The sequence below is a fragment of the Succinivibrio dextrinosolvens genome, assembly GCF_900116345.1.
Lineage (GTDB): Bacteria > Pseudomonadota > Gammaproteobacteria > Enterobacterales > Succinivibrionaceae > Succinivibrio > Succinivibrio dextrinosolvens_B.
On sequence record NZ_FPAH01000010.1, the window covers coordinates 1 to 56,311 of the forward strand.

At 41.2% G+C, this 56,311-nt stretch carries 65 protein-coding genes and 1 pseudogene; 19 read left to right on the forward strand and 47 right to left on the reverse strand.

Annotated features, from left to right (window positions below):
• Positions 1-147: 147 nt before the first annotated feature.
• Positions 148-2,361 carry an autotransporter outer membrane beta-barrel domain-containing protein gene (locus tag BM308_RS04625; RefSeq protein ID WP_074943255.1) on the forward strand — a complete coding sequence of 738 codons (2,214 nt, stop codon included), beginning with the start codon at positions 148-150 and terminating at the stop codon, positions 2,359-2,361.
• Positions 2,362-2,412: 51 nt separating this feature from the next.
• On the opposite strand, the gene BM308_RS04630 is transcribed toward BM308_RS04625, so the two are convergent.
• Positions 2,413-2,598, reverse strand: coding sequence for an ATP-binding protein (locus tag BM308_RS04630; protein ID WP_074943257.1), 186 nt, complete (start codon positions 2,596-2,598; stop codon positions 2,413-2,415).
• Between the two features lie 79 nt (positions 2,599-2,677).
• Between BM308_RS04630 and BM308_RS13320 the strand changes: the two genes are divergently transcribed.
• Together BM308_RS13320 and BM308_RS04640 are read left to right on the forward strand one after the other, a co-directional pair.
• The gene (locus BM308_RS13320) at positions 2,678-4,198 is read left to right on the forward strand and encodes a YggS family pyridoxal phosphate-dependent enzyme (protein WP_074943259.1); all 1,521 of its coding nucleotides are present in this window, start codon (positions 2,678-2,680) and stop codon (positions 4,196-4,198) included.
• Between the two features lie 12 nt (positions 4,199-4,210).
• Complete coding sequence (locus BM308_RS04640) at positions 4,211-4,753, forward strand: YggT family protein (RefSeq protein WP_074943261.1); 543 nt, start codon at positions 4,211-4,213, stop codon at positions 4,751-4,753.
• Positions 4,754-4,808: 55 nt separating this feature from the next.
• Here the strand turns inward: BM308_RS04640 and parC are convergent, their stop codons facing one another.
• Entirely contained in the window at positions 4,809-7,124 is a 2,316-nt protein-coding gene (parC, locus tag BM308_RS04645; RefSeq protein ID WP_074943263.1) for a DNA topoisomerase IV subunit A, read from the reverse strand.
• A 123-nt stretch (positions 7,125-7,247) separates the two neighbouring features.
• On the opposite strand from parC, the gene BM308_RS13180 reads away from it, so the two are divergent.
• Positions 7,248-7,970: a L,D-transpeptidase family protein gene (locus tag BM308_RS13180; RefSeq protein WP_083425446.1), complete on the forward strand. Its 723-nt coding sequence runs from the start codon at positions 7,248-7,250 to the stop codon at positions 7,968-7,970.
• A 60-nt stretch (positions 7,971-8,030) separates the two neighbouring features.
• Here the strand turns inward: BM308_RS13180 and BM308_RS04655 are convergent, their stop codons facing one another.
• The 3 genes from BM308_RS04655 to BM308_RS04665 form a co-directional block, all read right to left on the reverse strand.
• Positions 8,031-8,609 (reverse strand): sugar O-acetyltransferase, encoded by a 579-nt coding sequence (locus BM308_RS04655; RefSeq protein ID WP_074943366.1) that lies wholly within the window; start codon positions 8,607-8,609, stop codon positions 8,031-8,033.
• 92 nt (positions 8,610-8,701) lie between these two features.
• On the reverse strand, positions 8,702-9,844 hold the full coding sequence (locus tag BM308_RS04660) for an alpha/beta hydrolase (protein ID WP_306705292.1): 1,143 nt from the start codon (positions 9,842-9,844) through the stop codon (positions 8,702-8,704).
• Between the two features lie 23 nt (positions 9,845-9,867).
• A complete protein-coding gene (locus BM308_RS04665; RefSeq protein ID WP_074943265.1) occupies positions 9,868-10,098 on the reverse strand; it encodes a hypothetical protein in 231 nt (76 codons plus the stop codon).
• A 119-nt stretch (positions 10,099-10,217) separates the two neighbouring features.
• Here BM308_RS04665 and BM308_RS04670 point away from each other — a divergent pair, with 119 nt between their 5' ends.
• Positions 10,218-11,114, forward strand: a complete 897-nt coding sequence (locus tag BM308_RS04670) for a LysR family transcriptional regulator (protein WP_074943267.1) — start codon at positions 10,218-10,220, stop codon at positions 11,112-11,114.
• Between the two features lie 78 nt (positions 11,115-11,192).
• On the opposite strand, the gene BM308_RS04675 is transcribed toward BM308_RS04670, so the two are convergent.
• The 33 genes and pseudogenes from BM308_RS04675 to BM308_RS04835 form a co-directional block, all read right to left on the reverse strand.
• The gene (locus tag BM308_RS04675) at positions 11,193-11,975 is read right to left on the reverse strand and encodes a hypothetical protein (protein ID WP_074943268.1); all 783 of its coding nucleotides are present in this window, start codon (positions 11,973-11,975) and stop codon (positions 11,193-11,195) included.
• 45 nt (positions 11,976-12,020) lie between these two features.
• Entirely contained in the window at positions 12,021-12,380 is a 360-nt protein-coding gene (locus tag BM308_RS04680; protein WP_074943270.1) for a hypothetical protein, read from the reverse strand.
• Positions 12,373-12,927, reverse strand: coding sequence for a flavin reductase family protein (locus BM308_RS04685; protein WP_074943272.1), 555 nt, complete (start codon positions 12,925-12,927; stop codon positions 12,373-12,375). The genes BM308_RS04680 and BM308_RS04685 overlap by 8 nt, the downstream gene beginning before the upstream one ends.
• Positions 12,928-13,098: 171 nt before the next feature.
• Complete coding sequence (locus BM308_RS04690; protein WP_074840882.1) at positions 13,099-14,088, reverse strand: DNA-directed RNA polymerase subunit alpha; 990 nt, start codon at positions 14,086-14,088, stop codon at positions 13,099-13,101.
• Between the two features lie 80 nt (positions 14,089-14,168).
• Positions 14,169-14,567, reverse strand: coding sequence for a 50S ribosomal protein L17 (gene rplQ, locus BM308_RS04695; protein WP_031490551.1), 399 nt, complete (start codon positions 14,565-14,567; stop codon positions 14,169-14,171).
• 21 nt (positions 14,568-14,588) lie between these two features.
• Positions 14,589-15,581, reverse strand: coding sequence for a DNA-directed RNA polymerase subunit alpha (locus BM308_RS04700; RefSeq protein WP_074943274.1), 993 nt, complete (start codon positions 15,579-15,581; stop codon positions 14,589-14,591).
• Between the two features lie 47 nt (positions 15,582-15,628).
• Complete coding sequence (rpsD, locus tag BM308_RS04705) at positions 15,629-16,252, reverse strand: 30S ribosomal protein S4 (protein WP_031490553.1); 624 nt, start codon at positions 16,250-16,252, stop codon at positions 15,629-15,631.
• Between the two features lie 31 nt (positions 16,253-16,283).
• Positions 16,284-16,679, reverse strand: a complete 396-nt coding sequence (gene rpsK, locus BM308_RS04710) for a 30S ribosomal protein S11 (protein ID WP_031490555.1) — start codon at positions 16,677-16,679, stop codon at positions 16,284-16,286.
• A gap of 11 nt (positions 16,680-16,690) precedes the next feature.
• The gene (gene rpsM, locus BM308_RS04715; RefSeq protein WP_031490557.1) at positions 16,691-17,047 is read right to left on the reverse strand and encodes a 30S ribosomal protein S13; all 357 of its coding nucleotides are present in this window, start codon (positions 17,045-17,047) and stop codon (positions 16,691-16,693) included.
• Between the two features lie 189 nt (positions 17,048-17,236).
• The gene (gene rpmJ / locus BM308_RS04720) at positions 17,237-17,350 is read right to left on the reverse strand and encodes a 50S ribosomal protein L36 (RefSeq protein ID WP_031490558.1); all 114 of its coding nucleotides are present in this window, start codon (positions 17,348-17,350) and stop codon (positions 17,237-17,239) included.
• A 23-nt stretch (positions 17,351-17,373) separates the two neighbouring features.
• The gene (secY, locus tag BM308_RS04725; protein ID WP_143098565.1) at positions 17,374-18,720 is read right to left on the reverse strand and encodes a preprotein translocase subunit SecY; all 1,347 of its coding nucleotides are present in this window, start codon (positions 18,718-18,720) and stop codon (positions 17,374-17,376) included.
• Between the two features lie 205 nt (positions 18,721-18,925).
• Positions 18,926-19,360, reverse strand: a pseudogene (rplO, locus tag BM308_RS04730) (50S ribosomal protein L15); the annotation flags it as partial.
• Positions 19,361-19,363: 3 nt separating this feature from the next.
• Positions 19,364-19,549 carry a 50S ribosomal protein L30 gene (gene rpmD / locus BM308_RS04735; protein WP_031490563.1) on the reverse strand — a complete coding sequence of 62 codons (186 nt, stop codon included), beginning with the start codon at positions 19,547-19,549 and terminating at the stop codon, positions 19,364-19,366.
• A 3-nt stretch (positions 19,550-19,552) separates the two neighbouring features.
• Entirely contained in the window at positions 19,553-20,059 is a 507-nt protein-coding gene (rpsE, locus tag BM308_RS04740; RefSeq protein ID WP_074840878.1) for a 30S ribosomal protein S5, read from the reverse strand.
• Between the two features lie 9 nt (positions 20,060-20,068).
• The gene (gene rplR, locus BM308_RS04745; protein ID WP_031490565.1) at positions 20,069-20,422 is read right to left on the reverse strand and encodes a 50S ribosomal protein L18; all 354 of its coding nucleotides are present in this window, start codon (positions 20,420-20,422) and stop codon (positions 20,069-20,071) included.
• A gap of 14 nt (positions 20,423-20,436) precedes the next feature.
• A complete protein-coding gene (gene rplF, locus BM308_RS04750; RefSeq protein WP_031490567.1) occupies positions 20,437-20,970 on the reverse strand; it encodes a 50S ribosomal protein L6 in 534 nt (177 codons plus the stop codon).
• A 14-nt stretch (positions 20,971-20,984) separates the two neighbouring features.
• Positions 20,985-21,371 carry a 30S ribosomal protein S8 gene (gene rpsH, locus BM308_RS04755; protein ID WP_074840888.1) on the reverse strand — a complete coding sequence of 129 codons (387 nt, stop codon included), beginning with the start codon at positions 21,369-21,371 and terminating at the stop codon, positions 20,985-20,987.
• A gap of 17 nt (positions 21,372-21,388) precedes the next feature.
• The gene (gene rpsN, locus BM308_RS04760; RefSeq protein ID WP_031490569.1) at positions 21,389-21,694 is read right to left on the reverse strand and encodes a 30S ribosomal protein S14; all 306 of its coding nucleotides are present in this window, start codon (positions 21,692-21,694) and stop codon (positions 21,389-21,391) included.
• 15 nt (positions 21,695-21,709) lie between these two features.
• The gene (gene rplE / locus BM308_RS04765) at positions 21,710-22,261 is read right to left on the reverse strand and encodes a 50S ribosomal protein L5 (RefSeq protein ID WP_031490570.1); all 552 of its coding nucleotides are present in this window, start codon (positions 22,259-22,261) and stop codon (positions 21,710-21,712) included.
• 22 nt (positions 22,262-22,283) lie between these two features.
• Positions 22,284-22,610, reverse strand: a complete 327-nt coding sequence (gene rplX, locus BM308_RS04770; RefSeq protein WP_031490573.1) for a 50S ribosomal protein L24 — start codon at positions 22,608-22,610, stop codon at positions 22,284-22,286.
• Between the two features lie 24 nt (positions 22,611-22,634).
• Entirely contained in the window at positions 22,635-23,003 is a 369-nt protein-coding gene (gene rplN / locus BM308_RS04775; protein WP_074840875.1) for a 50S ribosomal protein L14, read from the reverse strand.
• Positions 23,004-23,132: 129 nt separating this feature from the next.
• Positions 23,133-23,393: a 30S ribosomal protein S17 gene (rpsQ, locus tag BM308_RS04780; RefSeq protein ID WP_074943280.1), complete on the reverse strand. Its 261-nt coding sequence runs from the start codon at positions 23,391-23,393 to the stop codon at positions 23,133-23,135.
• Positions 23,394-23,405: 12 nt separating this feature from the next.
• Entirely contained in the window at positions 23,406-23,609 is a 204-nt protein-coding gene (gene rpmC / locus BM308_RS04785) for a 50S ribosomal protein L29 (protein ID WP_031490577.1), read from the reverse strand.
• A complete protein-coding gene (gene rplP / locus BM308_RS04790; protein ID WP_074943282.1) occupies positions 23,609-24,022 on the reverse strand; it encodes a 50S ribosomal protein L16 in 414 nt (137 codons plus the stop codon). The genes rpmC and rplP overlap by 1 nt, the downstream gene beginning before the upstream one ends.
• Before the next feature lie 13 nt (positions 24,023-24,035).
• Positions 24,036-24,812 (reverse strand): 30S ribosomal protein S3, encoded by a 777-nt coding sequence (rpsC, locus tag BM308_RS04795; protein WP_074840873.1) that lies wholly within the window; start codon positions 24,810-24,812, stop codon positions 24,036-24,038.
• A gap of 8 nt (positions 24,813-24,820) precedes the next feature.
• Complete coding sequence (rplV, locus tag BM308_RS04800) at positions 24,821-25,153, reverse strand: 50S ribosomal protein L22 (protein WP_031490581.1); 333 nt, start codon at positions 25,151-25,153, stop codon at positions 24,821-24,823.
• Between the two features lie 15 nt (positions 25,154-25,168).
• Positions 25,169-25,441, reverse strand: coding sequence for a 30S ribosomal protein S19 (gene rpsS / locus BM308_RS04805; protein WP_031490583.1), 273 nt, complete (start codon positions 25,439-25,441; stop codon positions 25,169-25,171).
• A gap of 19 nt (positions 25,442-25,460) precedes the next feature.
• Positions 25,461-26,276, reverse strand: a complete 816-nt coding sequence (gene rplB / locus BM308_RS04810; RefSeq protein WP_074840872.1) for a 50S ribosomal protein L2 — start codon at positions 26,274-26,276, stop codon at positions 25,461-25,463.
• Entirely contained in the window at positions 26,276-26,596 is a 321-nt protein-coding gene (gene rplW, locus BM308_RS04815) for a 50S ribosomal protein L23 (protein WP_051639034.1), read from the reverse strand. Before rplW ends, rplB begins: the two co-directional genes overlap by 1 nt.
• A complete protein-coding gene (gene rplD, locus BM308_RS04820) occupies positions 26,593-27,204 on the reverse strand; it encodes a 50S ribosomal protein L4 (RefSeq protein WP_031490588.1) in 612 nt (203 codons plus the stop codon). The genes rplW and rplD overlap by 4 nt, the downstream gene beginning before the upstream one ends.
• A gap of 17 nt (positions 27,205-27,221) precedes the next feature.
• The gene (gene rplC, locus BM308_RS04825; RefSeq protein ID WP_074840871.1) at positions 27,222-27,860 is read right to left on the reverse strand and encodes a 50S ribosomal protein L3; all 639 of its coding nucleotides are present in this window, start codon (positions 27,858-27,860) and stop codon (positions 27,222-27,224) included.
• Between the two features lie 15 nt (positions 27,861-27,875).
• Positions 27,876-28,187, reverse strand: a complete 312-nt coding sequence (rpsJ, locus tag BM308_RS04830; RefSeq protein WP_021890106.1) for a 30S ribosomal protein S10 — start codon at positions 28,185-28,187, stop codon at positions 27,876-27,878.
• A gap of 312 nt (positions 28,188-28,499) precedes the next feature.
• Positions 28,500-30,293 carry a phosphoethanolamine transferase gene (locus BM308_RS04835; protein ID WP_074943284.1) on the reverse strand — a complete coding sequence of 598 codons (1,794 nt, stop codon included), beginning with the start codon at positions 30,291-30,293 and terminating at the stop codon, positions 28,500-28,502.
• A gap of 234 nt (positions 30,294-30,527) precedes the next feature.
• Here BM308_RS04835 and BM308_RS04840 point away from each other — a divergent pair, with 234 nt between their 5' ends.
• Positions 30,528-31,184: an epoxyqueuosine reductase QueH gene (locus tag BM308_RS04840; RefSeq protein WP_074943286.1), complete on the forward strand. Its 657-nt coding sequence runs from the start codon at positions 30,528-30,530 to the stop codon at positions 31,182-31,184.
• Between the two features lie 44 nt (positions 31,185-31,228).
• On the opposite strand, the gene pyrE is transcribed toward BM308_RS04840, so the two are convergent.
• A complete protein-coding gene (pyrE, locus tag BM308_RS04845) occupies positions 31,229-31,870 on the reverse strand; it encodes an orotate phosphoribosyltransferase (protein WP_074943288.1) in 642 nt (213 codons plus the stop codon).
• 139 nt (positions 31,871-32,009) lie between these two features.
• On the opposite strand from pyrE, the gene BM308_RS04850 reads away from it, so the two are divergent.
• Positions 32,010-32,873, forward strand: a complete 864-nt coding sequence (locus BM308_RS04850; RefSeq protein ID WP_083425448.1) for a YicC/YloC family endoribonuclease — start codon at positions 32,010-32,012, stop codon at positions 32,871-32,873.
• 136 nt (positions 32,874-33,009) lie between these two features.
• Here the strand turns inward: BM308_RS04850 and BM308_RS04855 are convergent, their stop codons facing one another.
• On the reverse strand, positions 33,010-34,902 hold the full coding sequence (locus BM308_RS04855) for a DUF2813 domain-containing protein (RefSeq protein WP_074943290.1): 1,893 nt from the start codon (positions 34,900-34,902) through the stop codon (positions 33,010-33,012).
• A 113-nt stretch (positions 34,903-35,015) separates the two neighbouring features.
• The gene (cysS, locus tag BM308_RS04860; protein ID WP_074943292.1) at positions 35,016-36,386 is read right to left on the reverse strand and encodes a cysteine--tRNA ligase; all 1,371 of its coding nucleotides are present in this window, start codon (positions 36,384-36,386) and stop codon (positions 35,016-35,018) included.
• A gap of 360 nt (positions 36,387-36,746) precedes the next feature.
• On the opposite strand from cysS, the gene BM308_RS04865 reads away from it, so the two are divergent.
• Both BM308_RS04865 and BM308_RS04870 read left to right on the forward strand, forming a co-directional pair.
• Complete coding sequence (locus BM308_RS04865; protein WP_074943293.1) at positions 36,747-37,241, forward strand: peptidylprolyl isomerase; 495 nt, start codon at positions 36,747-36,749, stop codon at positions 37,239-37,241.
• A 22-nt stretch (positions 37,242-37,263) separates the two neighbouring features.
• Complete coding sequence (locus BM308_RS04870) at positions 37,264-38,010, forward strand: UDP-2,3-diacylglucosamine diphosphatase (RefSeq protein ID WP_074943295.1); 747 nt, start codon at positions 37,264-37,266, stop codon at positions 38,008-38,010.
• A 197-nt stretch (positions 38,011-38,207) separates the two neighbouring features.
• Here BM308_RS04870 and polA read toward each other — a convergent pair whose 3' ends face one another.
• Positions 38,208-41,006 (reverse strand): DNA polymerase I, encoded by a 2,799-nt coding sequence (gene polA, locus BM308_RS04875; RefSeq protein WP_074943297.1) that lies wholly within the window; start codon positions 41,004-41,006, stop codon positions 38,208-38,210.
• Between the two features lie 359 nt (positions 41,007-41,365).
• Between polA and BM308_RS04880 the strand changes: the two genes are divergently transcribed.
• Positions 41,366-41,845 carry a type III secretion system chaperone gene (locus BM308_RS04880; protein ID WP_074943299.1) on the forward strand — a complete coding sequence of 160 codons (480 nt, stop codon included), beginning with the start codon at positions 41,366-41,368 and terminating at the stop codon, positions 41,843-41,845.
• A gap of 27 nt (positions 41,846-41,872) precedes the next feature.
• Positions 41,873-44,320, forward strand: a complete 2,448-nt coding sequence (locus BM308_RS04885; protein ID WP_074943301.1) for a hypothetical protein — start codon at positions 41,873-41,875, stop codon at positions 44,318-44,320.
• A gap of 178 nt (positions 44,321-44,498) precedes the next feature.
• On the opposite strand, the gene BM308_RS04890 is transcribed toward BM308_RS04885, so the two are convergent.
• Positions 44,499-44,894 carry a hypothetical protein gene (locus BM308_RS04890; RefSeq protein ID WP_074943303.1) on the reverse strand — a complete coding sequence of 132 codons (396 nt, stop codon included), beginning with the start codon at positions 44,892-44,894 and terminating at the stop codon, positions 44,499-44,501.
• 189 nt (positions 44,895-45,083) lie between these two features.
• Positions 45,084-45,578 carry a hypothetical protein gene (locus BM308_RS04895; RefSeq protein ID WP_143098566.1) on the reverse strand — a complete coding sequence of 165 codons (495 nt, stop codon included), beginning with the start codon at positions 45,576-45,578 and terminating at the stop codon, positions 45,084-45,086.
• 356 nt (positions 45,579-45,934) lie between these two features.
• Here BM308_RS04895 and BM308_RS04900 point away from each other — a divergent pair, with 356 nt between their 5' ends.
• Positions 45,935-46,558: a 7-cyano-7-deazaguanine/7-aminomethyl-7-deazaguanine transporter gene (locus BM308_RS04900; protein WP_074943307.1), complete on the forward strand. Its 624-nt coding sequence runs from the start codon at positions 45,935-45,937 to the stop codon at positions 46,556-46,558.
• A gap of 82 nt (positions 46,559-46,640) precedes the next feature.
• Entirely contained in the window at positions 46,641-46,964 is a 324-nt protein-coding gene (gene trxA, locus BM308_RS04905; protein ID WP_074943309.1) for a thioredoxin, read from the forward strand.
• Positions 46,965-47,062: 98 nt separating this feature from the next.
• Here trxA and BM308_RS04910 read toward each other — a convergent pair whose 3' ends face one another.
• On the reverse strand, positions 47,063-47,539 hold the full coding sequence (locus tag BM308_RS04910) for a tetratricopeptide repeat protein (RefSeq protein WP_083425449.1): 477 nt from the start codon (positions 47,537-47,539) through the stop codon (positions 47,063-47,065).
• A gap of 150 nt (positions 47,540-47,689) precedes the next feature.
• Between BM308_RS04910 and BM308_RS04915 the strand changes: the two genes are divergently transcribed.
• The 3 genes from BM308_RS04915 to BM308_RS04925 are packed head-to-tail and all read left to right on the forward strand — an operon-like array spanning position 47,690 to position 51,079.
• Positions 47,690-48,943, forward strand: a complete 1,254-nt coding sequence (locus BM308_RS04915; protein ID WP_143098567.1) for a paraquat-inducible protein A — start codon at positions 47,690-47,692, stop codon at positions 48,941-48,943.
• Positions 48,930-50,528, forward strand: coding sequence for a PqiB family protein (locus BM308_RS04920; protein WP_074943313.1), 1,599 nt, complete (start codon positions 48,930-48,932; stop codon positions 50,526-50,528). Before BM308_RS04915 ends, BM308_RS04920 begins: the two co-directional genes overlap by 14 nt.
• Positions 50,529-50,542: 14 nt before the next feature.
• The gene (locus tag BM308_RS04925) at positions 50,543-51,079 is read left to right on the forward strand and encodes a PqiC family protein (protein ID WP_074943315.1); all 537 of its coding nucleotides are present in this window, start codon (positions 50,543-50,545) and stop codon (positions 51,077-51,079) included.
• Between the two features lie 16 nt (positions 51,080-51,095).
• Here BM308_RS04925 and BM308_RS04930 read toward each other — a convergent pair whose 3' ends face one another.
• Complete coding sequence (locus BM308_RS04930) at positions 51,096-51,989, reverse strand: enhanced serine sensitivity protein SseB (RefSeq protein WP_074943317.1); 894 nt, start codon at positions 51,987-51,989, stop codon at positions 51,096-51,098.
• A gap of 174 nt (positions 51,990-52,163) precedes the next feature.
• Here BM308_RS04930 and BM308_RS04935 point away from each other — a divergent pair, with 174 nt between their 5' ends.
• Positions 52,164-53,162 (forward strand): D-alanine--D-alanine ligase, encoded by a 999-nt coding sequence (locus BM308_RS04935; protein ID WP_074943319.1) that lies wholly within the window; start codon positions 52,164-52,166, stop codon positions 53,160-53,162.
• An 85-nt stretch (positions 53,163-53,247) separates the two neighbouring features.
• Here BM308_RS04935 and rho read toward each other — a convergent pair whose 3' ends face one another.
• Positions 53,248-54,507 (reverse strand): transcription termination factor Rho, encoded by a 1,260-nt coding sequence (gene rho / locus BM308_RS04940; protein WP_074943321.1) that lies wholly within the window; start codon positions 54,505-54,507, stop codon positions 53,248-53,250.
• A 292-nt stretch (positions 54,508-54,799) separates the two neighbouring features.
• Between rho and dctP the strand changes: the two genes are divergently transcribed.
• Both dctP and gloA2 read left to right on the forward strand, forming a co-directional pair.
• The gene (gene dctP / locus BM308_RS04945) at positions 54,800-55,804 is read left to right on the forward strand and encodes a TRAP transporter substrate-binding protein DctP (RefSeq protein WP_177214415.1); all 1,005 of its coding nucleotides are present in this window, start codon (positions 54,800-54,802) and stop codon (positions 55,802-55,804) included.
• 118 nt (positions 55,805-55,922) lie between these two features.
• A complete protein-coding gene (gloA2, locus tag BM308_RS04950) occupies positions 55,923-56,303 on the forward strand; it encodes an SMU1112c/YaeR family gloxylase I-like metalloprotein (protein ID WP_074943325.1) in 381 nt (126 codons plus the stop codon).
• Positions 56,304-56,311: the final 8 nt, after the last annotated feature.

Here is a 56,311-nt window from a genome sequence, read left to right on the forward strand (position 1 = left end):
CGCAAAACTGTGATCCTTCACAGAGATAAACTAAAAAATAATAAATCCAAACTGACAAATTCCGAAAATTAAACAATAGTTAAAGTAGTTAAGATTTTTTGTTTATTTGAAATCTCAGTGTTTTTGAGGTAATTGTGGGGACTTACGATGAAAATGACCACATTGGATAAAGGTGAAGATTTTACTTTTGAAGATTATCAAAAGCAGGGAACTTCAAATGATTCTTTTTACCTGAGAGAAAAGAAGAATTCTTTTCGTCTTAAGCCTCTTACAGTTGCGGTAAGTGTAGTTCTCACAGGATTAGCCTTATCCAATCAGGTTAAGGCTGATAAAGACTTTGATTCTCCATGGATAATCGAAGGAACAGAAGATCTTAGTAGTCATAATAAATTTAAAGTACCTGGCGATAATCCTAATACTTTAGTAACAGCCACAATTAACGGAACTGTAAATTTTTCAAATTTGAATCATTCTTGGCTTTACACTAGCTATAAAGACGAACTGCCATACAATAGTTACAACAGCATCACCGTATATGGTCAGATAAATGGAAGTAATAACCATTCTAAGCCAAGTAATCTTATAGGAGCGTATACAACTAGCCAATATGGTTCAAGTATACAAAACAACAACAATACCGTAATCTTTAAAGCAGGAAGCAGTGTAAATAATCTATACGTATATGGAGCAAAAATAGATAATATAGTAAATTCTGGAAATAAATCTGCGTCAACTGATTACAATACAGTGATCATTGAAAAAGGAAGTAATTATCAGGGAAATGCTTATGTAGTTGGCGGATATGCTCTTGCAAACAACACTGCTACTGCATCTAATAATAAAATAATTATTGGCTCAGGAAATTTCAGTAGCGCAATTGTAGCAGGTTGGACCTCAACTTCCGATGATAATCAACAAGCTACCATGGTCGGTAATGAAGTCTATCTGTATGGTGATGCAGATGTAAGCGGTGCAGATATTTATGGTGGAGTTAGAACAAAAGCAGATCAACTCAACGAAATCAAAAATCCACAAAATACTACTGTAATTGCAGGAAATACCCTAATCTTTGGCTATAACAACACACCTTGGTCCCCAGCTAACTATACGGTGGGAAGTGTAAATAATTTTTCTACAATACGCCTTGATAATGTTATCTGGGGTAAAACTATTACCATTTCAAAACTGACTAATGCATCCACGGATTCCACAGTAACTAAAATCAATGCAGAAAATGTAAGCTTTTCCGGTGTTGAGATGCTTTATCCAGGAGACAGCTACGACATGCTGACCGTTACAACTGTAGAATCAGGAAGTCTTGGCTTATCTTCTGAAACATCGACCTATACTTTAGGCTCCTCACTTGGAGGTATCGGTTACACAAAACTTAATGGAAATACTGTTACCTATACTGTTACCAGTCTTGAGACTCAGCCTCAGACTCATACTTCAGCAATGACCATGTCAGCAGGTACAGTTGCATTATCCCAAGGCGCAGATACACTGTCTGCTTCAGGATTTAATCTTGCCAATTCGGGCCTCACAGGAGTACAGGATTTCTTTGCTGTTGGAGGAGGCATGGCTCGAGTTAAAACAGGCTCTCATGTTAATGTGAATACCTTGAACTTTTCAGTTGGTATCGGTAACAACGTTCAGAACGACTACGGAATGCTGTCAGTGGGAGGAGCATTTGAAGCCGGCTTTGGTAAATTCAAGAATCACTTTAATGCAGGCCAGGCTGACCCGTACATCAAGAAAAACGGAGATTTCACCTATTACGGTATTGCAGCTTTAGCAAATATGACATTTGAGAATCTATGGCACGTAAACGGAGCTTTAAGATACGGACGCTTAAAAACCTCTCAGAATAGAGCCCTATACAATTTTGCAACAAAACTGGCCTACGATATCGATCTAAGTTCTTATTACATGGGTGCTGAATTAGGAGTAGGAAAGGTTATCAAATTTGACGATCTTAACTCCCTGGATCTGTACGGAAAGTATTTCTTCCTGCATCAGGAAGGAAACACCTTTCACGCGGGCGGTAAATACGAGCTCTCAGATGTAAACAGTCACCGTTTAAGACTAGGGGGAAGATACTCTCATAACTATACACCAACAGCTGCTCTATACACGGGACTGGGTGCTGAATACGAATTTGACGGTAAGGCTGAGCTTAAAGTGGATGGATTGATGGCTGAACCTTCCAAGACAGACGGTTTTAGAGGATTCGGTGAACTTGGTGTTACTATTACACCGGCATCAAATAAGGGACTTATTTTTGATTTTAGTGTCAAAGGTCTGTTAGGAGAGGGGTTTAGAGGTGCCTGGGTAAATGCAGAAATGAAATATATGTTCTAACTTTCACCAGATATGCAAAAGCCAGACTACTAAAATCTGGCTTTTTTGTGTTTATTCGTCGTTTTCGACTTCTTCAATAGCCTCAAAAGGACAAACTGACTGGCAGGCTGCACAATCAGCGCACACTGAGGCTTCAATCTGAAAAGAGCCGTCATCCTGCTGTTCAATAGCTCCGCAAGGGCATATATCTTGGCATTCGCCACATTCTGAACAAACTTCTTTGTTAATTACAAACATCGGTTCCACCATATTGGTATGAATAATTCTTGTGGAGGCATATAATACTCTATATTTTTGATTTTAAAAAGGCTTATATATGGACGAGATTAGAGAGAATTTATCAAAAGTCCACCAGGAGATTATCTCCTCATGCAATAAATACGGCAGATCTGAAAATGATGTCAGCCTGCTGTGCGTATCAAAAACAAAACCTGAAGAAAAAATAATAGCAGCCTACAACTGCGGAGAAAGACATTTCGGCGAATCCTATGCAGTGGAAGCCAGTGAGAAAATAACACATCTCAAAGAACTAGGCTACAGGGATATCATCTGGCATTTCATCGGCCCAATCCAGAAAAACAAAACCCGCCTTATCGCTGAACATTTTGACATGGTCGAAAGTCTGGACAGAGCAATAGTGGCCACAAGATTAAACGATCAGAGACCAGAGGGCTTACCTCCCCTTGAGGTTCTCATTCAGGTGAATATCTCCGCTGAAGATCAGAAATCAGGCTGTGATATCAGCGAAATCGACTCACTGATAGATACCATTCAGAAGTGCCCAAAACTGAAACTCAGAGGTTTTATGGGCGTGGGTATGGATACCCCTGATTTTGAGATAATCGATAAGGAATTTTCAAAGTTAAAGTCTTTATTTGATGAATATTCAAAGAAATTAGAGGACTTTAATATACTTTCAATCGGCATGACCCATGATCTGGATATTGCAGTAAAGAACCAGACCACAGAGGTTAGAATCGGTACAGCTATTTTTGGCGCAAGAGAATACAAGACTATGACAACAGACAATCAGAACATCGCCTTCATTGGCGGCGGCAATATGTCAACCTGCATCTATGAAAGCATTATTGCCTCAGGCTTTAATCCACAGAATATTACCGTATCAGGTCCTCATCTTGAGAAGCTAGAGAAATTCAAGACCAAAGGTTCAGTAATCACTACTGACAATATTGATGCCTTAAAGAATGCAGATATCGTCTTCCTGGGTGTAAAACCACAGATTCTGACCTCAGTTTTAGATGAGATTGCAGCATCTGGTGTTGCTCTAAACCATAAGCTGTTCGTCTCCATGGCTGCGGGCTACAAACTAAGCTCAATTGAAGAGAAGCTGAATACAAAGAAAATCATCCGTATCATGCCTAATACCCCTGCAAAACTTGGCTTAGGCGTAATTGCTGTAGTTTATGACACTGAAGTAAGTGAAAATGAAAAGCAGCTAAGCGAAAAGATGCTGGCAAAAATGGGAACCTGCATTGTCGGTGATGAGGATAATCTTAATGTTATCGGTGCTGTCGCCGGCTGTGGCCCAGCCTTTGTATACAGATTCATGGAAGCTTTAATTGCTGAGGCAGTAGCTCACGGACTTTCTGCAGACAATGCAAGAAAAATTGTCGAGCAAACTGTTCTCGGATCAGCTAATATGTCTATTAAAAATCAGGACTGCACCCTGGCCTCACTTCGTGAAGCAGTTACCTCAAAGGGAGGTACCACCTATGCTGGTCTTTGCAAGATGACTGAAGGCAACTTTGAGCAGGTTATGAAGAATACTGTTCAGGCAAGTCTTGATAGAACATACGAATTTGAAAAAATGTTTTAAACGGAAACCAACATGCAATTAAATTTTTACATTATGCTTGCAGAAGCAGTAATCATCCTGTTCGAACTGCGTTCTTTAATGCAGAGCTCAGGTATTGATTACTACCATCCTGCAACTCAGCTTGTAGTCAAACTGACTGAGCCTGTAATGAAGCTGCTGCCATTCAGAAACAGAAGCATTAAAGGCTTTTACTACGCAGGATTTATTGTTGCCTTCGTACTGTCCGTGATGTTCTGGTTCGGCTTAATTACTATCTATGGCGGTTCAGTGAATATCACCGCTGTTATTATGTATGGCGCGCTAATGACAATTAAGAGTTTTGGTTATCTGCTGCTGTTCCTGCTTTTAGCTCAGGCTTTATGTTCATGGCTGCCTGCAACCAGAGGATACAGCTTCATGTTCGGACAGCTGACCTACCCTATTGTGGCACCAGTGCAGAAGATTATTCCTCCAATCGGAATGATTGACATCTCTCTGATGATTGTGATGATCGCAATCTTTGCCCTGAACAGACTGGCCTATTCAATCTTTGGCCTGACCTGGGCAATTCTATAAAAAAAATCTCCAGTCATTTTGATGGCTGGAGATCTTCTTGAAACTAATCTACCGCTTACTCAAGTGTAAACTCTGGAATCTCTTCCTCAACTTCTCCATCTGAGTCAGCCTTAGGGACTTCAACTTCCAGTGAAGTTATCTTCTGATATCCGCGTGGAAGCTTGTCGCCCACATTGGTTCTAGTTCCAATTCTATCCAGAATCTCTCTGTAGTTGAGTTTAAGCACTTTCTTACCAGAATGAATAGTCAGTGAAGCTCCCTCAGGGATAATCGCCATAGTAGCCAGACCATCACCACCAATGGTTACTGTAGCGGTATTCAGGCCCATAAGCTTATTGCCCTTTCCTGAGGATAATTCAGGCAGTTCCTCCAACTTGTAGAACAGCAGACGTCCGGCCATACTTGCTACAGCCAGAATATCAGTTTTTCTATCTATAACTTCAACAGGAGGCAGAATCACCGCATCCTCATCCAGATTAATTAAAGCTTTACCTGCTTTTGCTCTGGACTGCATATCTGTAGATAGGGTAATAAATCCCTTACCCTTGTCTGAAGCAACCACCAGATACTTATCCTTTCGAGGTACAACTACGTGACAGGCTTTTTCACCTGGCTGGAAGTTTACCTTGGCAGATAAAGGTTCACCCTGTCCTCTTGCAGAAGGGAGATCTTTAATATCAACACTGTATACTCGACCTAATGTGGAGATAAAACAGGCCTGCTCATTAGTCTTACCGGAGGCTTTGGAGAGGAATTTATCTCCAGAACGGTAATTTAATGAAGACGCATCCACATCATGACCGGAAGCAGCACGTACCCAGCCCATCTTTGAAAGAACAACTGTAACCGGAGTACTTGGAACCAGATCCTCTTCCTTGATGGCAACGGCAGCATCTCTTTGTACCACGCGACAGCGTCTCTCATCGCCGTAGAGTTTTGCATCTGCAAGGATTTCTTTTTTCAGGAAAGTCTTAAAGCGGGCATCTGAGCCTAACAGAGTCTCAAGATGTTTCTTCTCTTCATTAAGCTTATCCATCTCAGCTTTAATCTTGACTTCCTCAAGTCTGGCCAGCTGACGCAGCTTGGTCTCAAGAATATATTCAACCTGGGCATCTGACAGACCGAATCTTTCGATCAGCTTGCTCTTAGGATCATCCTCATGACGGATAATCTCAATAACCTCATCGATATTGAGCATTACCAACATGAAGCCTTCTAAGAGGTGCAGTCTCTTGTTTACAGCTTCAAGACGATGTGACAGTCTCTTTTTAACGGTTTCGGTTCTGAATACCAGCCACTCATTCAGGATTGTCTTTAAATCCTTGACTGCAGGCTTGCCGTCAAGTCCCAGAATATTGATATTTACTCTGTAGGTGTTCTCAAGTGAGGTTACAGCATACAGATGCTCCATCAGCTCATCGATATTTACACGGTTAGAGCGTGGAGTAATTACAATACGGATTGGATTGTTTCTGTCTGAGGCATTGGTAATATCAGAAACTAAAGGCAGTTTCTTCTTGCCCATCAGATCAGCAATCTGCTTTTCGATGGTTCCAACGGAAACCTGATAAGGCAGTGAGGTAATGATAATCTCATTCTTCTCAACAGTGTAAACGGCACGCTGTCTGATTGTGCCACGGCCAGTCTCATAAATTTTTCTTAACTCCTCGGTGGAGTTGGTAATCTCTGCTGCACAAGGATAATCAGGAGCAGGAACAAACTGCATCAGATCAGAAACTGAAGCCTCAGGCTTATCAATCAGATGAACCACAGCATTAGCAATTTCATTAAGATTATGAGGAGGGATATCGGTAGCCATACCCACTGCAATACCGGTGGTGCCGTTTAAAAGAATATTTGGCAGTCTTGCTGGAAGATATTTTGGCTCGTCTACTGTTCCATCAAAATTTGGAATCCAGTCAACACAGCCGGTATTCAAATCCTGCAGAAGCACTTCAGAATAAGGAGCCAGTCTGGACTCGGTATAACGCATAGCTGCAAAGGATTTAGGATCTTCCACGTCACCCCAGTTACCCTGACCGTCAACCAGAGGATATCTGTAGGAGAATGGCTGAGCCATAAGAACCATAGCCTCGTAACAGGCGCTGTCACCGTGTGGGTGATACTTACCCAGTACTTCACCAACAGTTCTTGCTGACTTTACATGTTTGGCTTTAAAGTTGATGCCGAGCTTAGCCATGGCGTACACAATTCGACGCTGCACCGGTTTCATACCGTCAGCAACTGAAGGCAGTGCACGATCTCTGATTACACTCATGGAGTAATTCAGGTAGGCATTTTCAGCAAACTGCTGTAAAGGCATCAGTTCGATGCCTTCAAGGCTTAAATTTCGAATTTTTTCTTCTGACATCTAAATTTTTCTCACACAACAACGACCGTTGCGTTTATAATTTATATATATAACTATTATATTTTAAAACAATACAGCAAATAATTTAAATTTTTTTGTGTACTTCGATTCATGGTATGCGTTATGAGATATGTACGTTTTTTATCAGCTTTAGCATTAGTTAGCTGTATTTTTTCTGCATCTGCAAAGAATGTTCACGATATTCCAGATTCACTTCTGGCAAGAGCTGTCACATCTTCTATTCCTTATGATGCCCAGTTTGATTACGGCAAGCAGGGGAAGTCTGCAGATTTCATCAATTCCATCTATCCTGATTATCAGTCATCAGCATCTGTAACCAGTAAGCCTGTAAACACCACAAGTCTCGCATCAAAGGCAACCAATACAGAAACTGTTACCCACTCATCTTCTTTCACCAACAAGATTGTTGATAGAGTGATTGTAAACAAAAGAGCTCATCAGATGATTCTGATGAAGGACGGTCAGGAAGTCAGAAAATTCTGGATTGCTCTGTCAGACAGACCTGAGGGTAAAAAGATGTTTGAAGGTGACCGCAGAACACCTGAGGGAACCTATATTCTTGATTATGTAAAAAGACGTTCAAGCTTCTACAAAGCAATTCATATCTCTTATCCTAATGCACAGGATATTGAGAATGCGCGTAAGTACGGCAGAAGACCTGGCGGCATGATCATGGTTCACGGTCAGCCAAATTCAAAGAGAGAGTATCATGACTCAATACAGAGAACCAACTGGACAAACGGCTGTATCGCTCTTCTGAATCCAGACATGGATATCTTCCTTTCCATGGTGGATGAAGGAACTCCAATTACAATTAATCCTTAAGCATATTATTCTCCTGGCAAAAGCTCACTTAAATGTGAGCTTTTGTGTTCTCGGTGAAAATTACTTCTGACTCAAAGGAATTGTCTTAATTACCCGTGCAGGAACTCCACCTACAATTGTATTAGAAGGAACGTCCCTGGTAACCACAGCTCCGGCAGCTATCACAGCTCCATCGCCAACAGTCACCCCCTGCAGAACAGTTGCATTTGATCCTATCCATACATTTTTACCTATCGTTATAGGTTTAGGCAGAAGACAGCCTCTTTTCTCAGGATTTAAATCATGATTCAACGTAGCCAGAACCACATTGTGCCCAATTAAGGATCCATCACCTATGATTATCCCTCCCTGGTCCTGGAAACATACTCCACTGTTTATTGTAACCTTGCCCTTTAAGTGAGTATTCTGACCAAAGTCTGTATGAAATGGAGGAAAAAGGACCAGTTTTCCTTTTACATTCTCCCCGGTTAGCTCCGAGAACAGTTCTTCGATTTCTTCAGGAGTATGATATGAGTTGTTGATTTTTGAGGTAATTTTTAAAGCTCGCTGGGTCATTTCGTGACAGAATGGAAAGGCATCAGACGTTACTTCTACCATTTCCTGATTATTCATCTTATTTAAAAAAGTTGTTAAATCCATTTCTTTCTCAGGAGACTTATTTAGAAGACGATAGGGAAAAGAAAATCCGGATGTTTCCACCCGGACAACACAAACATAAGGACGTTTATATCTTATTTAAGATTCTTGTTGAAGAAATTCTCAATCTGATTAAAAGGAATCTTATCCAGATGATCATACAGATCGGCATGAGTTGCCCCCTTTACTACAATCAGCTCCTTAGGAGATGAAGCTGCCTTGTATACATTATCTGAGAAATACTTTGAGTGGGCCTTATCACCAGTAATCAGCATTAGAGGACGAGGAGACAGTTCCTTGATATTATCCATTAGGCTGAAGTTAAAGAAGCCGTATGCTGTGGTTGAATCCCAGGCAGAGGTATTTGAGTTAATAGCTCTTGGATGATAAGCTCTACCAATGTAATAGCCATAGAAATCCTTTGAGACAGGGTCGGCATCTGCTGGCAGAGTATCAGGGAACATCTTGTCAAAAGTCTGGATATTACCGTTAGCATCAACACCTAACTCATGAGCACCGCGAATTGATTCACCGCTCTTGGCCTCGGCATCTCTCATTTTGGCTAAATGCTGCTTAACAATGTTTCTTTGCTCATCTGTATAGTATGCACCGTTATAATGGTCAGAAATACTCTCAGACATGTCGTACATAGCTGAGGTTACAACAGCTTTAATACGGACATCGTTTGATGCTGCAGTAATTGCCATTCCAGAAAGACCACAGATACCAATTGCACCAATCTTCTGTGGATCAACAAAGGTCAGATTGCTGATAAAATCAACTGCAGCGCTGTAATCCTCAGTAAAGATCTCAGGTGATCCCATATTACGGCGAACACCAGATGATTCACCTGTCATTGAAGGATCAAAAGCAACAGTAACATAACCTCGCTTAGCCATTTCCTGAGCGTATAGACCAGATGACTGTTCCTTAACCGCACCAAATGGTCCAGTAATTACCAATGCACTGTATTTTTTAGTGTTATCAAAATCTTTAGGCAGATATAAGTGACCTGCAACCTCAAAACCGTAACGATTTTGGAAAACTACTTTCAGAACTTCAATGCTCTTATCAACATTGAAAACACGAGTATCATCTTTTAAAGCCTCAACAGAAGCATTCTTCATCTGAGAAGCCTTTGCCACAACAGATAGAGGAACCTCATTTGCCATTACATTAACAGAACTCATAAGCATTGCTCCTGCAATCATTGAAGTTACAAATTTATTAAGTTTCATATAGGTCTCCGTGGTAGTTTAATTTATTTTTTCTGCTCGATTTTTCTGATTAGATAATCAAGCGTATCCAATTCAAATTGAACCTTTGTTAATTTTTCTCTTAGGCATTTTCTTTCACCTTTTAACTGTAAAAGCATTTTGCCAAGTTCTTCGTTCTCATAACATTCAGCACAGGATTCACACATTTCATCAGAGCAACCAGCATCAGATAAACTCTTTATAAGTTGCTGCTTATACGTTGTTACTGCTTTCATATGTCCTCCCTGTGCAATTAAATATACATTGAAAAAATATAATGACAAATGGTAATATTTCATTACGGATTATTCTTATTTGGAATAATTTATAAAGATTGACAGGTTAAGAAAAAAAAATGGATATAAAGCTATTAAAAAATTTTTTACAGATCGCTCGCCTTGGCAATATGACAAAAGCATCTCAAATGCTTTATATATCTCAGTCAGCACTATCCAAACAGATGAAAGAACTCGAAGAGGAGTTTGGATGTAATCTTTTTATTCGCCAGAAAGAAGGCATGATGCTGACTGAAGAGGGATACATTCTGAGAAAACGAGCTGAAGATATTGTTTCTCTATTTGAAAAGACTAAACAGGACTTCGAAGATTTAGAAAAAATTACCGGAGGAGATATTCATGTGGGAGCAGCGGAAACCTGTCATATGGATATATTTGCAAGAGAACTTTTAGCATTCAGAAAAGATTATCCCAACCTACGCTGTCATATTATCAGTGGCATGACTGAACAGGTTACACAAATGCTTGATCGAGGACTTTTAGATATTGCCATCATTTCAGGTCAGCCAAACATCGAAAAATACAATCACATAAGATACCCGGCAGAAGATCAGTGGGGAGCTGTTGTTGCCAAGGGGCATCCCCTCTCAAAGGCTAAACGTATAACAGTAAATGAATTAAAAGACTATAACCTTATGATGTCGACACAGGGCTTATCTGAGGAGATTCGCAAGTGGTGCGGTCAGTATGCTGATTTACTGAATGTCAGCGATACAGTCAATCTGGCTTATAACGGTTCTGTATTTGTAAAAGAAAATGTTGCCGTATTACTATCGTATAAGGGACTCGCAAATACATCAGACGAAAACAGTCTGTGCTGGATTCCCTTATATCCAAAACTAACCACGCCACTATACGTGATTTGGAGAAAATACCAGGTATTTACTCCTATCGTGGATCTGTTTTTCAAACAGCTTCTAGCATCTTTTGAAAATGCAAATACAAAAAATTATTAAAAATCGATTTCACTATATGAATTATGAAACACAAAATCCAAACATAGTTATATCTATTTTTTGTCTGGTCATTTTTGTTCATGATTCTAGGTGAATATGTTCATCAGAGGAATTACTATTCCTCAAATCCTCGTCATTCTTTCCTATGGCAGCCTTCTCAAAAGCAGAGAGAATTCTGTTACTTTCTATAGTGAAAATGGTATAGGCAAATATGGCAGATATTATTGCTGAAATCAGAGGGATTCCCTTTCTTATTATCTGAGTTAAGGTATTGTTAGTAAGCTTTACTCCAAGCGCTTTGCAGACTTCTCTTATAAGCTGAGGCAGTAGCAGTTCCTGATGTTTCTGCAGCTGAGAAATAAGCTGCTTCTTAGCCTGTTTGGCCACAAACTTAAAGGCCTTGTTCGCCTTGCTTACTCCTGCTCCAACTCCCAAAGCAATAATCATCATGTCACGAAATTCCTCTTCAGTCATACAAGGAGGAAACCCGTAAATATAGGCAATTTTCTGAGAAAGAACAAAAGTATGATAAAAGAATTGAACAGTATCCACAGGAACAGCAACAAAAATAAAGATACCGCCTGGGACACCACAGGCAGCAGATAATGCCGATAATCCAGTCCTGTGGTGGCGTCTAATCTTCATGGCAAGAGCCTTCAGCTCTTCGGATGACAGGACTTCCAAAGGTGATGTTTTAATGGCCTGATCTATCTGATCTGAAGTGCATCCTGCAGATAATAAAGCTTTTCGTAAAAAGCGCTCGCGATCGACCTTAATAAATGGAAGTTTGAAGGTTGCATTTAAAGCCTTTAAGAGAAACAGATCTCGTGTTCTTGGTTTAGTGGCAACTGTTTCAGTCATATACGCGACACTTTTACAACTTGCTATATCATTAGATGAGCACCTTTAGTCCTCTGGAAACCAGATTGCAGAAAGATTAGCGTCATCATCTCGGTGCTCGTTAAAGAAGATTTCAACAGCTTTAATATCATTCTTTAAGGAACCTTCAGCAGCTACAAACTGAACCGTAGCACATAAGACCTGATCAGGCTCTCCGATATCAGGGTCAAACTCATCCTTTTCATCAGCATTTCTCAGCGAAATTTCCATGGAGTAGTCTTCATCTGTATCCAGTCTGTATAGCCTGTCATAGGCATCTTCGTCATTGATAGGAAGAGCATCTGAAGCCAATATATGGAAAAGATCAAGTGCATAATCAACGTAATCGTTGAACTCATCTTCAGTTAATGCATTAATATCAATCATTTGAAACTAGTTCTCCGCCGGTACAGAATACAGCCTCTGATACATGGTGCAGAGTATTCAGACAGCCTTTTTTAAAGCTGTTAGAAACCTCATCCCACATATTCTCTTGAACATAGCAGTTCTTAACCTTGACAAGACATATGCCTTTATCCTCAAACAAAGCCTTGTCGTTAAGCTCACACTCAAAGTAAGCCAAGGCGCCTTTGATAACCGGTAACTTAAACAGCTCGGATTCCTCTGTATCAACCTTCTGTTCAACAAACTTGTTAACAGAACAGTCCCGACCATGAATAGATCCAAGCTTCAGGATTTCATCAATCTGATTAGAATTTGGAACAGCTACAACAATTTTACTGCCATTACGAATATTCTCGGAGGTAGTATGGCCTTTATCCAGAACCAGAATCAGCTCATCAGTATCAAATGGGCAGTTCCAGGCTGCGCTCATACCGTTAGGGACACCATCTTTAGATTTGGTAAAGATACAAATCATCGGACCGCCGGTAAAAGCTCTATATGCATGGTTTAAATCAATATTCTTATACATCCATAAGTCCTTAGTTATTTTGTTTGGACATAACACGGTAAGAAAAGAATAACACGAATTGAATTTTTTAGAATAGTGGCTATTGCACAGAATGGTTAAGAAAGATGGAATATTGAGAAAAAATGAGATGACAGAAATGAAACAGCCGCATAAAAATGCGGCCATTTGAAATTACATTATTGAATCAAGCTCTGCTGGAGGCCAGTTCTCTAGGCGCATACCAAGAGATAATCCTCTCTCAGCAAGAACGTCCTTGATCTCGGTAAGTGATTTTTTACCAAGATTTGGAGTCTTAAGAAGCTCAACTTCAGTCTTCTGTACAAGATCACCAATGTACTTGATGCCTTCAGTCTTTAAGCAGTTAGCTGAACGAACAGTTAACTCAAGATCCTCAACAGGACAGATCAGCTTAGGATCAATTAGAGGACGGAATGAAGCATCTTCAGCAGGTGCAACAGAATTTCTGATATCAACGAATGAATTTAACTGATCAGCAAAAATGGTTGCAGCAATTCCAACAGCATTCTTTGGATCAATTGTTCCGTTGGTTTCAATGTCTAGGATTAACTGCTCTTTCTTGTCAGCAAGTGGTGCAGTGTGAACTGCAACATTTAAAACTGGGCAGTATGAAGCGTCAATCAGTAGACGACCAATAAATCTTTCTTCAGTGCCATCAACATGTGGATGATTTACTGAAGGAACATATCCACGACCACGGGTTACGTGAAGGTGCATATTAAGTTCTTTGTTTTCTTCTGTCAGATGACAGATGATCTGCTCAGGATTTCTAATTTCGATGCCAGCAGGACACTGAATATCACCTGCAGTTACAGGGCCAATGCCTTTCTTTCTAATATGAAGAACTGGTTCATCTCTTAGCATTCCTTCAGCAGCTACAGCAACTTCTTTTAGATTTAAAAGAATAAGAAGAATATCTTCTTGTATGCCTTCTACTGCACTGTATTCATGCACTACACCATCAATTTCAACTGCGGTGATGGCATATCCAGGAATAGAGGACAGCATAATACGACGGAGTGCTGTGCCTACAATTTGAGCATAGTGTGGCTCAAATGGCTCAAGAATTACACGGCTTATATTATGAGAAAGCTCAGTAACATCTTTTATGTTTGGCTTAATAGAATCAATGATCTGATCCAAGGTCTCACCCTCGTTTTTAAGTACAGTTAGTAAGCTATAAAATCTAAATGGGCGCAGTTATCCAGCGCCCATAAGGATTTTTATTCAGCTGCAGATGAATCTTTTGACTCTTCAGCAACTTCTGGGCGGTCAGTTAGCATGATGTAAGCAACTGGTGCTCTATCACATGCACGTAAACCAGCCTTTAAGATACGGGTGTAGCCGCCGTTACGGTTAGCAGATAGCTTACCGATAACAGTAAATAGCTTAGCTACAACTGCATCGTCACGTAGACGAGCAAAAGCTAAACGACGGTTAGCAACAGTATCAACCTTAGCTAGAGTGATTAATGGCTCAACGAAGCGACGTAGTTCCTTAGCCTTAGGAACAGTGGTCTTGATTACTTCGTAAGTGATTAATGCCTTAGCTAGGTTACGGTACAGAGCAGCACGATGTGCTGAAGTACGACCTAAATGACGGCCACTTAAACGATGACGCATTTTTAATTCCTTCTAAAACAGTTATTTGTTTGGCACACGAAGTCCTGCAGGAGGCCAGTTAGCCACACGCATACCTAAAGACAGATTTCTCTGAGCAAGAACATCTTTAATTTCATTTAATGACTTCTTACCTAGATTTGGAGTCTTTAGAAGTTCAACTTCAGTTCTTTGTACCAAATCGCCGATGTAAATGATTTGCTCCGCTTTTAAGCAGTTTGCTGAACGAACTGTAAGCTCTAAATCATCAACTAGCTGCATTAAAACAGGGTCTGGCATTGGAGGAGCAGCAGGAGTAACAACTCGCTCACTGATTTCTTCCTTATCAACCAGATTTACCATGCTGTCACAGATCAGGCCAGAAGCCTTCATTAAGGCAACCTCAGGAGCAATAGTTCCGTCGGTTTCCATATCAATGACTAATCTGTCTAAGTCTGTACGCTGCTCAACACGAGCTGACTCAACCTCATATACGTAGCGACGTACTGGGCAGTAGTTAGCATCGATCAGAATAACGTCCTCTGACTCAGCAGGAACATGGTCCTCAGAAGTAGTTGTAACATAGCCACAACCTGAGGTAATGCGAAGTTTCATCGACAACGAAGCCTTGGCACCTTTTAAAGTGCAAATACGGGCTTCAGGGTCAACAAATGATAAATTATCAGGACATACGATGTCAGAAGCGTGAACTTCTCCCTCGCCACGTCTCTCAATTGTTAACCAAACAGGCTCAGTAAGAGGCTCTTTTGAAGTAATTGCAAGTGATTTTAAATTCATAACCACTTCAAAAATACTTTCAACAAGATCATCCTTTTTGCTGTTTACGTTCTTTACGCCCGCCATCTGGAAAGCATCAATTGCGGTTCCAGACAGGGTCTTTAGTAAAATTCCACTTAAAGCTACACCAAGAGTATAACCGAAACCACGCTCAAGAGGCTCAAGCACTAAACGTGCATGATTTGGGCTGATTTCATTATAGTCAACTGGCTTTGGCTTTAGTAGTTCAACAACAGACACTAGAGATACCCCACATTGTTAAAGCGGTGCTGGCAATGTTGCCTAAATTACTTAGAATACAATTCGACGATCAGTGCTTCCTTGATATCAGAAGGTAGCTCTGCACGCTCAGGATTGCTCTTATAAGTACCCTTCATATGATCGTGATCAACATCGATCCAAGTAGGTTTTGTAGCACGCTGACCGCTTAAATCGATAGCTGCCTTGATACGTAACTGCTTCTTAGCCTTTTCGCGAACAGCTACAACATCAGAAGGCTGAACCTGGTAAGAAGGAATGTTTACGATCTGATCGTTTACAGTAATAGCCTTGTGGCTTACTAACTGACGTGCTTCCATACGAGTTGAACCAAAACCCATACGGTAAACAACGTTGTCTAAACGAGCCTCTAGAAGCTGTAACAGGTTCTCACCGGTGTTACCATTCATTCTTGAAGCTTTCTTGTAGTAGTTACGGAACTGACGCTCTAGAACGCCGTAAATACGACGAACCTTCTGCTTCTCACGTAACTGCATGCCGTAATCTGATAGACGTGCTTTGTTTGCGCCATGCTGACCTGGTGCAGTATCTAACTTGCACTTGGTGTCAATTGCGCGAACGCCTGACTTTAAGAATAAGTCTACACCCTCACGGCGGCTTAATTTCAGGGCTGGACCTGTATATTTTGCCATTTATCTTTCTCCAGAAATTGAACTCGACAGGTTATACGCGACGCTTTTTAGGTGGGCGACAACCGTTATGAGGGATAGGGGTAACATCAGTAATGTTAGTGATCTTGTAACCCTGTGCATTTAAAGCACGGATTGAAGACTCACGACCAGGACCTGGTCCCTTTACCATAACTTCAAGGTTCTTAACACCGAACTCTTTTGCAGACTCGCCTGCACGCTCAGCAGCAACCTGTGCAGCATATGGAGTAGATTTACGTGAACCACGGAAACCTGAACCACCTGCAGTTGCCCATGAAAGAACGTTACCCTGACGATCTGAAATGGTTACGATAGTGTTGTTGAAAGATGCATGGATATGAGCTACACCGTCAGCAACCTGCTTCTTTGAGCGCTTGCTTGAGCGAGCCTTGTTATTGATTTCTGCCATCTAAAGCTCTCCTACTTCTTAATGCTCTTACGTGGACCCTTACGAGTACGTGCATTAGTCTTAGTACGCTGACCACGTACTGGTAAACCTCTGCGGTGACGTAAACCACGATAAGTACCTAAGTCCATTAGGCGCTTGATGTTCATAGAAATTTCACGGCGTAGATCACCTTCAACGGTGAACTTGCCAACTTCGGCACGAATCTTGTCGATGACAGTCTCGTCTAAGTCTTTTAACTTAGCATACTCATCAACACCAGCGTTAGCTAAGATCTCGCTAGCGCGGGTTGGGCCGATGCCATAGATTGACTGTAATGCAATCACGGCGATCTTCTGATCAGGCACATTAATGCCAGCTATACGGGCCACTATTGATCTCCTATAACATAGGTCGGTTTAAAACAAAGGCTGTCGCAAAGCCCGTTAGGATACGCGACAACCGCTATAGTGCACTTTGGCATGTCAGAAAAGCACCAAGATTTCTCTTAGTGCTTTTTAAGCTGTATGATTATACAGATTTTAATCTAAATATGCAACATAAATTGCATATTTAAAGCATTAGCCCTGACGCTGCTTATGCTTTGGATTATCGCAGATAACACGTACTACACCATTGCGACGAACAATTTTGCAGTTGCGGCAAATCTTTTTAACTGAAGCACCAACTTTCATTTTTATTCTCCAATTAACAAATATTAACGACCGTAATTTCTTAAATTTGCTTTACGCATGATGTCGCCATACTGCTGATTCATCATGTGACTCTGTAACTGAGATACGAAGTCCATGCATACAACAACAATAATCAATAATGATGTACCACCGAAATAGAACTGAACGTTAAACCAGTTCATAAGTAACTGTGGAACAAGGCATACTGCTACCATGTATAAAGAACCACTTAAGGTTAGACGAGTCATTACCTTATCAATGAATCTTGCTGTCTGCTCACCAGGACGGATACCAGGAATAAAGGCACCACCCTTCTTTAAATTCTCTGCTACTTCACGAGGATTGAACACAAGTGCAGTATAGAAGAAGGTAAAGAATACGATAGCAGCTGCATATAGTAATTCATATAAAGGCTGACCAGGTTGTAAGAACACTGAAATGCTGCTTAAAACATTAGCTACAGCATTATCGCCTTGGCCGAACCAAGATACAACAGTACCAGGGAACAGAATAATTGATGAAGCAAAAATTGCTGGAATAACACCTGATAAGTTGATCTTTAATGGTAAATTAGAGCGTGGCTGAGAGTAAATTCTGTTACCCATCTGGCGTTTAGCGTATTCGATTACGATCTTACGCTGACCGCGCTCAACGAAAACCACGAAGAAGGTCACTAGGACCACAACTACACCAATAAGTAGCAATGCGATGGTTGATAAATCACCCTGACGTGACTGCTCAAAGGTTCTTGCAAGTGCTGAAGGCAGACCTGCTACGATACCTGCGAAAATGATAAGTGAAATACCATTTCCAACGCCACGCTCGGTAATCTGTTCACCAAGCCACATTAGCAACATAGTACCGGTTACTAAGCTAACAGTTGTTACAAAGTAGAAACCGAAACCAGGATTATCAACTAATCCAGGCATCATGTTTGGAATACCGGTTGCCATACCAAAAGCCTGAATTGCAGCAAGGAGCACTGTTGAAATACGAGTGTACTGGGTAATCTTACGACGACCAGACTCGCCTTCTTTACGAAGAGCAGCTAAATCCTTATTAATAACAGCAAGCAATTGGATGATAATTGATGCAGAGATATATGGCATGATACCTAATGCTAAAACTGAAGCACGCTCTAAAGCGCCTCCAGAGAACATGTTGAACATGCCAATAATGGTTCCGCTTTGCGAATCGAAAACGCGTTGAAGTACGTCAGCATTCACACCTGGAACAGGAATATATGATCCAAGTCTGAACATAATTAAAGCAATAACAACAAATAAAAGACGCTGACGTAACTCGCCAGAGCCCTTAGTCTGCTGATTTGCCATTTCGCGACTTCTTTCAAAAAGCGACTTTCTAGCCATGCAAAACCTCATTAGGGGGCTATACAGCCCCCGTTAATAACTAGCCTCTAGCAGCCTTTTTAGCTGCCTTCTGCTCTGCAGTCTTCTTGGCAGGCTTTACCTTGCCAACTGCTGCTAAGTTATCTAAACGAGCCTTCTGCTTAGCAGCTGACTTCTTGTTTGATAACTCGCGACGAGCAGCTGCGTCAGTAGTGTACTGAGCAATCTCAACGGTACCACCAACTGCCTCGATAGCAGCCTTAGCACCCTTGGTGCAGCCTAAGCCCTTTAGAGTGATCTTCTTGGTGAAGTTAGGAACGCGTGATAATACAACCTTTACGTACTTAACTTTCTTGTTGATTAAACGAGCTGCTAATAAAGCATTCATATCAACAACATCACCTTCGATACGATTTAAATCGTTTAGTGTTACTTCAGCAGTAACGTCAGCCTTTGGAGACCAGAAACCAAATTTTGGTAAACGGATCTTTAAAGGCATCTGACCGCCTTCGAAGCCTGGACGCTTGTGAGCGCTCTTACGTGCGCCAGCACCCTTAACACCACGAGCACAGGTCTTACCTAAGCCTGAACCGATACCACGACCAACACGGTTATGAACCTTGTGTGATCCCTCTGCAGGCTTTAAAGTATTTAGTTGCATGGTTTACTCCTCTACCTTTAGTAAGTAGCTAACCTTATTGATCATACCGCGAACTGAAGGAGTATCCTCTAGCTCAACAGTGTGACGAATACGGCGTAAGCCTAGACCTTTAACAGTCTCAACGTGCTTTGGCTTGCGACCAATAACGCTCTTAATTAGAGTAACTTTAACGGTTTTCTTATCTGCCATTTTTTACTCCAGAATTTCCTTAACTGAAAGGCCACGCTTTGCAGCAATTGCCTCAGGAGTACGCATTGAAGCTAAAGCAGCAACAGTAGCACGAACTACGTTGATTGGGTTTGTTGAACCGTAAGCCTTAGCTAAAACATTACGAACACCAGCTACTTCAAGAACAGCACGCATAGCACCACCAGCAATAATACCGGTACCTTCTGATGCAGGCTGCATGTAAACCATAGAACCTGAGTGCTCACCCTTAACAGCGTGGAATAAGGTTCCATTGTTTAACTGAATATTGCTGTTTACGTTACGGCGAGCCTGCTCAATTGCCTTCTGAATTGCAGCTGGAACTTCGCTAGCCTTACCATAACCATAACCTACACGGCCGTTACCATCACCAACTACAGTTAGAGCGGTGAAAGAGAAAATACGACCACCTTTTACAACTTTAGCTACACGATTAACTGCAACTAATTTTTCCTGCAGCTCGCCAGCTTGAGTTTCGTCTTTGTGTTGCATTTCACACTCCTAGAACTTAAGGCCGGCTTCACGAGCTGCGTCAGCTAATGCTGCTACACGACCGTGATACTGATAGCCTGATCTGTCAAAAGCTACGGTTTCAACCTTAGCTGCAATTGCACGCTCAGCAACAGCCTTACCAACTGCCTTAGCAGCCTCAACGTTGCCGGTGTACTTAAGACCCTTTGCAAGGTCCTTATCTAAAGTGCTAGCTGAAGCTAAAACACGGTTATCATTGCTGATAATCTGTGCATAAATGTGACGTGGAGTACGGGTAACTACTAAACGGGTTACACCTAACTCATGCATCTTTGCACGAGACTTAGTAGCGCGGCGAATGCGTGCTTCTTTCTTATCGAACATGTTATGCCACCCTATTATTTCTTCTTAGCTTCTTTAATGTGAATGATTTCGTCAGCATAACGAACACCCTTACCCTTATATGGCTCAGGAGCACGGAATGCGCGAACCTTAGCTGCAACCTGACCTAATAGAGCCTTATCGTAGCTCTTTAGAATAATGTCAGTCTGAGCTGGGCACTCAGCGGTAATTCCCTCTGGTAGCTCGAAATCGATTGGATGTGAGTAGCCTAAAACTAAGTTTAGAACCTTACCCTTAACAGCAGCACGGTAACCAACACCAACTAACTTTAATGCCTTCTCGAAGCCCTTATCTAAACCAACAACCATGTTGTGTAGTAGAGCACGAGTAGTACCAGACTGCATGTTTGAGTCCTGTGACTCATCTTTCTGTGCAACCTTGATCTGACCGTTATCAACGGTAACAGTTACTAAAGGATGTACATTTAAGCTCATCTCGCCTTTCTTAGACTTGATGGTAACTTTCTGACCGTCGAGAGAAACTTCGACGCCCTGAGGAACAACGATAGGTTCCTTAGCAATACGTGACATGTTGCCTCCCTAAATTATGCGACGTAGCAGATAACTTCGCCGCCCAAGCCGTCCTTACGGGCAGCACGATCGGTCATTAAGCCTTTAGAAGTAGAGATAACAGCGATACCTAAGCCGTTCATGATACGTGGTAACTCGTTGCTTCTCTTGTAGATACGAAGACCAGGACGTGAAACACGCTGGATTAACTCGATAACTGGAGCACCTTCGTAGTACTTAAGGCCAATTTCTAGAACCTTCTTAACGTCTCCGTTCTCAGAAACTGAAGAAATGTAACCTTCCTTCAGTAGTAGGTTAGCAATAGCAACCTTTAACTTTGATGAAGGCATTGAAACGGAAACTTTGCCAGATGCCTGGCCGTTGCGAATGCGGGTTAGTAAATCCGCAATAGGATCTTGCATCATTTGTATCTCTCCTCTTACCAGCTAGCCTTGTGTAGACCAGGGATCTCGCCACGCATCATGTGCTCACGTAGCTTGATACGGCATAAACCGAACTTACGTAAGTAACCATGTGGACGACCAGTCTCACTGCAGCGGTTACGCTGACGTGAAGGGCTTGAATCGCGAGGTAGTGAAGCTAAAGCTTGCACTGCAGCGAAGCGCTCTTCATCTGAAGAAGAAACACTTGAAATAATCTTTTTGAGATCTTCACGCTTTGCACGATACTGCTCTGCAAGACGCTTTCTCTTAAGATCTCTGTAAATCATTGAAGTCTTAGCCATTAGTTCGTCCTCGAATTACTTGTTGGCCTGAGTACGGAATGGGAAGTTGAAAGCCTCAAGAAGTGCTCTGCCTTCTTCATCTGACTTAGCAGTGGTGGTGATAGTAATATCTAAACCACGAACTGTATCAACTTTATCAAAATCGATCTCAGGGAAAATGATCTGCTCACGTACGCCCATAGAGTAATTTCCTCTACCATCAAATGACTTAGCTGATAAGCCACGGAAATCACGGATACGTGGAATTGCAATCACAATTAAACGCTCGAGGAACTCCCACATACGCTCACCGCGTAGGGTAACTTTACAACCGATTGGATAGCCCTCACGAATATGGAAGCCCGCTACGGATTTGCGAACCTTGGTGATTAAAGGCTTCTGACCAGCAATAGCGGTCATATCCTTAGCTGCATTCTCAAGAACCTTCTTATCTGCAACTGCTTCACCAACACCCATATTCAGGGTGATCTTCTCAATCCGAGGGACTTGCATGATTGTCTTGTAACCAAATTTTTCAGTTAAGGCTTTGATTACTTCCTGCTTGTATAGATCATGCAGTTTCGCCATCGTTATTCTCCTTTAATAAACACTACTTAGCTGAAGGGATAGTCTTATCGTTAGACTTGAAGAAACGAACTTTCTTGCCGTCTTCTACTCTAAAACCAACACGATCTGCTTTCTTAGTATCTGGGTTATAGATTGCAACGTTAGAAACATCGATAGGTGCTACTAAGTCAACAATACCGCCCTGGATGCCAAGATTTGGGTTAGGTTTCTGGTGTTTTTTCTTGACATTAATGCCTTCAACAAACACCTTGTGCTCACTTGGTAATACGCGGGTAACTTTACCAGTCTTGCCCTTATCTTTACCAGTGATAACGATTACTTCGTCATTGGTGCGAATTTTCGCTGCCATAGTTTTAATACTCCCGATTTAAAATTAGAGTACTTCTGGAGCTAATGATACGATCTTCATAAACTGCTCTGAACGTAGTTCACGAGTAACAGGTCCGAAAATACGAGTACCAATAGGCTCATGCTGTGCAGTTAAAAGAACTGCTGCGTTACTGTCAAAGCGAATTACTGAACCGTCTGGTCTGCGAACACCTTTCTTGGTGCGAACAACAACAGCGTCTAGTACGTCGCCCTTCTTAACTTTGCCGCGAGGAATAGCGTCTTTTACAGACACCTTAATAATGTCGCCAATGCCTGCGTAACGGCGGTGTGAACCACCTAAAACCTTAATACACATAACAGCACGTGCGCCAGAATTGTCGGCAACGTCAAGCATGCTTTGCATCTGGATCATTTGTAAATGCTCCGGTTAATACCAATTAAAACAACTTTCTAAAACAAAATTAGAAAGGCGCTAAAATATACCACAAAAAAAAATAGACCGCAAGCACAAAAATGCTGCGGTCTTTTTTTTATAGTTTAATTAGGCGTTTACAGCCTTCTCGATTACGCTAACTAGCTTCCAAGCGATAGTCTTAGAAACTGGTCTGCATTCGCAAATCTCAACTAAATCACCAACGTGAGCAGCGTTCTCAGCATCTGATACGTGGAACTTGGTAGTACGGGTAATAATCTTACCGTATACTGGATGAGCAACACGGCGCTCAACAGCAACTACACAAGCCTTCTGCATCTTGTCGCTAACAACACGACCACGTAGGGAACGAGCGATTTTCTCTGACATTTATGTCTTCCTCTACTTTGCGCTCTCTGAGTTTAATTTCTCAGAAAGGATAGTGTTAATACGTGCGATGTCGCGACGTACCTTACGAACGTTGTCAGTCTGCTGAAGTGAACCAGTCTTTAACTGAAAACGTAGATTAAACTGCTCGCGCTGAAGATTTGAAAGTTCAGTCTTTAAGTCTTCAACGGACTTATTACGTAAATCGTTTGCTTGCATTAGATCACCTGCTTACGAACGAAGGTAGTTGTTACAGAAAGTTTTGCTGAAGCAAGACGGAATGCCTCGCGAGCGATTTCTTCAGTAATACCACCAATCTCGAAAAGTACACGACCAGGCTGAATTGGAGCAACCCAGTACTCAACGGTACCTTTACCTTTACCCATACGAACACCTAGAGCTTTCTGAGTGATTGGCTTGTCTGGGAATACACGAATCCAAACTTTACCTTCACGCTTCATCTCACGGGTGAATGCACGACGTGCAGCTTCGATCTCACGAGCAGTAATCTGACCGCGAGAAGTTGCCTTAAGACCAAACTCGCCGAATGAAACGGTTGAGCCAGCGTATGCTAGACCCTCGTTACGGCCTTTCTGAGTCTTACGATATTTAGTACGTTTTGGTTGTAACATTTATCTTTCTCCGTTACTCAGAAGCCTTTGCTTCTTCAGCCTTCTTAGCACCACGACGACCACGGCCTGGACGAGCCTGGTTCTCATCGCGACGACCACGACGACCTGCTGGAGCAGCTGCATTGTTACGGTTCTCAGTCTCTTCCTGAGTTAGTGGTAGACCACCTAAAACTTCACCCTTGAAGATCCAAACCTTAACACCGATTACACCATAGGTTGTAACAGCCTCTGATAAAGCGTAGTCGATATCAGCACGTAGAGTGTGTAGAGGTACGCGACCTTCACGTAGCCACTCTGAACGAGCGATTTCAGCACCACCTAGACGGCCTGATACTTCAACCTTGATACCCTTAGCACCAGCACGCATTGCATTCTGGATTGCCTTCTTCATAGCGCGACGGAACATTACACGACGCTCTAACTGAGAAGCAATAGAATCAGCAACTAACTTAGCGTCTAGATCAGGCTTGCGAATCTCGCTGATATTAACCTGAGCTGGAACACCAGCGATTGCAGAGATCTTCTGACGTAACTTCTCAACGTCTTCGCCCTTCTTACCAATTACGATACCAGGACGAGCAGTGCAGATAGTTACACGAATGCTCTTTGCAGGACGATCAATAACAATCTTAGAAACAGATGCATTCTTAAGTTCAGCAGTTAAGTACTTACGAACTTCGGCATCGCTCTTGATGTTAGCTGGGAACTGTGCAGTAGATGCATACCAAACTGATGAATATGGTCTGGTGATACCTAGACGAATTCCGTTTGGATTAATTTTCTGACCCATATTTACTCCTAACGCTCTGCAACAACAACGGTAATGTGAGAGGTACGCTTTACGATGCGGTCAGCACGGCCCTTAGCACGTGGCATGATACGCTTTAAAGATGGACCCTCATCAACCATAATCTTAGCAACAACTAAATCGTCGATGTCTAAAGACTGATTGTGCTCTGCGTTAGCAATTGCTGAAAGCAGAACTTTACGGATTAGTGCAGCAGCCTTCTTTGGGCTGAACTCTAACAAATCCAGAGCTTTCTGAACAGGTAAACCGCGAACTTGATCTGCGACCAGGCGGGTTTTCTGAGCAGAAGAGCGAGCATATTTGTGGATTGCTTTAACTTCCATTACATTAAACTCCAATTAGGCCTTAGCATCAGCTACGGTGTGACCCTTAAAGGTACGAGTAGGTGCAAACTCACCTAGCTTGTGACCAACCATTTCGTCTGAAACGAATACAGGTACGTGTTGACGACCGTTGTGAACAGCGATGGTCATTCCAATCATCTGAGGAATGATAACTGAACGGCGTGACCAGGTCTTAACTGGCTTCTTGTCACCAGTCTCAAGAACCTTTAGTACCTTCTTTAATAAGGACGCATCAATAAATGGACCTTTTTTCAAAGAACGTGGCATTTTATATCCTCGCTATCGATTAACGGTGATGAACAATGTACTTGTCAGTACGCTTGTTCTTACGGGTCTTGTAACCCTTACATGGAGTACCCCAAGGAGAACGTGGCTGAATGCCCTTGTTACGGCCCTCACCACCACCATGTGGGTGATCGATAGGGTTCATTGACATACCACGAACGGTTGGACGTACACCGCGCCAACGGTTAGCACCAGCTTTACCTAACTGAGCTAGCATGTGCTCGCCATTACCGATTTCACCAACAGTTGCACGGCCTTCAGCTAATACTTTACGCATTTCGCCTGAACGCATACGTAAGGTTACATAAGCACCTTCTTTTGCAACTAGTTCGCAGTAGCAGCCAGCTGAACGTGCGAATACAGCACCTGCACCTGGGTTTAACTCAACTGCGTGAATGGTAGTACCTAGAGGAATGTTGCGCATTGGTAATGCATTACCTACCTTGATAGGAGCATCAACACCTGAAACAACAACATCACCCTGCTTTAAGCCCTTAGGAGCTAAGATGTAGCTACGGGTACCATCGGTATAGCAAACTAAAGCGATGTGAGCTGAACGGTTTGGATCATACTCAATACGCTCTACGCGTGCCTCAATACCATCCTTCTGACGCTTGAAATCGATTAAACGATAGCGCTGCTTGTGACCACCACCAATGTGACGAGTTGAAATGTGACCGTAGTTATCACGACCACCAGTCTTACGCTTCTCAACAGTTAGAGAACGTAATGGACCACCTTTCCATAAGCCAGGGGTCTTAACCTGAACAACGTGACGACGAGCTGGAGTGGTTGGCTTTGCCTTAACGATTGCCATTATTTGCTCTCCTTGTTAATCTGCTGTGAGGTAGCCTCAAGATCTAACTGAGTGCCCTCTGGAAGAGTAACATAAGCCTTTTTCCAGTCTGAACGCTTGCCAATACCACGTGCGGTGCGACGTACTTTACCCTGGAAGTTTAGGGTGCGAACACCTTCAACCTTCACATTGAAGATCATCTCAACAGCAGCTTTGATTTCTTCCTTGGTTGCGTCCTTTAATACCTTGAATACTAGAGTATTCTTTTCCTGTGCAGCGGTGCTCTTCTCAGAGATAACTGGTGCACGAAGAACATTTAATAAACGAGCTTCAGACATTATTTAAGCAACTCCTCTACCTTCTTAACAGCTGCAGAAGTCATTAGAACCTTGTCGAAACCAACTAGATTTACTGGGTTGAACTCAGCAGTACCTGGCTGGCAAACTTCTACTCTGTATAGATTACGAGATGCTAAGAATAAATTCTGTTCGAAAGCATCAGTAACAATTAGAACCTGCTTCAGACCTAGATCCTTTAGCTTGTTAACTAATGACTTGGTCTTGTGGTCTTCTACCTTGAAATCGTCAACAACAACTAAACGGTCCTGACGAACTAACTCAGATAGGATGCTGCACATTGCAACACGGTACATCTTACGATTTACCTTCTGAGTCCAATCCTGTGGCTTAGCAGCAAATACAGTACCACCTGCACGCCATAATGGAGAACGGGTAGAACCTGCGCGTGCGCGACCTGTGCCCTTCTGACGGAAAGGCTTCTTACCGCCGCCTGAAACCTCAGAACGGGTCTTCTGAGCTTTAGTACCGGCGCGTGCAGTGCTTAGGTATGAAACAACTACCTGGTGCACTAATGGCTCGTTGAACTCGCGACCAAAGGTGCTATCTAGCACTTCTAGCTGCTTGTCTGCGCCAACTAACTTTAATTCCATGATCCTATTACCTCGGGTTAAGCTTTAAGACTTGGTCTTACAATCACGTCACCGTTATTAGCACCTGGAACAGCGCCTTTTACGAGAAGTAGATTGCGTTCTGCGTCGATGCGAACTAAGTCAAGGCACTGTACAGTAACCTTCTCAGAACCCATGTGACCAACCATCTTCTTGCCCTTGAAAACTCTACCTGGAGTTTGGTTCTGACCGGTAGAACCAGGTACACGATGTGAACGTGAGTTACCGTGTGTATAATCCTGGTGTAAGAAGTTGTAACGCTTGATAGTACCTGCAGTACCTTTACCTTTTGACTGGCCGGTAACGTCTACTTTCTTAACATCTTGGAAAGCGTCTACTTTGATCTCGTCGCCAACTTTGTATGAAGCTAGCTCGGTATCAGTTAAACGGAACTCCCATAAGCCACGGCCTGCCTGTACGCCTGACTTTGCGAAGTGACCAATTTCAGCTTTGGTCATACGACTTGCTTTGCGATCACCAGTTGTAACCTGAATAGCGGTATAGCCGTCATTCTCTAGGTTCTTGATCTGGGTTACGCGGTTTGCCTCAACCTGGATGACTGTTACTGGAACAGATTTGCCGTTCTCATTGAAAACACGGGTCATACCAAGCTTGCGGCCGATTAAACCGATTGACATTGTATTATTCCCCTATTAGCGAAGGCTGATCTGAACATCCACACCAGCTGCAAGATCTAAACGCATTAATGCGTCTACAGTCTTCTCAGTTGGCTCAACGATATCAACTAGGCGCTTGTGAGTACGGATTTCGTACTGGTCACGAGCATCTTTGTTAACATGTGGAGAGATAAGGATTGTGTAACGCTCCTTACGAGTAGGAAGCGGAATTGGGCCGCGAACCTGTGCGCCAGTGCGCTTTGCGGTCTCAACAATTTCAGCGGTTGAATGGTCGATCAATCTGTGGTCGTATGCCTTTAGACGGATCCTAATTCTTTGATTCTGCATTGCAGACTCCATTTTAAAGATAAAAGAACATACAACACCCGCCTTCTCATTTCATATCGATAGAGAGGAAGTGTCGTAATTACCAATTACTCCCAAAATTAGGGAGAGTATCCACAGCCGCATCATATAGAAGTAGGGCTGGCTTGTAACTCATACACTTAGGGTATGAGTACAAAGTGCCATTATTATACTGAATTTAAGATTCTTATCAAGTTTTTTTTAACTTTTTTATTATTTTCATTCAATACAAAAGGTTAGCAATGCTAACCTTTGTAAATAACTTTATATTTATTTTTTAAAAGCACAAAATGGTCAGTGCTTTGTCTCCGGAATCTCACTTAAATGCATCTTGCCATACATGGTAAGAACACTCTTGTTATCAAGAGCGTAGGCTTTATCTGCCAGATTCAGTCTGTCCTCCATTCCTGGAAGACCGCTTATGCCCATAATACGGACAGTGAGATCAAAGATAAGATCGTTTGAGAAATATTTATCCTTATTATCAACAAGTGCTTTGTGTAATTCAGGGTTGTCCTGAACATACTTGTCTGAGAGATAGACTACAAGAGGAATTCTCAGCATCTGACCGTTGAGATTGACAGGATCATGACCACCAACAACATGAGGGTCCTCGCCATGATCAGAGAAATAGATCATAGCCTTGAAATTAGACTTCTCCTTAGCCTTTGAATATATCTTCTCAAGAATATAGTCAGTGTATAGGACGGTATCATCGTAGTAGTCCAGAGTCTCATCCTGTCCTTCAAATTTTATGAACTCTGATGGAAGTCTCTTATCATACTTCTGATGACTTCCCATAAGATGAATCACCACAAATACATTTTTCTTTTCATCAACCTTAGGGAATCTTTTTACAATCTCCTCGTCAAAGAACACCCCTTCCATCTTTGAAGATCCGTTCACCCAGATTTCATGGTTAGCAGTTGAAGAGATAACCGTTACAGGTGTTTCATACACTCCATATTTACGCTGATTACTTATCCAGTAAGTCTCAAAGCCTGAGGCTCTTGCGAGCTCAATGATTGAATAGGCATCAACGGTCTGTTTTTTCTGATACTGATTTGCCTCTGTCAGAGAATAAGATAGAGCCTGAACTGTCTGAGGCCATGAAGAGTAGGCATTGGTAAACAGAAGATGATTAGGATTCTTCAGATGTTCACAAAGAAAAGGAGTATTTTCTCTTTCAAAACCATAGGCCTGCATTCTGTCTCGGGTTTCTGACTCGCCGATTACCAGCACGAAAAGATTGCCTTCGGGATCTGTAGCATCAGAGAGCTTCAGCGTATTAAGCTTGTTGAGCTTTGCAAGTCTCTGTGATTTCTGCTGCTTATAGATTTCAAAGTTATCCAGCTGTTTTGAAGTAACTTTTATTATAGAGAAAGGTAGATAATCCATTCTTGGTAGAGCCAGCCAGACAGATGAGGCAAGACACAGGAAAAAGGATACGGCAGTTACAAAACAGGTTGAATCAAAGCTTTCAACCTTTCTGAAGAAAAATGCATTTACTGTATAGATTAAAGCCAGAGTTACAAAGGCAAGAAGCCACATGATATTAAAGTTACTCTGGATAAATTCGGTACCCTCGGTGGCATTTGTCTGAGCTAAGGCAATAATGATATCCGAGGAAATCAGAGAGCCGGTTGCTACAAAATAGCAAATAAGAATAGATGGTAGAAGCACAAAGGCAAAAAGCACCACATAGGATATAAAAGAACAGATTTTCTTAAGAAATATTGTTTCAATAGCCAGGGCTAGAGCTCTCACCATGACACAGGTTGAGAAGGCTACCAAAGAAAAAGCAACACCTTTACAGAAATCAAACAGTGAAGTATTCAGTCCCAGTGTAAGAGAAAACAGATAAACACTCAGATAAGTAAACAGAAAGACCACGGCAAATCTGTAAAGAGGCTTCCTGCAGACAGATAGTCTGAAGGCAGCAACAATTGAGACAATACCAAGAGCAAGATATATAAAAAAGGTTAAATAACTGCGTAAAGAAAAATCGTATACCCCATATAGAATCAGAGTCAGTAGCACTGGAACCGCAAAACTCAGAAGATTTTTCTTATCTGAACTGAATATCATAAAGTAGCCTTTAATAATATAGAATCTTTATAAATCATACTTTTGACACCTTTAATATCTGGGTATCGTCTTTGTTAGCCGTATATCATACTCCAAAGTCAGAAAAACACACTATTTTCTGAAGAACACCTGCATTTAAAGTGCATATATCGGTTTTGCAATACCTTAAGTATAGACAAAGAAAAGTGATATAATCACGGCCTGTTTTCGTATATATAAAGGATAAAAAACAGCATGGATTTTAATTTCAGACTGCCGGATAACTTTGCAAAAGACTCTCCAAAAAGAGATCTGAAACTCCCAGACAATGCCAACGGTCTGGTGGTTCACTGCTGCTGTGCTCCATGCTCAACCAGTCTTGTAGAATGTCTTATCTTTAATAAGATCAAAACTCTGATGTTTTTCTACAATCCTAATATCTACCCTACCGAGGAATACGAAAAAAGACGAGACGAGTGGATTCACCTGTGTGAGCTTCTCAACATTGAGTATGTAATAGGCGATTACGACTACAATCTATGGCGAGAGGCTGTAAAAGGACTTGAGGATGAACCAGAACGTGGTCGCCGCTGTCTGAAATGCTTCACTCACAGACTTACCGTAACAGCACTGTTCGCAAAATCCCGTGGAATCAATACATTCACCACAACTCTCTGTACTTCAAGATGGAAGAGTAAAAAACAGGTGGATGAAGCAGGTTTCAGAGCACAGGACAAAATTGATGGAACCTTCTACTGGGATCAGGACTGGAGAAAGGAGGGTCTTGTTGGCAGACGCTATGAGCTTGTAAAGGAAATTGATTTCTATAATCAGCTTTACTGCGGCTGTGAATTCTCACAGACTAGTGCAAACTACTGTAAAAAGGGAATAGTAGATCAGGAAGAGAAGTAGTTAGACTACACTGCTTCACAGAGGAAGCAGTGTAGAAATGATGACTAGGCTCCGTACTGCTTTCTGTACTCAAGCATTGCTGGAATATGCTCTTTCAGCTTGTCATCATTTTCAATGTATTTGAGCAGATCATCAAAAGTAACAATGGAAATAATCTTAATTCCAATCTGCTCTTCAGCCTCGGCAATAGCACTCTTATCGCCCTTACCCTTTTCCATACGGTTTAAAGCAATAATTGCAGCCTTGAAATGAGCACCGTTCTCTTTAATCAGAGCCTCGGACTCACGAATTGCGGTGCCAGCAGTAATTACATCGTCAACCAGCAGAATATCACCTTTTAAAGGTGCGCCTACCAGATTGCCGCCTTCGCCATGATCCTTCTTTTCCTTACGATTAAAGCACCATGGTACATTTCTGTTGTGCTCAGAAGATAAGGCCATTGCAGTGGCACAGGCCAGAGGAATACCCTTGTAGGCAGGTCCGAACAGCACATCAAAGGAAACACCTGCATCAACCAGGGCATGAGCATAGCATGAACCTAAGGTTGCCAGATCTTCACCGGTATTGAACCCACCTGCATTGAAGAAATATGGGCTGGTTCTTCCTGACTTGAGAACAAAGCTGCCGAATTTTAAAACACCCTTGCTTAAAGCAAGTTCAATGAATTTTCTCTGATATTCCTGCATTTTTAACCTCGAAAGTTTTCGCACATATTACATTATTATTACCAAGATTCCAAAACAAAAATGTTGTTTGCAAAAGAGCAGTGCAAATAAGTAAAATGTTCGTGAAATTTAGAAATCATTCAGGAAAAACGAGGTAATTATGGCTGAAATTTCCAGCATGACCGGTTCATCAAACAGAATCATCAACGCCGACAGAGTCAATATCAGTATTGATATCACCTCAGTAAACAACCGCTTTCTAGAAATTTACCTCAAAATGCCGGATCAGCTAAGACACCTTGATTCAAAGCTCAGAAGCATTATTCAGGAAAAACTTACCCGAGGAAAAATTGACTGCTATCTGAGCTTTGCTTTAAATGCAACAGATTCCCTGAACATCAATCAGGATGTGCTTCATGCCCTGGCCAATGCTGTCTCTCAGATTAACAAAGAACTGCCGCAGTCAAACGTCAATGCTCTTGAGATTCTGAACTATCCAGGTGTAATAAGTCAGGAGAGTAATCTTCAGGAGATTATAGATGAGGAGATTTTAAAACACTTCTCAGAGGCTATTGATACTCTGAAGGAGAACCGTAAAAAAGAAGGCATCAAATTAAAGGATGCTATAACCTCAAGACTGGATAAGATTGTCGAGTTAACAAAAATTGTTGAAGCTCAGCTTGATAAGCTCGTTGAAACTGAAAGACAAAGAATTGTTAACAAAATCAGTACAATGGATGTGAATGTAAATCCAGAAAGACTTGAACAGGAAGTGGCTCTGGCAGCTCAGAGAGCTGATGTAAGAGAGGAGTATGACCGACTTCTTGCTCATGTTAAGGAAGTTAAAAGCATTCTGGATAAAGGCGGTGTCTGCGGCAAGCGACTGGATTTCATGATGCAGGAGTTTAACCGTGAATCCAACACCCTGGCCTCAAAAGCCTCAAATCTTGAAATCACCCAGGTTGCAGTTGAGCTTAAGGTACTGGTTGAGCAGATGAGAGAGCAGGTTCAGAACATAGAATAGTTCTGCTCAAGATGCTGAATATTTTTCTGATTGTGGCTAACCTTTGGTTAGCCACAAATGTTTGTGCGGAAAGATTTCACAAGAAAGTAATATCCAGACGTTTTAAGAAATCGATTTTCGGATAAATAACACAGAATTAGATGTAATTGCCCTGACCTAAGCTTCTGACAGCCTGCAGCAGACTTGCAAATACCACAGGAACACCTTCAACGCCCTTCTTCTGTATAGCATCTACAAGCAGTAAAGCCAGTCCAGGTTTTGACTTGCGCTTAATTGCCATGTCTATGATTTTGTCGGAGGTCAGCCCTTTACGAAGCTGACTGTTAGAGGAAACCCCCGCCGCTATTCTGAAGGTCTTCTCATAGCCCTGAGAATACAGATAATGTTCAATATCCTTTTGAGGAATAACGGTAAGGTGTCGATCACGGCGCTTGTTTGGAATAAAGTTTAAGGCAACTTCAGCATACTTTTTACCGGCTTCATCTCCATCAGTCAGAACATGGAATGCAATACCCAGCTGGGTAGCAACCTTCATCAGAGGTTTCAGACCACACTGTGCAAACTCAATAATTCTGATTCCCTCGCAGGCCAGAGATATACCAAGAATTGAAGCTATCTGAGTTAGAATCCAGACCTCGGTTTCGCCTTCAACTAAAATCCAGGTTCTGGCAAAGAAAGCCATTGGTCTGTTCATTCTGATATGGAAGGCAATTCGTCTTAAATCATCATTGTTAAGAGATGAGGACTCAGGATCAATCTGGAAGCAGACCGTATCATAAAACTTTCTGTGTAAACGTCTTAAAGACTGCAGAGGTACAGAAGAAAGCAGATCACCGCTGTTGGTGGTAACAATCTTCTGAGTTGCAGTTACAGAGAGCAGAGACCAGAAGGAAAGCAGCAGTGAAGGATGGAAACGGGACTCAATATCCTCAATAATCATGATTGGAGAGGCGTTCTTATCCAATACCCGATCACCCTGAGATAAAAATAGTGCCGAAGCAATGTAGGTCAGAACCACCTTTGATCTTGTAAGACCAGGCGCAGTCAACATATTTCTGATTGAGGACAGTGATTCCAGGGAAATCGGACTTTTTACGATTTCATCAATGTTTCGAGGGTTTCTTTTAACCGAATCAGTATCATTATCCTGATTATAGTTGCCAAGATATTTATCCAGATAGGCGGTAAACATCTTAAGTAGAGAGGAAACATTCTCAGAGGAAAGATCATTGTCATTGAAGATGAGGGAGGCCATATGGGAGATCTTCTCCCCCTTTTTGCTTTTTGATACTCGCTTGTTGTCCATACGACTGTCACGGAGTCTGAATACCGGATTAAGTCTGATGATCGTATAGAAAGCTTCCTCATAATTTTCGCTCTTTTTAAAGCTGGCATTGTTTTTATTCACAAAATTATGAATAGTTACGAATTCATCCTTATCTTCATTATAAAAAGCAACAATCTGCCAGTGAATGTAATATGCTCCACAGTCATCAAAGTACCAGAATGGTTTTAAGGCAGGATGGGATTCAGCATAGCCGGCAATCGCACTTTCTCTAAAGTACAGATCAATGTGAATGTGATTGTCCGTTTTCTTAAAAACATCCTCTTCTTCCTGATGCTTGTAGTTGGAAATAAATCGATTGATTTCAGTCAGAAAATCCGCAGCGTTATTTGAGGTGCCAGAAAGCTGCTCATCCATGATGGACTTAGCTTTCTCCATCTTATCCTTTTTATACTGCTCGACAGCCTCAGCCTCAAAGGATATAGCCTTGCGTCTGGTTACTCTTTCAACCAGATTATCTTTTGGAAAAGTATCATAAGACTTGAGTTCTACAGGAACGTAGAGATCTTTTTGTTCAAACTGACAGAGTTTTTCGCCCTGACCGAGGACCATCCAAAGAGCGCGAAGGAGAGATGTCTTACCCCAGTGATTCTCACCGATAAGAACAGTGCTGGTATCTTCAAAGTTTATGGATAATTTACGGATACCACGGAAATTAACTACTTTAGCTTTTTCGAGATACATGCAATTCCCTAGTACATACCTACTACTAAAGTTAAAGTAGAGTGGAATTCAAAGCAACGGGATAAAAAAAAAGCCATGATAAAAATCACAGCTTTTTTTTTGAAATTTAGCCTTTAAACACGATGCCAGGTTGTTCCCTGAGGTCCGTCCTCAAGCTCAATATGCATCTCTTTAAGCTTGTCACGAGCCGCATCTGCACGAGCCCAGTCCTTAGCCTTACGGGCTTCGTTACGCTCCTTGATAAGAGCTTCGATCTCAGCTGAATCATCATCACCGGCACCTGAGGTCAGGAACACAGTTGGATCCTGCTCTAGAATACCCAGAACTGAAGAAAGCTGCTTTAAGCGGCCTGCCAGATACTGAGCATTTTCTCCTGATTCCTTGTTAATCTGCTTTGCCAGATCAAACAGAACAGAAATTGCACCTGGTGTATTGAAATCATCATCCATATACTCCTTGAACTTTGCAGTGTATTCATCTTCAGCACTCTTTGGCTCAAGAGGAGAGGTATCACGCAGAGTTGTATACAGTCTGTTAAGAGCAGCTCTAGCCTTATCAAGATTTTCCTGAGAATAGTTCAGAGGACTTCTGTACTGACCTGAAAGCAGGAAGTAACGTACAGTTTCTGCATCGTATGACTCTAATACATCACGGATAGTGAAGAAGTTATTCAGAGACTTTGACATCTTCTCTTCGTTAATCATCACCATACCAGAGTGCATCCAGTAGTGAACATACTTTGAGTGATGTGCACAGCAGCTCTGAGCAATCTCGTTCTCATGGTGAGGGAAGATCAGATCTGAACCGCCACCATGGATATCGAACTCGGCACCAAGATGTTTACCGTTCATGGCAGAACACTCGATATGCCAGCCTGGACGGCCTTCACCCCATGGAGACTCCCATGCAGGCTCACCTGGCTTTGACATCTTCCACAGCACAAAGTCCAGAGGATTATGCTTGGTCTTTGCAACCTCAATACGGCTTCCGGCCTGAAGCTCATCAATCTTCTGACCTGACAGACGGCCGTATTCCTTGAAGGAATCAATATTGAAAACTACATCGCCGTTGTCTGAAACATAGGCATTGCCGTTATCAATCAGCTTCTGAACCAGAGCAATGATTTCCTTGATATTGTCGGTAGCACGAGGCTCGATATCAGGACGCTTGATATTCAGAGCATCAAAGTCCTTGTGCATTTCTACAATGAACTGTTCAGCGAGCTCTTTTGCAGGAATACCGCGCTCATTTGCTCTTCTGATAATCTTGTCATCAATATCGGTGATGTTTCTGATATAGGTTACATCGTATCCTGAATAACGCAGATAACGTACAATCACATCGAAATTAACAAAGGTACGGGCGTGACCGATATGACACAGATCGTATACGGTAACACCGCATACATACATGCCGATCTTGCCTTCATTTATAGGTTTGAATTCCTGCTTGCTTCTGGTTAGTGTGTTGTATATTTTTAACATTTTCTATCTCTGCGTTCCGTCAGTTATCTTCATGATATTGAGATCTGACGTAATTATTCAGGCGTAGTTTTCTGCCCGGAAAACTGATTTATATTTACAAATGCCGTGGATTATATCATTTTTTTGCCACCATATCATCGAAAAGACAGGTCTGAATCCACTATCCTCCTATTTTTAATCCATATGGTGCAGAAGATTTTTTACACACATACAGATACTCTGTTTTTTTGTTATTTACTGAAAAATACAGCTATTTTTAGCTTTAAAACACCTAAAAAAGCAATAAAACTGTTAAAAATGACGCATTAGTTGTAAAATGCATCAGATTATTTTTTCATCATCTTATTAGAGAGAACTTAAATGATTACTTTAAAAACTACCCTAGGTGATATCGTTATTGAGCTTGATTACGATAAGGCTCCTAATACCGCTAAGAACTTTGAGGACTATGTAAAGTCAGGTTTCTACAAGGGAACCATTTTCCACAGAGTTATCAAGGGCTTTATGATCCAGGGTGGCGGTCTTGAGAAGGACATGAACCAGAAAGAAACCAATGCTCCTATCAAGAATGAGGCTGATAACGGTCTTAAGAATGATCGCGGCACCATCGCTATGGCAAGAACCATGGATCCTCACTCTGCTACCGCTCAGTTCTTCATCAACACTGTTAACAACGATATGCTGAACTTCCGTTCAAAGGATCTGAACGGCTGGGGCTACTGTGTATTCGGTAAGGTTGTATCAGGTATGGAAGTTGTAGACAAGATCGAAGCTTCAAAGACCACTACCGTTTCCTACTATCAGGACGTTCCTGTAGAGACCATCGAGATCTTAGACGCTACCGTTGAGGCTTAATCTCGAATAAGAAGAATCAGACATGGCTACTTTCATTATTGCAGATCTTCATTTGTCAGAATCTCAGCCGATTCTTACAAATGCACTTTCAAATTTTTATGAAAGAAATACCATCCTTAATGACCGAGTCATTATTGCTGGAGACATGTTTGATTTCTTTGTAGGTGTTGATCCTAATTCCGCATTTCAGCAGAAAATAAAAGCAATCATCACCAAAGCCAAGCAGCGAGGTGTTATCACCATGTTTCAGGCAGGAAACAGAGATTTTCTGCTTGATGAAGCTGCTGCAGAATATTTTGGAATGAAGCTTATCAAGGATTTCTATATTCTCAACACTTCAAAAGGCAAGGCTCTTTTACTGCATGGAGATCAGCTCTGTCTTCACGACCGTTCCTATCAGACTTTCCGAGCCATTGTCAAAAACAGATTCATCCGCTTCTGCTTTATGCTGTTGCCTCTGAGTGTACGTACCTCCATTGCTCAGAAGATACGCAACAAAAGTCAGGAACAGGAGAATCGTCGTGCAGAGTATTCTGAAAAGATTCTTCAGAATCCAACTGTCAAAAAAGCCGGAGCAACCTTCCTCCAGAAAACCGGCTGTACACTTCTGATTCACGGTCACTTCCATGTATTCGGAGGCGAACAGAATGCCTTTGGAGATGGACTAAGCAGACTGGGGCTGGGAATGTGGGACTCTCACTACAGTTACATAAAAATCGATAGGACTGATTTTAAGCTTGTACAAAGAGCAATGGAAAAAAACTTCTAGTATTACATATGGGTTTTGAATGAATACTAGTGGTTACCAAAAACGATTTAAATCTTTTTTCTCACATTTCATGAGGCACTTTTGTCCTCTTTCTCACATTTCATGAGGCACTTTTGTCCCCTTTCTCACATTTCATGAGGCACATAAAAAAAGGACCTCAAAATTTGAGATCCTTTCTTAATGAAAATAAGGCAGATTTAATGAGCATCAGCCCAGCTTGAGGACACACCAACTCCAACTGTTAAAGGAACAGCAAGCTTATACGCATTTTCCATAATCTCAGTAATCTTAGTGCAAGCCTCATTAACAAACTCATCTTTTACCTCAAAGATAAGTTCATCATGGACCTGCACGGTCATTCTGATGGTATTTTCTGGCAGTGATGAAATCCACTCATCCAGTCTTACCATTGCTGTCTTAATGATATCGGCAGCACTTCCCTGCATAGGCGCATTGATGGCAGCACGCTCTGCTGCCTTGGATAGCATGGCATTTGAACTGTTGATATTGGCAACACTGATGTGTCGTCCGTTAATGGAAGTCACATAACCATGTTCATGAGCATAAGCTTTGGTCTCTTCCATATATTTCTGAACACTTGGATAACGTTCAAAATACCTTTGGATATAAACCTTTGCCTCAGACATGCTCATATGAGTCTGTCTGGTAAGACCAAATGCTCCCATGCCGTACATCAGACCAAAGTTTGTGGCTTTTGCATGTGATCTTTCCTGTGGAGTTACCTCATCAATACTCTTGCCTAAAACCTCTGCAGCAGTGGCTCTGTGAATATCCTGTCCAGCTAGGAAGGCTTTTCTAAGATTAGGATCTTCACTTATGTGGGCAATCAGTCTTAACTCAATCTGAGAATAATCGGCAGCAATAATCTTATAGCCTTCAGGAGCAATAAAGGCTTTACGGATCATCTTGCCCTCCTCTGTTCTTGCAGGAATATTCTGCAGATTTGGATCAGAGGATGAAAGTCTTCCGGTTACAGTTCCTGTCTGGTTAAAAGAGGTATAGATTCTGTTTGTCTTAGGTGAAATCAGAGTCTGCAGTTTTTCGGTATAGGTGGAGATAAGCTTTGCCAGAGCTCTGTATCTTAAAACCAGATTGGCAATATCGTAGTTAAAGGAAATCTGCTCAAGGATATCCTCTGCAGTAGAATACTTACCGTCCTTTACCTTCTTAGGATAAGGAATTTTCAGATCCTCAAACAGAACCTTGCCTAGCTGCTTAGGGGAAGCAATATTAAATTCCTGTCCCGCGGAAACGTAAATCTGTTTCTGAATCTCGACAAGTTCTGTCTTAAGATTTCTGTTCTGAGTCTCAAGCTCCTTCTGAGAGACGTAAACACCTTCAAGCTCCATATGGTAGAGCACTTTTAGGAAAGGCATTTCCTGTTCAAAGAACAGTTTTTTGTCATTTTCTGAGGCAAAGAGTTTTTCAGATAAGGTATGATACAGACGGAGGGTAACCTCCGCATCTTCAGCAGCATAGTTACATACAGTCTCTACTGGCACCTCACTGATTGGGATTTTCTTCTTATCCCCGGTAATCTCTTTGTAGGTAATGGTTCTGTAGTTCAGATATCTTAAGGCCAGATCATCCATATTCATGGCTGAGGCTGAATCAAGCAGATGAGCCATAACCATGGTATCAGCGTAGACTTTTTCAATCTCAAAGTTCTGATAGTGAAGAACCAGCAGATCAAATTTGATGTTATGACCGATGATTTTAACATCGGAAGAATTGAGAACCGGCAGCAGTTTCTCTCTTACCTTATCAAGAGAAAGACACTGTGGAACTCCAAGATAGGTATGATTCAGAGGAATATAGTAGCCTTCATTTGCTGCGACAGATAAAGACATACCGACCAGGGATGCCTCCTGAGGCATCAGAGAGGTAGTCTCAGTATCAAGAGCAACTAATCTTGCCGATAAGATCCTGTTACACAGCTCATCAAGCACATTCTCATCAGTTACAAGAATATATTTACCGCCATTACTCTTGTAATCGGTAGGAGCAGAGCTGAAGGCAGGAGCATCTTCAGTTTTTGATGCTGCCTTGGCAAAATCAAAGCTCTGAGCCTGAGTCTTTGGGCTATCAGCAGGAGCATCCTTTTTCAGATCAGCCAGAAGCTTGGTAAATTCAAGCTCGGTATAGATTTCAATAAGATCGTTTTTGTTCAGGACAGGAGGTGTTACCTCTGAAATCTTAAGTGGAAGCTCCAAATCAGTTCTGATGGTAGCAAGTCGGTATGAAAGCTCAACAGTCTCAAAAGCCTCTCTGTATTTCTCTGCAAAAGTCTTTGAACCGCGGAAGGATAAAGATGCAATCTTATCAAGATTATTGTAGATATCCTTAATGCCGCCAAGCTCATTGATAAGAGTAACCGCTGTCTTATCACCTACACCAGCCATACCAGGAATATTATCTGAGCTGTCTCCCTTCAGAGCCAGAAAATCAATGATATGCTCAGGTTTAACACCAAATTTCTCGACAACACCTTTAGCATCAGTGTAGACATCCTTCATTGAGTCATAAAGAATGACATTGTCATCCACAAGCTGAGCCAGATCCTTATCGCCGGTACAGATAACAGTCTTTACACCTTCCTTTGAAGCATCTGTTGCATAGGTGCCAAGCACGTCATCAGCCTCCACGCCTTCAATAGATACCAGAGGAAAGCCCATTGCTCTTACGATTTTATGTACATATTCAATCTGAACTCTAAGCTCATCAGGCATAGGAGGACGGTTGGCCTTGTACTCTGGATACATTTCATTTCTAAAGGACTTGCCCTTGGCATCGAAAACCACAATAAACTTGGCTCCGGCAAACTTGGATGAAAGAGAACCAAGCATTCTGGATAAAATCATGCAGACGCCGGTTGGAATTCCTTTTGAATTGGTGAATGATTTAGGAGCGGCATAAAAGGCTCTATATAGAAATGATGAACCGTCAACAAGGACTAAAGGAAGATTATCTGTCATAGAATTAGTACGAATTGGAGTATCACTAAAAAGTGTATGAATTCGTCTCCGTTTTTATATTTCTGTTTTAACTTCTTACCATTATAACTTTTAAAAAAATTTATAAAAACTGACATTACTCAACATTACATTTTTTTGCGGTTTTTCTTAAAAATAACAAAAAAAAACAGTGTTTTTTTTAAGAAATTGAAGATTTTTCTTAAATTCTGATGAAATACTTTTTTAACAGGAAGAATCACAAACAAGATATGCTTCACAGATATGTATTTATTAGATTCCTTAAAAAAAATTTCCTCAGACTATGTTCTATACTTTAGTAACTACAGAGAAAAAAAGTTCAAATAAATTAAGGAAGTAATATGTCGCTATTCGAGAATATCATGAAAGATTTTTCGGAAGAAACAAATCTTGAAGTCAAAATCGAGAGTGATAACTCATGTGCCTTTGAGTTTGAAGATTTGCTTATCGTTTTGCAGTACCGTCAGGCAGCAGACGATATAGTAATGTTCTGTTCTCTTTCAGATCCTGAAAAAATACCAGTTTTTTCAAAAGAAGTTTTGTATAAGGCTCTTTCTCTATCATTCAATGGTGAAGGAACTGGCGGAAACTTCATTGGTATCTCTGAAGGCACTTTAATCCTTTCAAGAATTATTCCTATTGAACAGCTGGATGGTAAAAAACTAATGAAAATTCTTTCAGAATTCTCCGATAAGGCTGTTTTCATAAGGGATGTGCTTAAGGATGTTTATTCAATCTCTAAGGGTGATGAAGATCTGGGGACACGGGATTCTGCAAAGAGCTCTATAGCTTCTAGTTTAATGGATGTCCTTCCTGTTTAACGATGAAATTAGTCTGAGGTATCTAACATGAACACGAATGTGAATGTATCAATTGATAATTTACAAAACAATCAATCATATTATTTATCATCTGACGGTGAAATCAAGAAAGCCGGACTCTGGCAGAAATTCAAATGCTGGGCGAATATTGGTGAAGCCAGACAGCAGGTTAGAAATCTAGTAAGCGTAATTAAAAGCAACCTGCTTGATACCGTTACTTATGCAAAAGGAGATTCCCTTAATGAGGATTTTGCAAAGCTGGATACCACAAAAAATCTTAAAGGTTCAGATCTGAACAGGATTATTGAAAAATTTAAAACTGCAAACTCAGATAATATTGACAAAGCTCAGGCAAAAAAGATTGAAGGAAACATAATAGAAAATGCAGTTGATTCTCTGCTAAAGGAGGGGCTGCTGGAAAAAAGATCAGCCTATAGCATGCAGGATTTGCTGCAAAAATCGATTTCACAGATAAAAGAAGAAGATTTACCTAAAAAGAATGAAGCAGGTAAAGAAGTTTTCGACAAGGAGACCTATACCCAGAAAATTGAGGAGTTTATTAAACAGTTTGTTGATACCATCAGGGAAATCAAGGAGGCTAAGCTTCCTGAAAATAAGCTCAACAATTATTATCTCGATTACATAAAAGGTAAACTTTTTGATGATGAAGGGAATCTACTGAATGTCAGTGTAGATCAGTTCAAAGGGATAGACGAAGCAAAGAGAGACTATATTCTCTCGAAAATAGGAGATGATATCGATTTAAATGACAAGAGAACAAATGAGATTATCGATTATGTTATTTCCAAGACAAAGGAGAATAAAGGTGCTGCTGATATCATAATGAAATCCTGCCAAAGTATCCTCCTCAATGGAGCAAATAAACTGCGTTCTTTAGATTCAGTTAAAAAAAGAATCGATGCTATTTTTTCAAATGCTGATGAATATAATGCCATTGGACAGAATCTGCATGGATTTAGAAAAACTGGTATCAGAATTCTTGGCTATACAGAAGGAAAGGCATTTCCTCCTGGCTTTATCACCAAATTTTATAATAAGGCCAAGGATTTAGATCTTGGACCGTTAAAAAACTTAAAAGCCACATCCTCCCCAGAAGAGATGCATAAGGCATTATTCTCTTTATACAAAAGCTTGTCAGAAGCCATGAAGTCCTCCGGAACTGCAGAGGAAATCCAGGCAGTTCAGGAAGATAGAAACTCTTTAAAGGCTTCAAAAATTCTATTTCAGAGTATTGTGCTTTTAAGAATGACTCCAGAAGAACGTGTTAACCTAAAAACAGTGTTTGAGAGTCTGAATTTTGCAAAAATTCAGAATATGTACAATGAATTATATGATGATTACGGATACACCGATCAATTGGGAAGAAATAAACAGGGAACTGTAACTACCCTTGCTTTTGATATGGCAAATACAAACAATATTCTTATTGAAAACCTGGAGTTTCTGTCCAACACCAATGATATTCATACCATGAATTATGAGGGGCCTATCTTAGTTCAGGAGGATAAGCTTGGGCCTGTATATGACAGCCTGCTTGATGGGACAGATGAATATATTTCAGAACAGACAGACTCTTATATTAATGATAACTTTAAAGGAGAGTTTCCAGAATCAATGAAGCAGCTTATTAAGGATAAGCTGAAATCAGAAACCTATGACAATACAGAAAACAAAAGCTTTGTCCCTGATACATCATTCAATAATGCAGTAAAAAGAGAAGTCGGGACAACTATGAATCTGGCCATTCTTACCGATGCAAAGCGACTGGGCAATGGCAATATCGAAGATACATCATGCTATAAAGACCTAATTCGCGGCATGTCAGTTACCCTACCTGGGGGCAAGAAACTCAGCACTGACTTTGAAACAGCCAGAGATGAGATTGCTCAGCTGGTGACATCCAACAATTCTGCAAAATACAGTGGATTAGATAAGGAAACAAGGCAAAAGGTCAATCTGGTTCTGGCAATGATGTCACAGGAAACTGCAAAGTCATTAACTATAGGTATTCCTGTTGCGCTTGACAAGAATGGTGCTGAGCCTGCCTTTCATATTGTAGCACCTCACGGTCAAGGAGATGCAAATGCTGAATATACTCTGATAAAAGATGAAGACGGAGCGATTAGACTTACGATTGAGACTACACATCATATTCAGCAGCTGATTGTCAATGAACAGGTAATAGAAGCAGATCCTCAATCATATATTAAGCAAAAACTTTCCTACTATATCAGTCCAAGTGAATTTAACAGACTTGGCAAGCTTAATCTAAATGATTTTGATGATACCAGAGTACAAGAAGCTATGGATCAGACTGGAGCTTATAACGGTCAGAATAATAAGATATTAAATGCAGGCAAAGAGATCCAGACTGAAATGAGGATTCATTCCAACATGAAGGTAGAAATGGAAGGAAATATGAAGTTACCTAATCAGAATATCATTCAACCATAGAGGATTCACTACAACAATCGCTCACTTTTACAAAAGACAGGAGTGAGCGATTTTTTTTGAAAAATCGCTAGAAATTCAGAGATTTTTTGTGGAAACTGAAGAGAAATCTTAGATTCTGACGAAATACTTCCGAATATCGGAAGTATTTAATTGAAGATTGAGTGGAAAAAGAAAACTGTTAATCTGAGGTCTTATCCTTCACGTAATCGACACCGTTATTGAATTTTTCCTTGGTGTAGTCAGCGCCTTTCTGAACCTTATCCTTGGACCACTCATAGCCGTCTACAGCCTTGTCCTTGGTATAGTTTGCGCCTTTTTTTACCTTGTCAGCAGTCCAGTCGTAGCCATCTGCAATCTTGTCTTTAGTGTAGTCATAGCCATCAGCTACCTTATCCTTGGTATATACGGCACCATCAGAGATCTTCTCGCCAACCTTTGCGCCTTTCTGCTGAATATTTGAACCTATTGCAGACATTTTGTCGCCAAAACTCTCGTTTGAGGAGGCATTATCTGCAGAAAATGAAGAAAAACTGCATAAAGTAGCTGCAAGAACTAATACTTTTAAAGCTTTCATATTCATCCTTACAAAAAAATAAACTACGGCAATGAGTATAGACTCGGATTATTAGCCTGAAGTTAGATAGAGTTAAACAACGTTATTCAAAAATTTGAAATATTAAGTCTGTAAAAGCACGAACGCTTCTCATGAAAATGGTTAGCATTGCGCTAACCATTGATATCAGAATACCTTAGCAAATGCCTTTCAGAGGCTATTAGTTCTCAAGGGTCTTTTTAGAATTTTCAATTTCTTCAAGTCTCTAAGTCTCTTAATATCTTCATCTGTAAGTTTCAATGCAGACTTAAAAATGGATAGAAGGTTATAGTTTTCCTGATCTTTAGGAGCCTCACTACCTTTTATTCTGTTAAGTTCTTCCTGAATAAAGACCGAAATCTGATTTACAAAATTCTCATTACCAAAAGCAGGCAGAGCTTGAGCTTTATTCATAAACTTCTGAGGGATTTCTTCCATTGCATACTTTAAACCATATCTTACAAGAGAAATATTCTCCTTTGTAAAATCCAAAGACATACCCTTACACTTTGTAATTAGATTTTTCACAAATTGTGTAATGTACTCAGGCTTAAGAGCATCTTCTTCATTATCTGTAAGTTTTGGATGATCAGGATCCTCCATATCAATTCCATATAGAATGTCTAACAGATCAGTACCTTTATCTATTTGGTATACCATGTCCATTATAAAGTTCTTCTCCAACTTCACAAGTTGATGCGCCCTCATGTAAACACCTTATATACAGTCGAAAACATTATTTAATGTTTCAAAAATTTTTAGCTACAAGTTGTAAGCAGGCATTATAGGAGTGGTGTATTTTAAAATAAACAGATATTTAAGTATCATAGTTCACAAAGCCCACATTAAAAAAAAATTAATATGAAAATTTAACAAGTTAAGAATTAAACAGAAATATCTGCACAAAGCCTGGTAAAAAAGTGTGAAATATATCAAAAAAAGGATTAGAATAAGCTCACTTATCGGCGGACCTTAGCGTTCTGCTAGGTTCTTTCTTTTAACAATCCTGAAACGAAAATATTATGAATAAATTTTCTTTCCCTTTAAAAAAGCTTTGGTTTACACATGTTATTATCCTTGTTATCAGTAACTACGCTGTTCAGATTCCTCTCGACCTGTTTGGAATTGTCACAACCGTAGGAACTTTCACCTACCCTTTTGTCTTCCTGTCTACAGATCTGACTGTCAGAATCTTTGGAAAAATCAGAGCAAGAAAGATCGTCTTTCTGGCAACAATTCCTGGTCTGATTGTGTCCTATCTGATCGGAACTCTGTTTGAACACGGTGATTTCCAGGGACTGGCAAATCTGTCACATTTTTCATACTTTGTCTTCAGAATTACCATCGCCTCACTGTCTGCCTATCTTCTAGGTCAACTGTGCGATATTCTGGTATTCCAGAGACTAAGAGAACTTAAGCTGTGGTGGCCGGCACCGGTTTCCTCTTCCATTTTAGGAAATCTGATTGATACCTATGTATTCTTCGCCATTGCCTTCTGCGGTACCAATGATGCGTTTATGGCTGAGCACTGGGTGGAGATTGCAACCTTTGACTATATGGTCAAGCTGGCAGCGAATATGATAATTTTCGTGCCTGTTTATGGTGTTGCGCTTAAGTACATCATCAGAAAAATTACTGCCGCCTAGAACTGATTTTTAATATCAATTTGTATGTACAAAAATTTTCTCATGATAAGATAGAAATCAGTTGATATATCGGAGATTTATTATGAGCGAAAAAGTTCTAAATATAGATGACAGCCAGTTTGAAGCAGAAGTATTAAATTCAGATAAGCCTGTATTTGTTGACTTCTGGGCTCAGTGGTGCGGACCTTGCAAAATGGTTGGACCAATCGTTGAAGAGCTGGCAGAGGAAATGGAAAACGTTAAGTTTGTTAAGGTTGACATCGATCAGAATCAGGAATACGCTGCCAAGTATGGTGTTATGAGTATTCCTAACATGCTGCTGTTCAAGGACGGCAATATTGTTAACCGTCAGATCGGTGCTCTTCCAAAGAATGAGCTTAAGGCTTTCATTGAAAATAACATTTAATTCTGTTTTCAAAAGAAATTGATGTAGAAAGCTTCCTCTGAAAATCACTGGAAGCTTTTTTTGATCAAACCAGACTTAAAACTCAAAATCCGGTTCCACTATTTCTCCGAAATTTCTTTTAAAGTTTCACAGGACTGGGCCCAGTCTCCCTCATTACAGGCTCTGTTGTAATAGTACAAAGCTTTTTTCAGGTCTTTGTCTACATTCTCACCATTTTCGTAGAAAGAACCTAACAGGTTACAGGCGATTCCATCTTTAAGTTCACAGCCTTTCTCGTAATAATTCAGAGCTCTTTCAAAGTCCTTCCCTACTACAAGGCCTTCTGCAAAGATATTTCCACAAAAGGTGCAGGATTCTTTTGAATTAAGTTCACAACCTTTCTGAAAAAAAGGTAAGGCCTTAGCATCATCCCCAACCACATTTGTATAGTACATTCCTATGTACTCACAGGCAGCCGATGATTTTAGATTGCATTGCGCGATCGGTAGTTCCTGATGGTCACTGTCCTCTGCAGCAGCAATAAAAGACAGAGCGCACAGTACCATTGATAAAGCTTTACAGAATATTTTTTTCATTTTTATCCTCAAACTCAACTTCAACTGTCTAAAAAATAATGCAATTTTTGCAGTAAATCAGGAAAATTTCCCCAGATTAAGTGAAAATTGACGAATTAGATATTAATATAGAATTGTAGCCATTGTTTTGTCCATTATTCGAGGTTATGCTTGCCTGAAGTAAAACAAGGACCATCGTCCGAGAGTTATGTCGAAATCTGTCACTGCTGCGATATGGGAGTGACTCTTCCGACTAATCCAGATCCGACAAAAAACTACCGCTGCCCACGCTGCGGAGCTGTACTGGTACGTGCCCGGGAATACTCTTTTCAGACAGTAGGACTCATGGCACTGTCAGCACTGATTATGCTGTTTGCCTCCGTGACACAACCTTTCATGACACTCGAACAGTTCGGCGTATCCAACAGCATGTCCCTCTATAATGTTCTGACCACTCTGCGCCTTGACTGGGGAGGGCTGCTGTACGTATTTATGGCGGTAACTCTTTTTATGCCGCTGGTTGTACTCTTTCTGGCAATCGCAGTAGGTCTGTTTGGAGTTGTTCCCTCCCTGTCTACCCTTAAGATATTCTCCTTCTCTCATCGTTACTGCATGGTAGATGTTTTTATCATGGGAGTGCTCATAAGTCTGATTAAACTGACATCTCTTGCCAATGTTTCCTTTCATTTCGGATTCTTTTCCGCCGTTATCTTTTCAGTCATGATGGCCTGGTGCTGGATGCATCTTCGACCTAATCGTCTATGGGCTCTGAAAGGTCATGGGCATTTTGAAAGTGCTGAGGCAGGAAAAACAGGAGTCGATCAGCATCTGGTAGTTTGCCGTACCTGCGGCGCACAGTATCCAGGATCAGATTCCGGAGCTGTCTGTCCTCGATGCGGACGTGTCAACTTTTACCGTAATCCTCAGGCAATACAGAAAACCTGTGCACTGCTGATTTCAGCAACTATTCTCTATCTTCCATCAAATCTTTATCCGGTCATGTATACCGACCTCCTAGGCGCAAACAACGGTTCAAACATCATTGATGGTGTAATTGCGCTGTGGAATATGAATTCACGATTTGTGGCACTGGTGATTCTGATAGCAAGTATTTTCATTCCAATCCTCAAAATCCTGATGCTGATATTTCTGGTTTATAACGTAAAAAAACCGGGGAAGAATCATCTGGAGAACAGGCTGGTGATGATTTATCGTCTTGTGGAATACATTGGAAAATGGTCAATGATAGATGTTTTTGTGGTAATTATTATGTCCTCTGTTGTTAGAATTGGAGGGCTTATAACCATTAACCCGGGATTTGCCATAGTGGCATTCTGTGCAGTGGTTATTTTAACTTTAATTTCAGCTGAACAGTTTGATTCAAGAATGATCTGGGACAGAAGGGGGAATTGTGAACAACAGTAACGAAATGGCGAAGGCTAATACGCTCCGTCGAATTTCATTTGCATGGATAATTCCTCTTCTGGCACTGATCGTTACAGCTATTATGCTTTGGGATAACACTTTAAACAAAGGTCCTGAGGTAGAACTGATAGTTACTTCCGCTGATGGAATAGAGGCGGGTAAAACACTGGTTAAATTCCGCTCGGTTAATGTCGGTCGAGTTGAAACCGTGGAAATTGAAGAAGATCTCAAATCAGTACGACTTGGACTCAGAATGAATCCAAATACAGAAGCGCTGCTTCTGGAAGATTCCAAGTTCTGGGTAGTAAAACCTCGTATCGATACAAACTCAATATCAGGACTTGATACTCTGCTGGGAGGTTCATATATTCAGATTTCACTTGGAAGCTCCGATAAGAGTGCTAACAGGTTTATTGCCGAAGAACATCCGCCGGTCAACCCTTATAATGAAGACGGTGTAACCGTAAATCTTATCTCAAATGGCAAAGAGAGTATTCCTGAAGGTACTGTAGTTGAATATAAGGGGGTTGAGGTAGGTAATGTAGCCACCTCAAAACTTGATCCGAAAACCGATACTTTCGAGTATCAGCTTTTTATCCGTAAACCTTATGACATACTGCTTAAAGGAAATATCTCTTTCTGGAATGACGCAGGTATTGATCTGAAGATTGACGGTTCCGGTGTGAATCTGAGTACAAAATCTTTATTAAGCCTGCTTCAGGGAACAATTACCTTTGAAGGAATGGGCTATCGTAATGCAGATGAGCCACTTGATCTGAAGAAAACATACAGACTCTACGAAAATCGTGAATCTGCAGAAAACGAAATGCTCAAAAGCTATCCTAAATTCCTTATAAATCTGGGGCACGACGCCGGAGCCCTTAAGGCAGGAAGTGATATCTTCTACCGTGGAGTACCGGTTGGCAAGGTAATTGAGGTGCCATGGCTCTGCAATGAAGTTGATGTAATTACACCTGAAGATGATATATATGCCCTTGTATCCTTTTATACCTATAGTGAGCGTAATGAAGAGGTATCAATGAATTTCTTTACAGAGTACCTCGATAAGAATGAAGTTTGTGCCTCTACCTACAGTGCATCGATACTCTCAGGAAATAACGCCATAAATCTGGAAATAGGCAGTAATGAAAAATGTATTGCAAAAGAAGTTGATGTCGATGGAATCCGTGTAATTCCTATGGTCGGTGGTGGAGGTGGTTCCCCTCAGAGACTGATGAATGAGATCCTTGCCGAGCTTAAGGGAATGAAACTTGATAAGACCAGCACTGAGCTTAGAAAAACCATGGTTGAATTGCAGAAGACCCTGCACCATATGTCCAATACTCTTGATAGCGTAAACCAGCAGCAGCTGGTAAAAGAGCTTACCAAAACTGTTAAGCAGTTTGAAAAAACTATGGCAGGATTTGATGAACAGGGTAAGATTTATAAAGATATGAGCCAGCTGGTGGTACAGCTGAATCAGGCCCTAAAAGATCTTAAACCTGCGGTTAAGGATGTAGGACAGAAACCTAATTCAATAATTTTCAGCGATACTACCGGCGATCCTGTACCTGGACGTCGTTAAATTGGAGATAAAAAATGAAATCACGAATTCTGACAGGACTGGTATTATGCGCTGCGATTCTTGGAGGTTGTTCTAGCGGTGATACCCCATCGCAGATCAGATACTCGATGGTGCAGGATCTGAAGCCGGAAATGATGTCCGGTTCTGAAAAAATTAATATGCAGTTAAATCCTGTCTTAGATGGAGGAGGAATCGTTCTGCAGGTCAGTGATCACAGCCTGAGGGAAGCCCGTTTTCACCGCTGGGCAGAACCTCTGAATGAACAGCTTGAGGCCCTGGTAAGCAATACTATAAGTCAGGAGAATTTCCGTCTCAAAGATCAGTCTCTCGATGTGTATGTAGCACGTTTTCAGGGAAGCGAGGCTGGAAAGATTTATGTGAGCGCCTCTTTCTCATTGATAAATTCAAAGGGACAGATCATTAAGACCGTCAGCCGTCAGATTGAAACTGAGCAGCAGACTGCAGGCTATGATGCACTGGTTGCAGCTCTGCGCTCAGGCTTTGACAGGATTTGCCATGAGGCAATTGCAGAGCTGAAAGAAAAAAAGTAAAAACCAAACAGACAGATTAACCGAAAAGTCCGAACAGTTTATGCTTTCTCTGATAGAAAGGTTTGCCGTTTTCCGCGGCATTCCTTCCAAAATCATCGTTGTAAGGCACAATATCAATATACATGTTGCTTGGAAGATAAGCTCTTGCAGCATCAGCAAGGCCTGAGAAGATTTTCTGCTTATCTCCGGCAAAATCCACCACCAGAAGATAACTCTGTTCCTCGTCTCGGATCATCAGTTTCAGCCATATTGACTTGATTTCCTTAACTTTTTTGGAATACTCGGTAAGGGCTTTTACCATTGCATCCGGATAAATCTTAGGATCGCCAAGCAGAACATGAGTGTCCTCCTTTACTGTGATTTCGGAATGACCTTTTTCAACAATGTCCTTTCGCTGTTTCATATACTGGATATTGCCGTTTGAGAATACAAGATTATGGCTGAAAGGATTGATGACAATACCTGCACCGCTGTCCTTAACCATTGCATAGTAGTCATCAAAGGACATGATCAGCGTTTTGATGTACTCATTTTTGAATCTGTCGCCCTTACGCAACTCTTTCCAGTCTGTAAAGGCTGGGAAAAATACCTGATTATCCTCTGAAGTAAACTGGACAAATGAGATTTTTGAATCTTCCTTGAAGTACTTCTGACCGTTCTTTTCAACGATTGTATTATCGTCAACCTTAATTACGGAAAGCAGATGGGAGTTAAGAGCAAATTCCTGAGCAATATAATCCAGCAGATTGTTTCTTTTTTCCTCGTTGTCGGCACGGTTATATTCGTTGAGCAGTTTTGATAATTCTGGATTTTCTACCGGTTTGTTTACATCGATATTCATAACGGTAAGCCTTTTTGTATTTATTCTGATGATTTCAATTGAGTTCTGACTATAACTTGATCTGAGCATACAGTACCGCTATAGGATTATAAGATCATTAGAAACTGTAAAGAGAATGATCAAAAATATGGAAATACGCTCATCTATCTCATTTAAATCGTGATTTTCCCAAATACATCTTGAAAGGAAACCTTATAGTGTCTATGATGTTTGCAGCTATATTTGACATTATTTAGGACAAAAATGAGTACCAACATTCTTTTACTATGTGGCGGAGACGGTTCCGAACACGATATTTCACTTCTAAGCGCAAAATTCATTGAAGAACAGTTAAAAAAGACTCCTGAATTCTCAGTAACCAAAGCAGTAATTCACAATCACAAGTTTATCGTTGACGAAAACAAATACGGAATTTTCCTAGGCGACAATATCTTCTCAGTTGACGGAAAAGATATAAAGATTGACTGTGTAGTACCTTGCATCCACGGTATTCCAGGAGAGACCGGTGATATCCAGTCCTTCCTTGAGATCCACAATATTCCTTATATCGGCTGCAAGGCTGAAGCAAGCCGCTACTGCTTCAACAAAATAACCACCAAGCTGTATCTTGATGCGCTGGGTATTCCAAATTCTCCTTATGCCATCATTCCATTACAGAATGATAAGTATAAGCAGGATGCTTTAGCCTTCTTTGATAAGTATCAGGATATTTATGTTAAGGCTGCAAGTCAGGGTTCATCAGTTGGATGCTACCATGTAACCAAACGTGATGACGTATGGGACTGCATTGCTGAGGCATTCCAGTTCAGCTCAGAGGTTATTTTAGAGAAGAACATCATTCACCGTGAACTCGAGGTTGCCGCCTACGAAATTAACGGAGAACTGAAGCTGTCACGTCCAGGTGAGATTATTATTCCTGACAACAAGTTCTATACCTTTGATGAGAAGTACTCAAAGGATTCAGGCACCATTACCACTGTAACCCCAGATAATCTCTCTGAAGAGGATATCAGAACCATTCAGGATATGGCACGCCGAGCCTTCATTGGTCTGAAGCTGCGTGATCTTTCAAGAATCGATTTCTTCCTGTCAAAGGAGGATGGTATTCTGATCAACGAGATCAACACCTTCCCAGGAGCAACTCCAATTTCAATGTTCCCTAAGATGCTTGAGCACAACGGTGACATTATGTCTGACTTCCTTGCAAAAGCTGTAAAAAAGGCTATTGCAGAGAATAGGTAGAAGACAGGAAAGAAAAACAGTAAAAAACAAAACCCCCGGTTTTAGTATGAAAAAATCGGGGGTTTTCAATGAAGGACTTAAGCTGTTAGCCGCGTTTCATCACATCGAAGAAATCGTTGTTGGTCTTGGTCATTGACAGCTTGTCGATTAGGAACTCCATAGCTTCGATTTCGCCCATTGGATGCAGGAACTTTCTTAGGATCCACATCTTCTGCAGCTCATCAGGAGTAGTAATAAGCTCTTCACGTCTGGTACCTGAACGGGTAACATCGATTGCAGGATATACACGCTTCTCGGCAATCTTACGTGACAGGTGAAGTTCCATATTACCGGTACCCTTGAATTCCTCGTAAATAACTTCATCCATCTTTGAACCGGTATCAATCAGAGCAGTTGCAATGATTGTCAAAGAACCGCCTTCCTCAACGTTACGTGCAGCACCGAACAGACGCTTTGGCTTCTGCAGAGCATTAGCGTCAACACCACCGGTTAGAACCTTGCCTGATGAAGGAACTACAGTGTTGTACGCACGGGCCAGACGGGTGATGGAGTCCATAAGAATAACCACGTCATTCTTGTGCTCAACCAGTCTCTTAGCCTTTTCGATAACCATTTCAGCAACCTGAACGTGACGTGTTGCAGGCTCATCGAAAGTTGATGCAACTACTTCGCCCTTAACATTGCGAACCATTTCGGTAACTTCTTCTGGACGCTCGTCAATCAGAAGAACAATCAGGGTACACTCTGGGTACTTGGTTGAAATTGAGTGGGCAATATTCTGAAGCAGCATAGTCTTACCAGCTTTTGGAGGAGCCACAATCAGACCACGCTGACCTTTACCTACAGGAGCAACAAGATCGATAACTCTTGCAGTCAGGTCTTCCTTTGAACCGTTACCAAGCTCTAGCTGCATTCTGTCCTGAGCGAACAGAGGGGTAAGGTTCTCAAATAAAATCTTGTGACGAGAATTTTCAGGATCGTCGTTGTTTACGGAATCTACCTTCAGTAGAGCGAAATACTTTTCGCCGTCCTTTGGAGGTCTAATCTTACCGGCAATTGAGTCGCCTGTTCTAAGGTTGAATCTTCTAACCTGACTTGGTGATACATAGATATCATCAGGTCCTGCAAGATATGAAGAATCAGCACTTCTTAAGAAACCAAATCCGTCAGGAAGAATTTCAATTACACCTTCGCCGAAAATGTCTTCACCGTTTTTTGATGAGGCTTTTAATAGCTGGAAGATAATTTCTTTCTTACTTAGGCGGGCAACGTTCTCGATTCCATTCTGCTCACACATCTGAACGAGCTGAGCAACAGGAGTGTTTTTTAATTCGGTTAGATTCATATAAGTAAATTACAATCATGTTCTGCATGGGGAATGCAGGAAAGGATCTCTTAATTATTAAGTTAAAAGGAATTTTTTCCGTGTTAGGCCGTAATATCTAGGCCTAGGTGATAACGTTGGACTCAACGTTAGGCGTATCATAACACAGTTTTTTTCAAAGTTTGCAAATTTTTTTCGATATTTATGCCATTTGTTCCTTTGTGTTACAAATGGGAGATAGGAGGGATCTGCAGAAAAAAAATTATCCTATACTAAGAATATCCGTTTAATATTTTATACAGAGCTAATGAGAATGAAGCTTTACAGATATTTAGCACTTTCATTTCTTACTGCGGCGTTATGCCTGCCGGTAGCCAGTGTTCAGGCAAAAACGGTTATTGAAGTTGCTCATACCCATAAGGAAACACATCCGGATCATCTTGCCATGCTTGCCTTCAAGGACTATGTTGAAAAGCATGCTGGCAATGACTATGAAGTGCAGATTTATCCAGATAATAAGGCAGGTTCGAATGAACAGGTAATTGAGCTGCTAAGATCTGGATCCGTTCAATTTATGGTTATTTCTACTTCAAATCTTGAGCAATACAATAAAAAATATGCCCTGTTCTCTATTCCATACCTGTTCTCATCAGAAGAGAACTATGAAAAGTTCATTACCGATCCAGCCGTACTGGAGGACCTGGGAGCAAAAAATGAAGAGGACGGTTTTACTCCCCTTTCAGCCTTCACATCCGGTTCCAGAAGCTTCTACGCTAAAAGTCCAATCAATACCCCAGAGGATTTGAAAGGAAAAACCTTCCGTGTACAAACCGGACGAACCAACAGGGAGATGATGAGCTTTTTTGATTCTAATTACGTGACCATCAGCTTCGGTGAAGTTTATAGCGCCCTGGAAAAAGGACTGATTGACGGCGCCGAGAACAATGAGCTTGCTCTGGTTGAACAGAAACACGGTGAATTCTGTAAATACTACAGTTATGATCACCATCAGATGGTTCCAGATCTTCTGGTGGGTTCATCCGTATTTCTATACTCTATTCCTCATAAGGATTTTGATATTTTCAAACAAGCTGCGATAGAAGCCCAGAAAGTTGAATTCAGTCTATGGAAGGAGAAAATTCAGCAGGCCAAAAAGAAAGCTCAGCAGATGGGAGTCAAGTTCAAAGAGGTTAATGTGGATGACTTCAGAAATACTGTTTCAGCTGTACATGAGCATATTCTGAAATCAAGACCGGAGATAAAGGAGCTTTATGATAAAGCTATAGCTTTAGATTCAGGTAAAGCTGCGAAAAAATAGCGCCACGCCATTTACAGCTTAGGCTATAATTAGAGAGTTCATAAATAACCGATTGAAATATCGGTTATTTTTTGGGATTTCCGCGAATCACACAAACTCTGTTTACAGGATTTTTTCTATGAATTTCAACGCAGTACATCATATTGCCATTATCGGTCGAGACTATCAAAAATCCAGACACTTCTACGTTGATCTGCTGGGATTTAAGGTTATCAGAGAAAACCACCGTGAAGACAGAAATGACTGGAAGATTGATCTTGCCTGCGGAGATATCGAAATCGAATTATTCATCAAGGAAGATGCACCAGAGAGAAACAGCGGTCCCGAAAGTGCTGGCCTCAGACACCTTGCCTTTAGAGTTGAAAGTGTGGAGGAAACAGTAAAGGAGCTGAACCGTCTTGGAATTGAAACTGAACCGGTAAGAGAAGACACCTTTACTCATAAAAAAATGACATTCTTCCGTGATCCGGACAATCTGCCACTCGAAATTCACGAGTAGCAGACACA

Excerpts from the sequence above, each read along its gene's own strand:
- BM308_RS04910 (WP_083425449.1), bottom strand. The coding sequence starts at position 47,539 with ATGAAAAAAATATTCTGTAAAGCTTTATCAATGGTACTGTGCGCTCTG.
- rpsS (WP_031490583.1), bottom strand. The coding sequence starts at position 25,441 with ATGCCACGTTCTTTGAAAAAAGGTCCATTTATTGATGCGTCCTTATTA.
- BM308_RS04850 (WP_083425448.1), top strand. The coding sequence starts at position 32,010 with ATGGCTGAAATTTCCAGCATGACCGGTTCATCAAACAGAATCATCAAC.
- dctP (WP_177214415.1), top strand. The coding sequence starts at position 54,800 with ATGAAGCTTTACAGATATTTAGCACTTTCATTTCTTACTGCGGCGTTA.
- rpmJ (WP_031490558.1), bottom strand. The coding sequence starts at position 17,350 with ATGAAAGTTGGTGCTTCAGTTAAAAAGATTTGCCGCAACTGCAAAATT.
- rplN (WP_074840875.1), bottom strand. The coding sequence starts at position 23,003 with ATGATCCAGATGCAAAGCATGCTTGACGTTGCCGACAATTCTGGCGCA.
- BM308_RS04890 (WP_074943303.1), bottom strand. The coding sequence starts at position 44,894 with ATGAAAGCTTTAAAAGTATTAGTTCTTGCAGCTACTTTATGCAGTTTT.
- BM308_RS04630 (WP_074943257.1), bottom strand. The coding sequence starts at position 2,598 with ATGTTTGTAATTAACAAAGAAGTTTGTTCAGAATGTGGCGAATGCCAA.
- BM308_RS13180 (WP_083425446.1), top strand. The coding sequence starts at position 7,248 with ATGAGATATGTACGTTTTTTATCAGCTTTAGCATTAGTTAGCTGTATT.
- rpsN (WP_031490569.1), bottom strand. The coding sequence starts at position 21,694 with ATGGCTAAGACTTCAATGATTTACAGAGATCTTAAGAGAAAGCGTCTT.
- rpmD (WP_031490563.1), bottom strand. The coding sequence starts at position 19,549 with ATGGCAGATAAGAAAACCGTTAAAGTTACTCTAATTAAGAGCGTTATT.
- trxA (WP_074943309.1), top strand. The coding sequence starts at position 46,641 with ATGAGCGAAAAAGTTCTAAATATAGATGACAGCCAGTTTGAAGCAGAA.
- BM308_RS04675 (WP_074943268.1), bottom strand. The coding sequence starts at position 11,975 with ATGACTGAAACAGTTGCCACTAAACCAAGAACACGAGATCTGTTTCTC.
- rplR (WP_031490565.1), bottom strand. The coding sequence starts at position 20,422 with ATGTTCGATAAGAAAGAAGCACGCATTCGCCGCGCTACTAAGTCTCGT.
- rplC (WP_074840871.1), bottom strand. The coding sequence starts at position 27,860 with ATGTCAATCGGTTTAATCGGCCGCAAGCTTGGTATGACCCGTGTTTTC.
- BM308_RS04640 (WP_074943261.1), top strand. The coding sequence starts at position 4,211 with ATGCAATTAAATTTTTACATTATGCTTGCAGAAGCAGTAATCATCCTG.
- polA (WP_074943297.1), bottom strand. The coding sequence starts at position 41,006 with ATGACAGATAATCTTCCTTTAGTCCTTGTTGACGGTTCATCATTTCTA.
- parC (WP_074943263.1), bottom strand. The coding sequence starts at position 7,124 with ATGTCAGAAGAAAAAATTCGAAATTTAAGCCTTGAAGGCATCGAACTG.
- rplV (WP_031490581.1), bottom strand. The coding sequence starts at position 25,153 with ATGGAAGTTAAAGCAATCCACAAATATGCTCGCTCTTCTGCTCAGAAA.
- rplX (WP_031490573.1), bottom strand. The coding sequence starts at position 22,610 with ATGGCAGCGAAAATTCGCACCAATGACGAAGTAATCGTTATCACTGGT.
- BM308_RS04880 (WP_074943299.1), top strand. The coding sequence starts at position 41,366 with ATGTCGCTATTCGAGAATATCATGAAAGATTTTTCGGAAGAAACAAAT.
- rpsQ (WP_074943280.1), bottom strand. The coding sequence starts at position 23,393 with ATGTCAGAGAAAATCGCTCGTTCCCTACGTGGTCGTGTTGTTAGCGAC.
- BM308_RS04900 (WP_074943307.1), top strand. The coding sequence starts at position 45,935 with ATGAATAAATTTTCTTTCCCTTTAAAAAAGCTTTGGTTTACACATGTT.
- rplF (WP_031490567.1), bottom strand. The coding sequence starts at position 20,970 with ATGTCACGTATTGCTAAGGAACCTATCGTTGTTCCTCAGGGCGTCGAA.
- rpsC (WP_074840873.1), bottom strand. The coding sequence starts at position 24,812 with ATGGGTCAGAAAATTAATCCAAACGGAATTCGTCTAGGTATCACCAGA.
- pyrE (WP_074943288.1), bottom strand. The coding sequence starts at position 31,870 with ATGCAGGAATATCAGAGAAAATTCATTGAACTTGCTTTAAGCAAGGGT.
- rpsD (WP_031490553.1), bottom strand. The coding sequence starts at position 16,252 with ATGGCAAAATATACAGGTCCAGCCCTGAAATTAAGCCGCCGTGAGGGT.
- BM308_RS04680 (WP_074943270.1), bottom strand. The coding sequence starts at position 12,380 with ATGATTGATATTAATGCATTAACTGAAGATGAGTTCAACGATTACGTT.
- BM308_RS04885 (WP_074943301.1), top strand. The coding sequence starts at position 41,873 with ATGAACACGAATGTGAATGTATCAATTGATAATTTACAAAACAATCAA.
- BM308_RS04895 (WP_143098566.1), bottom strand. The coding sequence starts at position 45,578 with ATGGACATGGTATACCAAATAGATAAAGGTACTGATCTGTTAGACATT.
- rpsH (WP_074840888.1), bottom strand. The coding sequence starts at position 21,371 with ATGCAAGATCCTATTGCGGATTTACTAACCCGCATTCGCAACGGCCAG.
- rho (WP_074943321.1), bottom strand. The coding sequence starts at position 54,507 with ATGAATCTAACCGAATTAAAAAACACTCCTGTTGCTCAGCTCGTTCAG.
- BM308_RS04625 (WP_074943255.1), top strand. The coding sequence starts at position 148 with ATGAAAATGACCACATTGGATAAAGGTGAAGATTTTACTTTTGAAGAT.
- rpsJ (WP_021890106.1), bottom strand. The coding sequence starts at position 28,187 with ATGCAGAATCAAAGAATTAGGATCCGTCTAAAGGCATACGACCACAGA.
- gloA2 (WP_074943325.1), top strand. The coding sequence starts at position 55,923 with ATGAATTTCAACGCAGTACATCATATTGCCATTATCGGTCGAGACTAT.
- BM308_RS04930 (WP_074943317.1), bottom strand. The coding sequence starts at position 51,989 with ATGCTCAGATCAAGTTATAGTCAGAACTCAATTGAAATCATCAGAATA.
- BM308_RS04935 (WP_074943319.1), top strand. The coding sequence starts at position 52,164 with ATGAGTACCAACATTCTTTTACTATGTGGCGGAGACGGTTCCGAACAC.
- BM308_RS04865 (WP_074943293.1), top strand. The coding sequence starts at position 36,747 with ATGATTACTTTAAAAACTACCCTAGGTGATATCGTTATTGAGCTTGAT.
- cysS (WP_074943292.1), bottom strand. The coding sequence starts at position 36,386 with ATGTTAAAAATATACAACACACTAACCAGAAGCAAGCAGGAATTCAAA.
- rpsE (WP_074840878.1), bottom strand. The coding sequence starts at position 20,059 with ATGCAACACAAAGACGAAACTCAAGCTGGCGAGCTGCAGGAAAAATTA.
- BM308_RS04660 (WP_306705292.1), bottom strand. The coding sequence starts at position 9,844 with ATGAAACTTAATAAATTTGTAACTTCAATGATTGCAGGAGCAATGCTT.
- BM308_RS04925 (WP_074943315.1), top strand. The coding sequence starts at position 50,543 with ATGAAATCACGAATTCTGACAGGACTGGTATTATGCGCTGCGATTCTT.
- BM308_RS04670 (WP_074943267.1), top strand. The coding sequence starts at position 10,218 with ATGGATATAAAGCTATTAAAAAATTTTTTACAGATCGCTCGCCTTGGC.
- rplE (WP_031490570.1), bottom strand. The coding sequence starts at position 22,261 with ATGGCGAAACTGCATGATCTATACAAGCAGGAAGTAATCAAAGCCTTA.
- rplD (WP_031490588.1), bottom strand. The coding sequence starts at position 27,204 with ATGGAATTAAAGTTAGTTGGCGCAGACAAGCAGCTAGAAGTGCTAGAT.
- rplB (WP_074840872.1), bottom strand. The coding sequence starts at position 26,276 with ATGGCAATCGTTAAGGCAAAGCCAACCACTCCAGCTCGTCGTCACGTT.
- secY (WP_143098565.1), bottom strand. The coding sequence starts at position 18,720 with ATGGCTAGAAAGTCGCTTTTTGAAAGAAGTCGCGAAATGGCAAATCAG.
- BM308_RS13320 (WP_074943259.1), top strand. The coding sequence starts at position 2,678 with ATGGACGAGATTAGAGAGAATTTATCAAAAGTCCACCAGGAGATTATC.
- BM308_RS04870 (WP_074943295.1), top strand. The coding sequence starts at position 37,264 with ATGGCTACTTTCATTATTGCAGATCTTCATTTGTCAGAATCTCAGCCG.
- BM308_RS04665 (WP_074943265.1), bottom strand. The coding sequence starts at position 10,098 with ATGAAAGCAGTAACAACGTATAAGCAGCAACTTATAAAGAGTTTATCT.
- rpsK (WP_031490555.1), bottom strand. The coding sequence starts at position 16,679 with ATGGCAGAAATCAATAACAAGGCTCGCTCAAGCAAGCGCTCAAAGAAG.
- rpmC (WP_031490577.1), bottom strand. The coding sequence starts at position 23,609 with ATGCAAGCAAACGATTTACGTAATAAGTCCGTTGAAGACTTAAAGACT.
- rplQ (WP_031490551.1), bottom strand. The coding sequence starts at position 14,567 with ATGCGTCATCGTTTAAGTGGCCGTCATTTAGGTCGTACTTCAGCACAT.
- rplP (WP_074943282.1), bottom strand. The coding sequence starts at position 24,022 with ATGTTACAACCAAAACGTACTAAATATCGTAAGACTCAGAAAGGCCGT.
- BM308_RS04840 (WP_074943286.1), top strand. The coding sequence starts at position 30,528 with ATGGATTTTAATTTCAGACTGCCGGATAACTTTGCAAAAGACTCTCCA.
- BM308_RS04655 (WP_074943366.1), bottom strand. The coding sequence starts at position 8,609 with ATGGATTTAACAACTTTTTTAAATAAGATGAATAATCAGGAAATGGTA.
- BM308_RS04855 (WP_074943290.1), bottom strand. The coding sequence starts at position 34,902 with ATGTATCTCGAAAAAGCTAAAGTAGTTAATTTCCGTGGTATCCGTAAA.
- BM308_RS04835 (WP_074943284.1), bottom strand. The coding sequence starts at position 30,293 with ATGATATTCAGTTCAGATAAGAAAAATCTTCTGAGTTTTGCGGTTCCA.
- BM308_RS04685 (WP_074943272.1), bottom strand. The coding sequence starts at position 12,927 with ATGTATAAGAATATTGATTTAAACCATGCATATAGAGCTTTTACCGGC.